The following is a 55632-nucleotide window of genomic DNA, read 5'->3' as shown; positions in this document are numbered from 1 at the left end:
GCGGAAAGGCACAGGACACGAGATGGCATTCGGATTTGCGGAGAACCCGGCACTCTCCATCACGCCCCACCTGGACTCCGTGGACTACCCGGCCACGCGCGAGCAGATCGTCGCGGCAGCGGAGGACAACGGCGCGTACACGGACATCATCAACGTGCTCAAGTCGCTGCCGCGGGAGGAGTACCCGTCGCGCGAGGATGTGATGAGAGACCTGGCGGAGGCGGCGCGGCGTTTCGCGTTGGGAGGCCGCAACTACGACGATGATGGGGTGGATCGGGATCGGCGCAACATCGGCCGGGACCTGGTGGAGAACGCCCCGGATGGGAACCAGCGGCATCCGTAGTCACGGGTGACCGTGTTGAGCAGCCGAGGCGCTCGCGGGCGCCGGCCACCAGAGGCCGGTCCTCGCGGGCGCTGTGGTTTTCCGGCGTGTGATGGCTTCTCTCGCGGCCCGCTGTGTAGGCTCCGGGTTCCTTCGGGCTCAGGGGGCCAGGGCATGAACCGCGTGCGCGTGACGGCAGGGCTGCTGGTGCTGATGCTTGGGACAGGGTGCCCCGTGGGCGGTGAGGCGGGAGTGCTGCGTCAGGCCATGCTCAAGGACCTGATCGAGGAGATGGCCCATGACAACTGCCCGGAGGAAGAGCTCCGAGCCGCGTGTGGACCCAGGTTCAAGGAGTGCATGGCGGATTGCCTGAGTGCGAGGGAGAAGAGAGGCTGGAAATGAGGTGGCGTGCGTGGCTCGCCATGGCGTTGGGCCTTCTGCTTCCAGTCCCATTGATGTGGGCCACGAGCAGGCTGCTGCTTGGCGGATTGGATGTGCCCGTCACGTACGAGCATGGCAGCAAGCTCGTGCCCATTCTTCCACCGGACGAAACGGGCCGGTTGCTCACCTTCAAGCGGTCCTGCGAAAAGAATGAAGACTGCGACGCTCCGCTCGCCTGTCTTCGCGATCAATTCATGTTGAAGAAGGCCTGTGTGGCGAGCACCTGCGCGACGGATGCGGACTGCGGCCAGGGCCTCTCCTGCTACTCGATCGCAGCGGGTGAACGCGTGGTGCGCCTCTGTGGTGCGCCAGGTGAGGTCGCGGAAGGGGAGTTCTGCATGGAACTGCCCCGCTTTCGTCACATGGCATGTGCGCCGGACCTGGTTTGTACGCACAAGTCTTGCCGCCGCCCCTGCCAACCCGAGACTCCAGGGAGTTGCCCGCGGGGTTATTCCTGTCACGCCGCGGATGTGAAGGGCTCCGTGTGTCTGCCGACCTGCGAAGGGCGTTCCTGCCCCGATGGGCAGCGATGCGTCGCTCTGGAGCATGGGGTCTCGATTTGCGCGCGGGTCCATGGAACGGATTGCCAGCTCAATCCCTGTCCAGCGGGGCAGGTGTGCGATGTTGCGGCTCGAGAAGCACGAAATGCCGTGAAGATGAGGTGTCTGCTTGAATGTGATTCCCAGTCAGGCTCATGTCCCGAGGGCTTCTCGTGCCTGAATGGTCAATGCATCCAACGATGCACCTCGGATGCGCCGGGCGCCTGCGGGCCGCTGGAGGAATGCGCCGGTCTACGGGAGGATCACCCCGGGTTGTGCATGCTCGACCTCGACGAGTGATGCGCGTGCGCATCGCTTCATGGCAGGCACGGCGGTGTTTTTCCCGGCATGCGATGGCTTTTCTTGAAGTTCGCGGTGTATGCTCCGGGTTTCTTCGGGCTCGAGAGGGCAGGGTGATGAACCGCGTCTACGGGGTTGCATGGATGCTGATGCTTGGGACAGGGTGTCCCGTGGGCGGTGAGGCGGGAGTGCTGCGTCGGGCCATGCTCATGGACCTCGCCAATGAACTGTCTCATGACGGTTGCCAACCCGCGGACATCCAGGAGCGGTGTGGGGACGAGTTATACAATGACTGCATGGCGGCATGCATCGATAAGATGAACAAGAGGGACCGGAAATGAAGTGGCGCGCCCGGCTTGCTGTCCTGCTGGCGTTTCTGCTCCCGCTCCCACTGATCTGGGTCTCGAGCAGGTTGCTGGTCGGTGAGCTGAAGGTGCCCGTTGCGAGAGATGAGGCGATCAGACTCGTCCCCATGCTTCCGCCGGACGAGACGAGCCGATTACTCACCTTCGCGAGGTCTTGTGCGGGGAATGAGGATTGCGAGGCTCCGCTCGTCTGCCTTCGCCAGTTGAAGTGGAAGATGGCCTGCGTGGCGAGCACCTGTGCAACGGATGCGGACTGTGGCAGCGGCCTTTCCTGCTATTCCGTCGCAGTGGGCGAGCGCGTGGTGCGCATGTGTGGCGCGCCAGGTGAAGTCGCGGAGGGGGAGTTCTGCACGGAGCTCCCTCGTGAGCGGAGCTGGGCGTGCGCTCCGGGTCTGGTGTGTACCCAGATGAGATGCCGCCGCCCCTGTCCGCCGCAGGCGCCCCAGGGCTGTCCCGCTGGCTATTTCTGCCGTGCCGCGGATGTGAAGGGCCCCGTGTGTCTGCCGGCCTGTGAGGGACGGACCTGTGCCGGGGGTGAACGATGCGTGGCGCTGAACCATGGCGTTTCAGTGTGCGCGCGGGTGCATGGAACGGATTGCCAGCTCAATCCCTGTCCAGCGGATCAGGTATGCGACGTCTCGGCCGGGAAGGCGCAGGGGCAGGTATGGATGAAGTGCGCGCTTCCTTGTGACAAGCAGGGACCTTCATGCCCCGAGGGCTTGTCGTGTATCGGGGGCAGGTGCCGCCAGCGCTGCACCTCGGATGCACCTGGCTCGTGCGGTCCAATGGAGGTGTGCGCGGGATTCTCGGAGCGCGCCCCAGGCGTGTGTATCTTCGACGTCGAGCCATGAGGTGCCCGGCGCCCGATTGGAGTGGGGCTGCTCACACGTGCTCGGTCTGACCATTGGGGTGGACTCGTCTGGCTTGCGGCCTCTATGCTTCACGGCTCCAAGGGGTTTGGCCGGGAGTGGTCCGATGAATCGCGCGTACCTGTTGGCATGGGGATTGTTGGTGGCGCTGGAGACAGGGTGCCCGGTGGGGGGAGATGCGGGAGTCCTTCATCAAGCCCTCCTCAAGGACCAGCTCAACGGACTGGTCCGTGACCGTTGCCGCCCTGCGGCCGTCGATGTCGTGTGTGGGCCTGACGACTACGATGACTGCATGGAGGCCTGCAGGCAGGAGATGGAGAAGAGAGGCTGGAAGTGAAGTGGCGGGCGTGGCTTGCCGTTGGGTCGGGCCTTCTGCTGCTGGTCCCGTTGATGTGGGTTTTGAACAGGCTGTTGCTGGTCGGCTCGGATGGGGCCGCTGTCGCGCACAAGCAGGGGAGCAGACTCGTCCCCATGCTCCCTCCAGACGAGACAAGACGGTTGCTCACCTTTGAGCGGTCCTGCGAAAAGAATGAGGACTGCGACGCTCCGCTCGTCTGCCTGCGCGGCCAGCTCATGCTGAAACATGCCTGTGTGGCGAGCACCTGCGCGACAGACGCGGACTGCAGCCAGGGCCTTTCCTGCTACTCCATCGCAGCGGGTGACCGCGTGGTGCGCCTTTGTGGTGCTCCCGGTGAGGAGGCGGAGGGGAAGTTGTGCATGGAATTGCCCATCTCCCGGAGCATGGCGTGCGCGCCAGGACTGGTGTGTACCCACAGGAAGTGCCGCCGTCCCTGCCAGCTTCAGGAGCCTCGGAGTTGTCCGGAGGGCCAATACTGTCATGCCGCGGATGCGAAGGGCTCCGTATGTCTGCCGACGTGTGAGGGGCGCTCCTGCCCCGAGGGGCAGCGGTGCGTGGCATTGGAGCACGGCGTATCGATTTGCGCACGGGTGCATGGGCCAGATTGTCAGCTCGAGCCCTGCCCGGTAGGTCAACAATGCGAAATCTCGGCTCGAGCGTCACGAAATGAGGTGCGGATGCAGTGCCTGCTTGCCTGCGATTCCCAGTCGCAACCGTGCCCCAATGGCTCTTCGTGCATGAGAGGCCGCTGCCTGCGACAATGCTCGGACGCACCGGGCTCCTGTGGGCCGAGGGACAAGTGTGTCGGATTCTCCGAGAGCGAACCCGGGTTTTGTATACCCGACTTCGGCAAGTGAGCAGCTCTCGGATTCATGTGTCCCTTCCGGAGACACGCGGCGCGCGGAGCGCCGCTGCCTCGGCATGGGCCCAGCCGCTCAGCGCCAGTCCGGCGGAGCCATGCTGACGCGGGGCATGTAGTAGCCCTCGGGTCCCTGCAACACCGTCTCGAAGCGCGGATCATTGAGCACCACACTGCCCGGGCTCTTGTCCACCCGCGCCGGGTCCACCTTGGCGCCATGCATGGGCAGCTTCGCGTACGTGGGGATTCCGTACTGGTGCTTGCCATCCACGGCCACGCCACAGATGGGATACGTGGTGCCGTCCGACAGGTAGAGACGGTCGAACTGGATGTAGACGCGGTGGGGCATCGTCACCGCCTCGCCGGTGATCTTCAGGTACAGCTCCTGGCCGTTCATCTCCACGAACATGGACGCACTGATGGGACCCGGTTTGAGGTTGAGGGCGCCTCCATCCTCGATGGATTCATCCGACACGGGAGTGCCTGATTCCGGATCGATGAAGGAGCCCTGCTCGTCGGGCTTGATGCCCAGCTTCACAGGGGTGGCACGAGCCTCGGGGGCGCAGCTCGCGAGGTAGCCGATGGGGTCGGGCCGCACGGGAGTGGTGGCGCACCCGATCAGTTGCGCGGTGACCGCTCCCAGAATGCTGGTGAGCAGCGCGCACCTGTGCGAGCCCGTCTGAGGCGGCATGGAGGAGGTATCGGGTGCTTCGGTGGCGAGAGGCGGCATGGGCGGTGTTCCTTTCTCGGAATGCGCCGGAGTGACCGGTGCGGTGGGCTCCGTGCGGAGCTGCATCCACCCTATCCCGAGCACTCCCATCCCGAGGGCCAGCGCGGCCAGACGCCGCAGCCGCTTGCCCCTCCTCCCCGTGCGAGCAGGTGGAGCGTTCTCCCGGGGAGGGCCGGAGGGCTCTGGTTCCGCGAGTTCCTCCCGTGGCTCCTCCAGCAGGTCTACCCCCGGGAACAGCTCCCGTACCCGCGCGCACTCGGAGGGGCGCTGCGCCGGAGTCCGCCAGGGCGCGGTGTGTCCCTCTTCCCCGAGCAGCCGCTCCAACTCCTCGCGGACGGCCCGGGCGCTCGGAGGACGCTGGGTAGGGTCCTTCGCCAGCAGGCGCAGGGTCAGTCCGCACAATGACGCGGGGGCACCGGGCGCGAGCAACCCGGGCTCCAGGGGCGGCGTGGAGGCAATGGCCGCCAGCAATTGCTCCAAGGGCACCCGGGTGCTGAAGGGGCGGCAGTTGGTGAGGGTTTCGTACAACAACACGCCCACGGCATAGAGGTCCGCCGTGGGACGGGCCTCCAGCCGCGCGTCCCGGGGCGCGTCCGCCGAGAGCAGGGACGCCAGGAAGAGGACGGCCTCGGGGGGCTGACAATGGAGCGTCCCCGGCGCGAGCCCGTCCGTCAGCGCGCTCGCACACGGCAGGTGGACCGTCCCGAAGTCGATGAGGAAGAGGGCGTCATCTCCCTCTCGCACCAGCAGGTTCTCCGCCTTCACGTCCCGGTGGCAGATGCCGCGTGCGTGCAGCACCTCGAGCGTCTTCAACAGCCCGCACAGCTCGCCCACGGCGCGATACAGCGGGGCGCGCTCGCGCCAGCGCCAGTCGTGGAAGGTGCGTCCGGAGACATGGGGAGTGACGAAATAGGCGTAGCCCTCCTCCGGGTCGGGCCACCGGCCCCGCTCGAGCACCGGCAACAGGTGGGGATGCTCCAGGTGCTCCAGGGAGGCCACCTCACGGCGCATCCAGTCGTCGACCCGATCCTCGTCCTCCTTCGAGGCGGGCCGGGCCGCCATCTTCAATGAACAGCGGCGTCCCCCGCGCTCCACCAGGAAGACGAAGGAGAACCCCCCGACGCCCAACCGGCGCACGATGAGGAAGTCCCGGAGGTGGTGCCCCGGGCGAAGCTGGTGGGGATGCAGTGGCGGGCTCATGGGGGCGTCCGCGCTTCTTCGAGGGGAAGGGGTTGGAAGGTCCCAGGCGAGTCCTCTCCGTCCAGCGCCAGTTCCAGCCGCGAGGCTCCCTCCGGGAGGACACCCGTCAGGATGTGGCGCTGACGTATCGGCCCCGCCTCTCCCGAGAGCAGGTGGGCGGGCCACTCCAGGAGGACGCCGTCCACGAGCGTCGCCCGCAGGCGCGCCTGGACCAGGCTCCACGGGGAGGCGCCCTTCTTGCGGCTGCGCAGGGCCACCGTGGCGAAGAAGCGCCGCTCCATCCAGAGCACGGACTCGGCCTCTCCCCGCGAGGCGCGTGTCTCGAGGTCCACCGTGCGCTGGGGGACGGCGAGCGTGGCGCGGCCGTCGGAGGTGGACAGGAGGCTCCTGGCCAGCGCCGACACGGCGGCCTCATCGGCGGAGGGCTCGCCCTTCACCACGCGCACCTGGAGATCCACCGAGTCTGGCCGTGTGACGAGCACGAAACGGAGCGGCTCGGTTCCAGGCCCGGTCTCCACGGAGAGGGGCACCTGCGTCCCCTCGGGCAGGTCCGTGATGGGGACGATGATCAGCGAGCCGTCGTCCATCGGTACGAACTGGAGGCGTTTCTCTTCCTCGGGGAGCGCCACGGCTCCGGGCTTCAGGGGTGCTTCGAACAGGAGGAGCGAGGCCACCCCCGTGCGCACCTGGAGCTCCAGCGGCGGCACCTGCCCGGGATGGAGGGGGAGCACGAGCATTCGCCGGCGGATCCACGGCGAGTTCAACCGGACCTGTGCGGCGGCCGGGACGGAGAGCAGGATCGACAGGACGAGGAGGAGCCAGGAACCAGGGCGCACGCGAGCACTCACAGGGCAGGCGCGCAGGGTAGGGGAGGCGCTTTCCTGGGGGCAAGAAGAAACCCACTTCCGCCGTTGCCTCGGTTTGGAGTACTCATGAGGTCATGGCGTTCCAACGGGTCCCGGTCACGGGCGTCACCGATCTCATCACGATGACCCTGGCACGGCTCCACGAGGTGGAACGGCATGCCGCTACCTCGGACCAGGTCGACGCCCTCGAGGCGTGCAGGACCACGCTGTATTTCATCCAGGGCAGGGGCGAGACAGGTGAATTCGCGGCGTTCGTGGAGAGCTTCGACACCGCCCCCGTGACGCCCCTCCTGTCGTTCACCACCCAGGAGGCAGCGGAAACCTGGCTGCTGAATCATCCTGCCCCGCCTCACGGCGCCCTCGTCAGGGCAGCGAACGACTTCTATACCGTCGTTGACGCACGCGCTCTCCACCACCGGAAGTTGCTCCTCCTTCCGCACCCAGAGGAAGTGACGCAGGTGGATGAGGCTGGGGAAGAGGCCGAGCAAGAAGTCGAGAACGCACCGGAGCCACCCAAACCGAGCCCTGGCGCGAAGTTCAGCCTCTTCAAGCTCTACGAGAGAACCTGCTACGACCTCCATCAGATGGAGAAGCGGATGTCCTCACCCGAGGATCTCGAGGCCATCAGGACCGCCAAGATCTCCTTCGACTTCGTGATGCGCGTGGGCGAGGAGTATGGCTTCGAGGAGTACCTGGAGAGTCTTCGCTCCGCCAGGACCTCACCGCCTCTCGAGTCCTTCACAACCCGCGAGGAGGCGGACAACTGGTTGGCGACTCAACCCGAGCCTCCGCCTCCAGCAGTGGTTTCCATTGGGAACGAGCTTTACTCCGTGGGCTACAATCGTCGCCGGAAGATGCGCTGGTTGATCCGTATCCCCACGCGACGGGAACTGGACACCCGCGCGCCGTAAAACGAACCGCTCGCGAGCCCGGGTGCTTTCTGCCAGCGTGCGTGGCCGTCATGCGCCTTCTCCGTTCGAGCGTCCTGCTGCTCCTCGTGGCCCTGGCCAGCGCCTGCAGCCGCAACGTTCCCTCGCTGGTGCCCAAGACGGGTGCGCCGCCTTCCCCGCGGCTCGAGTTCCGCCCTCCGGCTGACACGGTCCTCACCGAGTCCTTGAAGAGCACCGTGGGACGGAGCGGCGCCCTGAGCACGCAGGAGGCGGAGCTGACCACCGTGACGCGCTTCACCCCGGAGCAGGGCGGCTGGCTCCTCACGCAGCGGGTGACGCAGGCGCGCTACACGCGAGACGGCACCCCGGTGGAGACGTTGGTGGATGACGTCCTCACGCGCTTCCCCCTGCGCGTGCGGCTCGCGGGGGACGGAACCTTCGTGAGTCTGGTGGAGCCCGAGGCCGCGCTGGCGGCGCTCGCGGCGGTGGCCCCGGCGGGGCAGGACATCTCTCCGCTGGAGGGCTTCTTCGCCCCGGAGGCCCTGGAGAACCGAACCCGGGCCGAGTGGGACGTGAAGTACGGCGGCCTCTACGGACGCGCCTGGGAGCCGGGTGCACGCTCCTACGTGGTGGGCACGGTGCCCCTGGGCGGGCGCGAGGTGACGTACCTCCTGGAGCGCACCTTCAGCGGGACGGTGCCCACCGGGCACGGCGAGGCGATGCTGTTCTCCCTGCGCTGCCTGGAGGCTCCCGGAGCGGACGCCTCCCCCCAGGTGCTCGAGGCGTTGAGCCAGGCGGGGAACCCGGAGCTGACGCCGGGGGTTCAGTGCGAGGGAGAACAGTTGCTCGGAAGAGGCCGTTTCCTCCCGATACGGCGCGGGCTCACCTTGCGGGCGACGTTGGACGGAGAGACCTGGACGTGGGCGGCGAAGTCGCAGCTGGAGTCGCCGCAGGCGCCCGAGGAGGAGCGGAGATGAGCTACGAGCAGAACCTCATCGAGGACGAGGCGGGCATTCGCGCGGTGGTGCAGGCCAGCAAGCGCGTGGCGGTGCTGGGCATCAAGACGGAGCAGCAGCAGGGCCAGCCGGCCTTCTACGTGCCGCAGTACCTGGCGGGCGCGGGCGTGGAGGTGGTGCCGGTGCCCGTCTACTACCCGGACGTGACGCACATCCTCGGCAAGCCGGTGTTCCGGCGGCTGGTGGACATCCCGGGCGAGCTCGACCTGGTGGACGTGTTCCGGCGGCCCCAGGACATCGACCAGCACGTGGACGACATCCTCGCCAAGAAGCCCAGGGCCGTCTGGTTCCAGTCCGGCATCCGCAACGACGCGGCGGCCGAGAAGCTGGCCCGGGCCGGCATCCAGGTGGTGCAGGACCGCTGCCTCATGGTGGACCACCGCCGCTACGGGCGCTGAGCTCCGCGTGCGTCAGGCGTGCTCGAAGGGCACGGGCGGCCGGGCGATGGCGCGCTCGGCGCTGAGCTTCGCCTGGTGCAGGGCATCGAAGCCGCGCTCCATCCGCGACGGCGACACCGGCGGCAGGTTGGACACCACCACGTAGACGGGCACGTTGCGCTCCTTCAGCAACGACAGCTGCAGCCGGAAGTGGTCCTGCCTCAGCGCCGCCGAGCCCGCCGCGATGCCCTGCGCGTACGCCATGGGGCCTCCCAGCATCTTGCGCGTGCGGCTCGGCAGGTAGTGCACGAGGATGGCGTCCAGGTCCTTCCCGAAGCTGCTCTCCCGCATCGCCAGCGCGGGCGCCTTGTCCACCAGGCCTCCGTCCCAGTACAGGTCCCTCCCCAGCCGCACCGCGCGGAACAGGCCCGGGTAGGCGCACGTCGCGTGCACCCGCGGCGCCAGCTCGCCCGAGGTGAACACCTCGTGCGTCCCCTGCGTCAGGTTCGCGCTCACCAGCAGCAGCGGGTGCGGCAGCTCCTCGAAGCCGTGCACCGGCAGTGTGTCCTCCAGCAGCCGGCGGAAGCGCTCGCCCTTGAGCAGGCCCGTGGCTCCGTGGCCCTCGCTCGGAAACCCGTTGAGCACCGCTCCAATCGGATCCGGATCCCAGAACGCCTGCCGCGTCTGCTTGAGGACCAGCTCCTCAATCGTCTGCACGCTCGCCCCGGCGGCGGCGTAGGCGGCCACCAGGCCCCCGGCGCTCGTCCCGGCGTACGCCGCGGGCTTCAACCCCGTGGCCGCCAGCCCCTTGAGGAAGCCGGCGTGTCCATAGAAGCCGAAGTACCCGGCGGAGAGGACGAGTCCGAAACGTTTGCCTTCGAGGAGCTGGTTCAGGGTGGGGGCGGGCATAGGGGTTTGTCTCTAGACGACGCTTCCCCACATGGCAACGCGACGCGTCGCCCTCGCGAACTTCCCTGGCCTTCCGCGTCACATCGACGTATGTTGATTCGCCGATATGGAAGAGCTGTCCCAATCCTTCCGGGCCCTGGGTGACCCGACACGCTTGCGCATCCTGCGGCTGACGGCGCGGGCGCCGCTGAACGTGTCGGAGCTGGTGTCCCTGGTGGGGGTGGCGCAGTCCTCGGTGTCGCACCACCTGGGCAAGCTCAAGGGGCTCGGCCTCATCCGCGAGGAGCGGCAGGCGGGCTTCACCTACTACTCGCTCGCGCTGGAGCCCCAGGACGCGCGCTGGCCCCTCATCCGCCTGGCCCGCGAGGCCGCGGACGAAGAAGGGGACCTGGCCCGGCTGGAGGACCTGCTGCGCCAGCGCGAGGACCGGCAGGCCCTCAACGAGCGGCTGCTGGAGCCGGGGCAGTCCTGGTTCCTGTGGGCGGGGGCGCTGGCCTCGCTGCTGCCGGCGCTGGACGTGGCGGACTTCGGGTGTGGCACGGGGGTGCTGTCGGTGGCCATCGCCCGGTGGGCCTCGCGGGTGTGGGCCATCGACCAGAGCGAGGCCGCGCTGACGCAGGCCCGCGAGCGCGCCGCCCGCGAGGGCCGCACCAACATCACCTTCCTGCGCGAGGACCTGCACCGGCTGTCGCTGCCCCCGGGCCAGCGCGACCTGGTGGTCATCTCCCAGAGCCTCCACCACATGGAGTCCCCCCCGGCGGTGTTGTCGGAGGCCGCCCGTATCCTCAAGCCCGGGGGCAAGCTGGTGCTGTTGGAGTTGATGCCCCACGACGAGCGGTGGGTGCTGGATCGGTTGGGCCACCGGCACCTCGGCTTCGCGCCGGAGACGCTCGAGGCTTCCCTGCGCGAGGTGGGCTTTGGCGCCCTCACGCGCGAAACGCATGCACGCGAGGGGGCGAGCCCCTTCCGCGTCTTCCTCCTCACCGGAGTCAAACAGTCATGAGCAGCCATCTTCCCGCCCCCCTTCCTCCTCCTCCGGGGCAGCACGGCCGACGCGTGGAGGCCCTGCGGGCCGCGATGCGCGAGCGCGTGCTGGTGCTGGATGGCGCCATGGGCACGCAGCTGCAGGCCCAGAACCTCAAGGCCGCGGACTTCGGCGGCGCCGAGTACGAGGGCTGCAACGAGTACCTCGTCCTCACCCGGCCGGACGTCATCCAGGGCATCCACGCCGCCTACTTCGCCTCGGGCGCGGACGTGACGGAGACGGACAGCTTCGGCGGCACGCCGCTGGTGCTGGGCGAGTTCGGCCTGTCGCACAAGGCGATGGAGATCAACATCGCCGCCTCGAAGCTGGCGCTCCAGGCCGCCGAGGCCGCCGAGGCGAAGGACGGGCGGATGCGCTGGGTGGCGGGCTCCATCGGCCCCACCACCAAGGCCATCAGCGTGACGGGTGGCATCACCTTCGAGGAGCTGGTGGACAACTTCGCCCTGCAGGCGGAGGGGCTCGCGCTGGGCGGCTCGGACTACCTGCTGATCGAAACGTGCCAGGACACGCGCAACGTGAAGGCGGCGCTGCTCGGGTGCGAGCGGGCCTTCCGCAAGCTGGGGTGGAAGGTGCCGGTGGCGGTGTCCGGCACCATCGAGCCCATGGGCACCATGCTCGCGGGCCAGTCCGTGGAGGCGCTCGCGGCCTCGCTGGAGCACGTGGAGCTGCTCTACCTGGGCCTCAACTGCGCCACCGGCCCCGAGTTCATGACGGACCACATCCGCTCGCTGGCCGCCCTGAGCCCCTTTCCCGTGTCGTGCGTGCCCAACGCCGGCCTGCCGGACGAGAACGGGCACTACCTCGAGTCCCCCGAGATGCTGGCGCGCTCGCTGCGCCGCTTCTGTGAGCAGGGCTGGCTCAACGTGGTGGGGGGCTGTTGTGGCACGCACACCGGCCACGTGAGCGCCATCGCCCAGGCGGTGAAGGGCCTCACGCCCCGCCGTCAGCTCCCGCCCCCGCGCTCCACGCTGTCCGGCGTGGACTTCCTGGAGGTCCGTGACGAGGAGCGCCCCGTCATCGTCGGCGAGCGCACCAACGTCATCGGCAGCAAGAAGTTCAAGGAGCTCATCGTCGCGGGGCAGCTCGAGGACGCCTCGGAGATCGCCCGGGCCCAGGTGAAGCGGGGCGCGCAGGTCATCGACATCTGCCTGGCCAACCCGGACCGGGACGAGCTCGAGGACATGCGCCGCTTCCTGGAGGTGGTCGTCAAGAAGGTGCGCGTGCCCCTGATGATCGACTCCACGGACGAGCGCGTGCTCGCCATGGCGCTCACGTACTCGCAGGGCAAGGCCATCATCAACTCCGTCAACCTGGAGGACGGGGAGGAGCGCTTCGAGAAGGTGGTGCCGCTGGCGCGCGAGTTCGGCGCGGCGCTGGTGGTGGGCTGCATCGACGAGCAGGGCATGGCCGTCACGCGCCAGCGCAAGCTGGAGGTGGCCGAGCGCTCCTTCGCGCTGCTCACCGGCAAGTACGGCATGAAGGCGGAGGACCTGTACTTCGATCCGCTCGTCTTCCCGTGCGCCTCGGGCGACGCGCAGTACACGGGCAGCGCGGTGGAGACCATCGAGGGCGTGCGTCTCATCAAGCAGCGCTTCCCCCAGTGCAAGACGGTGCTGGGCATCTCCAACGTGTCCTTCGGCCTGCCCACCGCCGGCCGCGAGGTGCTCAACTCGGTGTTCCTCTACCACTGCGTCCAGGCGGGCCTGGACATGGCGCTCGTCAACTCGGAGAAGCTCGAGCGCTACCCGTCGCTGCCCGCCGAGGAGCGCCAGCTGTCCGAGGACCTGCTCTACAACCGGGGTGGAGACCCGGTGACGCCCTTCGCCGCGCACTTCCGCGAGCGCAAGCCGAAGAAGGCGGACGTGAGCACGCTGCCGCTGGAGGAGCGGCTGCAGCGCTACATCATCGAGGGCAGCCGTGACGGCCTCCAGGCGGACCTGGAGCTGGCGCTGGAGAAGTACGCCCCGCTGGAGATCATCAACGGCCCGCTGATGAAGGGCATGGACGAGGTGGGCCGGCTCTTCGGCGCCAACGAGCTGATCGTGGCCGAGGTGCTTCAGAGCGCCGAGTCGATGAAGGCGGCGGTGAGCTACCTGGAGCCGAGGATGAGCAAGGCCCAGGCGGCCAGCCGCGGGAAGATCGTCCTGGCCACGGTGAAGGGCGACGTGCACGACATCGGCAAGAACCTGGTGGAGATCATCCTCGCCAACAACGGCTTCCAGGTGGTGAACCTGGGCATCAAGGTGCCGCCCGAGCAGCTGGTGCAGGCGGTGCGCGAGCACTCCCCGGACATCCTCGGCCTGAGCGGCCTGCTGGTGAAGAGCGCGCACCAGATGGTGGCCACGGCGGAGGATCTCAAGCGCCAGGGCGTGGACGTGCCCATCCTCGTGGGCGGTGCCGCGCTGAGCCGCAACTTCGTGGACCGCAACATCGCGCCGGCCTACGGGGGCGGCACGGTGGCGTACGCGCAGGACGCCATGAGCGGCCTGGAGCTGGCCAAGCAGATCGTCGATCCCAAGGCCCACGAGAAGCTCAAGGGCGAGCTGGCCGAGCGCCGCACGAAGCTCGCGCGGCAGGACCAGGACCGGCCCAAGGCCAGCGCTCCGGTGGTGACGGCGCGCAGCAAGGAGGTCTCCATCCTGGAGCAGGTGCCGCCCGCGCCGGACTACGTGCGGCACGTGTTGACCAACACCCCGCTGGACACCCTCTGGCGCTTCATCAACCCGGTGATGCTCTACGGGCGTCACCTGGGCCTGCGCACGGCCTCGCGCGCGCTGGGCACCCCCGCCGAGGCGGAGCTGGCGAAGACGGAGGAGGGCCGCAAGGCGCTCGCGCTCAAGGAGCAGGTGGAGCTCATCAAGGGCTCGCTGCGCGGCGGGCGCATGCAGGCCAAGGCCGTGTTCCGCTTCTTCAAGGCGGGTGGCGAGGGCAACCGCCTCCACCTCTTCGACGGCGAGACGGGCCAGCCCAGCGTCGTCTTCGAGCTGCCGCGCCAGGACAAGCCGGACGGGCTGTGCCTGGCCGACTTCGTCCAGCCGCTGGTGAACGGCGAGCCGCGCGACAACCTGGCCATGTTCGTCGTGACGGCCGGCCAGGGCATCCGCGAGCTGAGCGAGGAGTACAAGGCCAAGGGCGAGTTCCTGAAGATGCACGCCGTGCAGGCGCTCGCGCTGGAGACGGCCGAGGCCTACGCCGAGATGCTCCACACCCAGCTGCGCAGCATGTGGGGCTTCCCGGACAAGCCGGACATGACGATGCTCGAGCGCTTCCGCGCCGAGTACCAGGGCAAGCGCTACTCCTTCGGCTACCCCGCCTGCCCCCGCCTCGAGGACCAGACGCTCCTCTTCCAGGCCCTGCGCCCCGAGGACATCGGCGTCCAGCTCACCGACGGCTGCATGATGGAGCCCGAGGCCAGCGTCTCCGCCCTCGTCTTCCACCACCCCCAGGCACACTACTTCTCAGTGTCGTGAGAGGGTTGACGCCATGTAGAAGTCCATCCCCACTGGTGGCGCGGTGGGGCGGCTTGCCTCATCCTGGAGGCCCATGAGCACACGCAGTCCGGAAGGCCGTCATTTCGGAGTCGTTCGGGAGCTGAAGAACCAGTACGCGGAGGCTCAATCCCCGGCCGTTCCGAAGGAGCACCTGGAGCGCATCCAGGCGCGGGTGAAGGAGCTGGTGCCCTCGCTGATGGCCTGGCGGGAGCGCTTCCCGGCCATCCTCGCCTCGCGGCTCAAACCCGCCACGTTGGGGAGTGTGGCGGGCCACCCGGACGTGCCCCTCGAGCAGCACCTGCTCATCGCCAAGGCGGGCCTGCTGGTGTTCGCCGTGGACGACATCGCGGACGGGGAGATCGGCTCGCTGGAGGACGCGGAGATGCACCGCGTGCTCGAGCGCTACGTGGAGACGGCGCGCGCTCCGGACTCGCAGGAGTGGACGGGGACGGACGAGGCGAGCCTCGTGGGCGGCGCGGTCCAGGACGTGGCGAGGCAGCTGCACGCGGCCCCGGGGGCGCGGCGCTTCCTGGCGCTCTGGCAGGAGCACTTCCGGCGCATGTGCTCCGGCCACCTGACGGAGCTGCACGACAAGCGCCGCTACCAGCACGACGGCACGCTGCCCACGCTGGAGCACTACCTGGACGTGTCGCGGTGGACGTGCGGCGCGCCCATGTACCACAGCGCGGCGCTCGTGGTGCTCGGGCCGGACTTCGCGGCGGATCCGCTGCGCGAGCCGCTCGTGGAGCAGGCCCTGTCGGACATGGCGCTGCTGGGCCGGTGGATGAATGACGTGCGCAGCCTGGAGCGCGAGCGCGCCGAGGGGAAGGTCAACAGCCTCACCCTGCTGTGCGCGGCGGGCCTGTCCGAGGCGGAGGCCGAGCGCGAGGCGGTGAAGCGCTCCGGCGAGCACCTCGCGTCGCTCGCGGACGTCGCCGGACGGCTCCCCGAGCCGCTGCGTCCCTGGGGGAAGACGCTGGTGGCCACGGGCCACTTCAGCCGGATGTTCTACATGCAGCGCGAGTTCCACCATCCCGAGTCCCGCTCTTCCGAAGAGGACTGATGAAACGCATCCAGGACGTCTTGTTGGCGGAGCTGCACTCGCTGGTGTCCGCCCTGGGCTCGAAGGGTGGACTGATGAGCCCTTCCGTCTACGACACGGCGCAAGTGCTCCTGACGTTGCCTCCGGCGGAGGGGGGCTGGCCGGCGGTGGAGTGGCTGCTGTCCCAGCAGCACCCGGATGGGGGGTGGGGAGACCCGGCCATGCCGCTGCACCGGGACATCCCCACGCTGGCCGCCGTCCTCGCGCTGCGGGAGTACGGGCGCCGCCAGGGAACCCGCGCCGCCATCCAGGAGGGCGTGTCCTTCCTGCGCAAGCAGGCGGCGCTGTGGGCCAGCATGGCCAGGGATGATCTGCCCGTGGGGGGGGAGATCGTCCTGCCCAGCCTGTTGAACCAGCTCGACGCGGCCGGGGAGATGCACATCCCCCGCAGGCCCTATGGCAAGTTGCTCGAATTCGGCGAGCGCAAGCGCCAGTCCGTCGCGAAGCTGCCGAAGGTGCAGGGCATGCCCTGGAACCATGTCTGGGAGATCACCGGCACCGAGCCCGAGCCCTGGCTCATCGACGGCTCGGGAGGCCTCAGCCACAGCCCGGCGGCGACGGCGGCGTGGGTGAAGGCCGCCTCGGGCCGGCCGGAGCTGGAGGAGACCGCGCAGCGCGCCCGCGGGTACCTGGCCAACGCCGAGCGCGCGTGCGAGATGGGCATTCCCGGCGTCACCTCGACCATCTACCCGTTCGATCGCTACGAGCAGCTCTTCTCGCTCTACGCCCTGCAGATCGCCGGCGTGCTGAAGGATCCGCGCCTGGAGGGCGTGGTGATGCCCATCGTCCAGGAGCTGGCCACGGCGCTGGGCCCCAAGGGCATCGCCATGAGCGACCATTTCCTGCAGGACGGGGATGACACGGCGGCGGCCGTGATGCTCCTGCACGAGTTCGGCTATCCGGTGGACCTGTCGGTCCTCTACCGCTTCCAGAACGACAACCACTTCGTCGCCTACGCCGGGGAGCTGCACCCCTCGCCGACGGTGACGGCCCGCTGCATCCACGCCCTGAGGGTGATGGGCCAGGACGTGGCGCCCTTCCAGCGCTTCCTGCTCGACCGCCAGGACGCGGATGGGCGCTGGACGGTGGACAAGTGGAACCGCTCCTGGCTGTACACGACGGGCCACGCGGCCATCGCCCTCATCGGCTCGCCGCACGTGGAGGCGCTGCGCGAGGCCGTCGAGGCCGTGCTCGTCTGCCAGAACCGCGACGGCGGCTGGGGCACCAATGGCCCCTCCAACCTGACGGAGACGGCCTACGCGGTGTTGATGCTCGCCTACCTGGAGCGCCAGGGCTTCAGCCACCAAGGCATCCCCCTGGCACTGGACCGGGCCTTCGCGTGGATGCTGCAGAACTACCGGCCCTTCGCCCGGCCCGACACCAAGGTGAAGTGCTGGATCGCCAAGGAGCTGTACCGCGTGGACCGCATCGACACCCTCTTCGAGCTGGCCGCGATGCTGATGCTCGACCAGCGCAAGTCCAGGGAGCGCGGCGCCTGAGCCCCGGTCCGGGCGGCCGGACCCTACCTGCATTGCAGGCCCAGCCAGGCCCGGTCGAACCGGCAGGCGCGTAAATCCTGCTCGCGGATGAGGAGGTAGAGGTTGCCCGCGTCCCCCCAGGTGAAGCCGGTCTGGTCGTCCGAGCCGATCTGCCACAGCAGGCGCCAGGAGGAGGCACCGGGCTCGAGCCGGCGCGCCTCGGGGGAGTCGTAGCCGCGCGAGCCGCCGCAATACAGCCCGTGGGTGACGAGCTGGGCCTCCAGGCGGGCGTCGTTTTGTATCCACCAGGGATGGCCTTCCACCTGGTGGGCGTGCTCGCCGCCGGTGAGCCGCTCGCGCAGCACGGCGTAGTCGTCCGCCTGCGCCTGGCCCCACGCGTCCGCGGGCAGGGGGGCGCGGCGGTCCCTCGGGTCCGGCAGGCAGACGCCGAGCCGGGGCTCCAGCCGCAGCGGCAGATCGAAGGCGAGGCCCGCGTCCTCCAGCTCCTTCGGGGGCGCGAGGGGCACGGCCTCGTCGCGGTGGGGCGTCCAGACGAGCTTCCAGTACTCGCTGTCCTTGGGGTTGTACCCCCAGCGTTGCTCCTGGGCGTCGTAGAAGAGGGCGAGGACGCCATCGCGAGGCAGGTGGGGCAGGGCGTCGCCCCGGCACGCGGCGAGCTCGGCGAAGTCGAGCTGGCCCACGAAGACGAGCGGCCCCCGGGGCGAGCGGGGCCACGGCGTGCCCGGAGGGACGAGCGGGTGTCCTCCGTAGCGGCAGCCGGGCATGTCCGGGTCCTCCGCGTCGCGGGCGGAGAAGAGGAGGCAGGGCGCGGCGGCGGCCTCGAGGCGCTCGTGCCAGGCGTGGAGCGAGGAGGGAAGGGGAGGGAGCTCGAGCATGGGCGCGGCAGGGTACCCGACTCCGGGCGGCCACTGGTGCTTCCGTGGTAGGGAAGGGGCCATGATCACGCGCACGCTCGACCTGGACGGACCCGTTCACTACATGGACTTCGGCGGCACCGGGCCGACGCTGGTGCTGGTGCATGGACTGGGGGGCTCGCACCTCAACTGGATGAAGGTGGGGGAGCGGCTGGCCCGGCGGGCGCGGGTGGTGGCGGTGGACCTGGTGGGCTTCGGCCTGACGCCGCTGGAGGGGCGCTCGGCGAGCGTGCACGCCAACCAGGCGCTGCTGGACCGGTTCATCCAGGCGGTGTCCCCCGGCGCGCCGGTGTTGCTGATGGGCAACTCCATGGGCGGGGCCATCTCGGTGATGCAGGCGGCGCGCCGGCCCGAGCGGGTGTCCGGGCTGGTGCTGGTGAACCCCGCGCAGCCCCGGGCGGAGGGCACGAAGATGGAGCGGGCGGTGCTGCTCCAGTTCGCGCTCTACGCGATTCCGGGCGTGGGGGAGTTCTTCGTGAAGCGGCGCGTGGCGAAGCACGGGCCGGAGAAGCTGGCGCGGGGCATGCTCAAGCTGTGCTGCCAGGACTTGAATCGCTACCCGGAGGGCGTGGTGCAGGCGCACGTGGACTTCGCCCGCGAGCGGCACGAGCGGATGCCCTGGAGCAACGACGCCTTCGTGGAGGCGGCGCGCTCGTTGGTGAAGCTGCTGGCGCGCAAGAAGCAGTTCCGGGAGATGGAGAAGAGCATCCGGGTGCCCACGCTGCTGGTGCAGGGCTCGGAGGATCGGCTGGTGCCGGTGACGAACTCCCGGGAGCTGGCGCGGGTGCGGCCGGACTGGACATATGTGGAGTACCCGGGAGTGGGCCACGCGCCGATGATGGAGATTCCGGACGGGTTCCTCTCAACGGTCGAGACGTGGCTGGAGGGGCCGGGCCGGGGTGCGCTGGGCAACGGGGAGCGGGTGGCGCGGGCTTCCTGAGTTAGAGTGGGGCGCATGAGCGCGCCGAACATCCGCCGGGCCATCCAGCTGCTCCCCACGTGTGCCACCACGGGCATCGGGAGTCTTCCGCACACGCAGCTCGAGATGGGCCTGCAGGCCGCGCTCGCGCTGGACATTCCCTTCCTGCCGCAGCTGCCGGTGGGGAGGCCGGCGGAGTTCATGATTCCGCAGGCGCTCGAGGGGTTGCCGGGCCTGAGGTGGGACGACGAGGGCATGTGCACGGTGGACCTGGGGGCGTGGGAGGCGGGGCGGGCGGACTTCCTGGCGCGGCTGGAGGCGGGGCTGTCCTCGGGAGCGCTGGAGGGCTTCGAGCCCTCGCTGGACAACTGCCGGGCGTGGAGGCCGTTCCTCTGGGAGGTGGAGAACCGGAAGCTGGCGTTCGCGAAGGCGCAGCTGGCGGGGCCCTTCACGGTGCGCTCGGTGGCGCGCACGAGCGAGGGGCTCGCGACGCTGGACGTGCCGGGGTTGGACGAGGCCATCTTCCGGCTGGTGCTGGCGCGCTCGCTGGGGATGGTGAAGGCGCTGAGGCGGGCGGGGACGACGCCGCTGTTCTTCCTGGACGAGCCGGGGCTGTACGCCTTCGAGCGCTCCAACCCGAGGCACCTGCTGGCGATGCAGGAGCTGCGGCTGCTGGTGGTGGCGCTGCAGCGGGAGGGGGCGCTGGTGGGGGTGCACTGCTGCGGCAACACGGACTGGGCGAGCCTGCTGGACGCGGGGCTGGACGTGCTGTCGCTGGACGTGAGGCTGTCGCTGGACGCGGTGCTGGAGGAGTCGGGAGCGTTCTCGCGGTTCCTGGAGTCGGGGGCGACGCTGAGCCTGGGCATCATCCCCACGGACCTGGCGTCCACGTACGCGGTGGAGGAGCTGGTGGACGCGGTGGAGGTGTCGCTGAAGGCGGCGCTGCCCCCGGGACAGCGTTTCGAGCGGGTGGGCGCACAAGTCCTGCTGACGCCGGCCTGTGGCCTGGCGATGCGCACGGTGGTGGACGCGGAGCGGGTCCTCGAGCAACTCAAGGTGGCGCAGCGGAGGCTCCGGGAGGCCCTGTCCGCCGAGCCGTCCACCGCGAGACCCCCGTACGTCAGCTGAGCCCCCACCCCGAGGGCCCACCCCTCTCCCTCTGGGAGAGGGCTGGGGTGAGGGTCTACGCGAAACTCAGCGTCCGAGCTTCAGCTCGCGCTCGGCCTGGGCCCAGTCCTGCTCGTGCTGCCCATGGCCACCGCCGCGAGCCATGAAGAGCTCATAAGCGCGCCGGGCGATCTGCTCATGGGTGGGGCCGTTGCGGTGGGAGGCCGCGGCATTGCGAGCCGGGTTCTCCGGCGGCATGTGCTGGACCGGAGTGTTGTGGGACGTCTTGGAGTGCGTACGTGCCATGCGGGGCTCTCCTCCAGGTGCAAAGGAAGACTGCGGCCCGCAGCATCGGCACGGGGGCGAGGGAGGGAAATTGGCCCCGTGAGCCTCCGTTGCCGGAGAGACACGGGGGAACGGAACCTGTCCTCCAGCGGACGCTCCTCAGTCGCGAAGCGCACCGGCGGAGACAGCGGCCTCGAGGGCCTTGTGCATGGCGGTGCTCATGCCGAGCGAGGAGGCCTCGTCGGGGGTGCACCAGCGCAGCTCCTGGAAGGCGGGGGCGCGGGTGGGGTGCTGACGTCCCGTGACGCGCAGCAGCCGGAGCGAGAGGGCGCGGTGGGTGAGCTGCCGGCGCACGGTGCCGAGGTGGGCCCGCACGGAGACGTCGGCGCCGAGCGCCTCGGCGAGCTTCACGGCGGAGTCGGGGTCGGGCGTGTCGTCCTCGACCTCGGCGGCGGGCAGCTCCCAGAGCCCACCGAAGAGGCCCTTCTCGGAGCGCCGGGCGAGCAGCAGCCGGCCCTCATGGGCCCAGACGGCCACCGCGAGCGTCATCCGCTTGGGAACGGCGCGCACCTTGGCGGGAGGCAGCTCGTCCACGCGGCCATGCCTGTACGCGAGACACGCCTCGCGCACGGGGCACAGCAGACACAGAGGATTCTCCGGGCGGCACACGGTGGCGCCGTGCTCCATGAGGGCCTGGTTGAAGTCACCGGGCCGCTCGCCGGGGACGAGCGCGGTGGCGAGCTCCCACAGCCGGGCCTCGCGGGCGCGGTCTCCGGGGGGACCCTCGACCTCGAAGATGCGCGAGAGCACACGGGCCACGTTGCCATCCACGAGGGGAGCGGGCTCACCGAAGGCGATGGAGGCCACGGCCCCGGCGGTGTAGCGGCCGAAGCCGGGGAGGGAGAGCAGCTCGGCGGCGGTGGAGGGGAGCCTGCCGCCGAAGCGGGAGACGATCTCCTGCGCGGCGCGGTGCAGGTTGCGGGCGCGCGAGTAGTAGCCGAGCCCGCGCCACCCGGCGAGCACGTCGGGCAGGGGCGCGGCGGCGAGCGCCTCCACGGTGGGGAAGCGCTGCAGGAACCGCTCCCAGTAGGGGATGACGGTGGCCACCTGCGTCTGCTGGAGCATGACCTCGCTGAGCCAGATGGCGTAGGGGTCGCGCGTGCGGCGCCAGGGGAGGTCGCGCTTCTGCCGGTCGTACCACGCGAGCAATCCGTCACGGATGGACTCGCGGCGAGTGGGCTCGACGAGGGGCGCGGGGGAGGACGCCTTGCGCTTGCGCTGGGGGCTCATGTGCGCGGAGGGCTCACGGCGCCTTGGCGGGGTTGACGATGCGGCGGGCCACGCGGTCGAAGAGCGAGGGCATCCACCGGTTGGCGAGCACCATGACGCGGCCGGGGAGGGTGAGGACCGTTTCCCGGCGCTTGCGGCGGCTGGCGCGCACCATGGCGGAGGCGACGGTGGCGGAGCTCATCGCGTTCAAGGGGATGGCGTCCTGCTTCCAGCCCTCGGCGTTGAGGCGGGCGTCGCGGAACTCCGTCTCGGTGAGGCCGGGGGAGACGAGCAGCACGGAGATGCCCTCGGCGGCGAGCTCGGCGCGCAGGGACTCGGTGAGGAGATTCACGGCGGCCTTGGAGGCCCCGTAGCCCCCGAGCAGGGGCAGTCCCCGGTGGCCGAGCACGGAGCTGACGTTGACGACCTGGGAGCCGGGAGCGCGCTTGCGCAGCAGGGGGAGGGCGGCGCGGGTGACGCGCACGAGGCCGAAGAAGTTGATGTCGAAGACCTGGCGCAGCTGGGCCTCGCTGAAGCCCTCGACGGGGCCGTAGAGCCCGAGCCCGGCGTTGTTGACGAGGATGTCGAGCCCGCCGAACGCGGCCTCCGTCTCGCGCATGAGACGTGTGACCTCCTCCTCCACGGTGACATCACAGCGGACGGGGAGGGCCCGCACGCCGAGTGCTTCCACTTCGCGCGCGGCGTCCTGGAGTGGGGACTCGCGGCGGGCGGCGAGCACGACGTGGGCGCCCTGGGAGGCGTAGGCGGAGGCGGCGGCGCGGCCGATGCCACTGGAGGCGCCGGTGATGAGGACGACCTTGCCCTGGAAGTCTCTGGTGGCCATGAGGCGGGGCACCATAGCGGCTCGGGGGAGGGGGAAAAGGACCTGCTGGGGAGTGCCTGCACGCCTGTCCCTCTTTCGACTTCAGCGAGCGCGCGTCTAGGATGCGCGCCTCCCATGCGGCGCACCTCCTTCGCGAACGATTTCTCCTGGTCCAAGAGCCGTCACGAGAAGCTCCAGGAGTGCCTGAGGGCCTACTACCTCTACTACTACCGCTCGTGGGGCGGCTGGGAGTCGGGGGCGCCGAAGGAGGTGCGGGAGCTGTACGTGCTCAAGAAGCTGGGCAACCGCTACGCGTGGGCGGGCAGCGTGGTGCACGACGCCGTCAAGGACGCGCTGCTGGACATCCGGGCGGGGCGCGCGGTGGAGCCGGAGAAGGTGGAGGCGAGGGCGCGCAAGCTGATGCAGGACGACTTCCGGTATTCGCGGGGCAAGTCGTACTGGACGCAGAAGTACCGCAAGACGTTCTCGGGGCTGGTGGAGCACGAGTACGACGAGCCCGTCACGGACGAGGCGTGGAAGCAGAACTGGGAGACGGTGCGCTCGGCGCTGGCGTGGTTCTTCGGCTCGCGCTGGCCGGAGCTGGCGCGGGGGCTGAAGCCGGCGCAGTGGCTGGAGGTGGACGCGGGGGCGGACTTCTCCACCTTCACGATGGATGGGGTGAAGGTGTTCGCGATTCCCGACTTCGCGTACGTGGACGCGGACGGCTCGCCGGTGGTGGTGGACTGGAAGACGGGGAAGGCGCGCGAGGGGTATGACGAGCAGGTGCTGGGCTACGCGCTGTACGTGTCGCAGCGCTACCGGCTGCCGATGGAGAAGGTGCGTGCGTCGCTGGTGTACCTGAACGACGGGGTGGAGCATCAGGTGCAGGTGGACGCGGACGCGGTGGAGGGCTTCAAGTCGCGCTTCGCGCAGAGCGTGGCGCGGATGCGCGAGCTGCTGGCGGATCCGGCCAGCAACACGCCGAAGGACGAGTCCGCCTTCCCGCAGACGGAGAACCTGTCGGCGTGCACGCGCTGCGCGTTCCGCCGGCCCTGTGGACGCGAGGCCGCGGCGGCGAAGGTGGCCTGAATCACTCCGGCGAATGCAATTCACGGCGGATGGGCGGGCCGACCTGGAAGTCCCGGAAGGTGGCGACGAAGCCGCTGCGCTGAGGGGAGCAGGCCATGGGGCCGACGCTGGCCGGACGCCCGGGCGGAAGATACGCGAGCCGGAGCATCCGGAAGACCGCGCCATCGAGCGCATATTCCACGCGCACCGCATCCCCATGGCGGCTCAACCGGAGCGTTACCTCGTCCGGCGGCTGGGTGAGCGGGAGCACCGACCAGTCGGAGAACTCCCGCGTCACCACCACGCTGAGGTGTTGCACGCCATCGGTGTACTCGATGCCGGCTTTGAGCCAATGGCGCTCGTCCAGGCGGACCATCAACCCGGCCTGGTCGTACAGCGCCCGGTACTCTCCCGAGAACCGGACGGTGGCGGTGAAGTCGCCCTCCACCTCCTGGTGGAAGAAGTGCCCGCTGTCGCGGATGAAGCCGTAGTGGGTCTCGCGCCAGAAGTCCGTCTGGTCGCCCGTCTCGAGGGTGAGGTGCCCCTCGCTGGCGGTCCAGCGCGGGGGAGGGTTGTGCCACTTCATGCCTTCCTCCTGTGCTCATACGAGCGGGCAGGGCATATCAAAGCAGGGCACGGACAGGTGACCTTCCGCTGGCACAGGTGGCACAGCCGCTGGCACGGGTGGGCGTCGCGCCGTGCCACTCGCAAACCCCTGAAAGTGCTCGGAAACGGGCCCGCGGGTGTGCCTCCCAACCCAGGCATGGCCATTGCTCTACCCGGAGACGGTTCAACAAGGAGAACCTCTCATGACCCTCTTGAAGACAGACCGCTCCCGCGGGCTCCTCGCCGCCCTCGTCCTCGCCGCCGCCGCACCGGGCTGCGGCACCTCCGATGCCCAGCCCGATGCCCAGCCCGAGGAGAAGGAGACGCCACAGGTCGCGCAGGTCGCCTCGGCGATCACCGCTCCGGCCGGTACCGGCAACTACTGCAGCGTCACCTATCCCAGCGGTGGCTGGGGCTTCGCCTTCTACAAGACCGGTGGCGGCGATCCCTGCGATTACATCAACGACACCCTGGGCAGTGGCTTCACCATCCAGCGCAAGGGGCTCTACTCGGGCGATGGGGTGAACAACGTGGTCGTGCGCTGCGATCCCAACTACGTCTACATCTACGTCGGCACGGGTGACGATCCCCTGGGCTGGGCCTTCAACGCCGCGAAGGGCAAGTCGAACTGCGTCTTCACCGTCGCGCCCAAGAACCTGCCGATCTTCAACTCACCGTTCAGCCTGTCCACGAGCTACACCCACGTCACCGGCTTCGACTTCGCCAAGTGGCCGTACAACACGCTCGACGTGACGCAGTTCGGGCAGGCGGGTTCCACCACGGCCACGGTGGTGGACTGGAAGGGCCGCGACCGGAGCCCACCGGCCTACAACTTCATCGACGGCCACGACGGCCACGACTGGTTGCTGAACGCGGGCGAGCCGATCCGCGCGGTGGCCGACGGCTACGTGATGGTCGCACGCGATTGGCAGAGCCCCGCCTCCTGCGGCGGTGACGTGCAGAAGGAGATGTTCATCCGCCACACCGTCAATGGTCCCTCGCCGGGCCCGTACTCCTATTACGAGCAGTTCGTGAGCTACTACGCCCACTTCAGCTCGTACATCGTGAAGGCGGGCGACTACGTCACCCAGGGGCAGATCATCGGCTACGCCGGGACGACGGGCTGCTCCTCCGGCAACCACCTGCACCTGTCGGTGCTGAGGCTGACGAATACCGCCGACAAGCTGCTGGAGACGCTGGCGACGTACGCGGGACCCAACCAGCACAGCAACGGCTGGCAGATGGCCATCGAGCCGTACGGCTTCGCTCCGCCGAGTGGTTTCGATCCCTGGGGCTGGAGGGGCTACCCGGATGGTGCGCTGAGCATCAACCTGTGGAAGTCGGGCCAGGCGCCGGGCACGGGGAGCTGGTAGCCCCCCTCGCCACAGGGACGATCAACGGCTCTGCGAGAGGCGGCGTACCACGACACCGGCCGCGTTCATGCCGAACACGGAGGTGACGAAGGCCACGCTGCCGTCGATCTGGTTGCGGTGCTCGCAGCTGTGGAAGTCGTTGTCGTTGGGGCACACGCAGGAGAAGCCGTCATCCGCGTCGTAGCGCAGGGACAGGGGCTGGCGCCGCTGCTCGATGGAGTAGACGGCGGTGATGCCCGTGGGCCGCTCGGTGGGCACGCCGTACTTGCGCTTGAGCAGCTTGCGGATGTCCTTGGCGAAGGGATCCATGTGCGTCTCGCACAGGTCCTCCACGCGGATGGCGGTGGGATCCAACCGGGCCGCGGCGCCCATGGAGCTCACCACCGGAATGCCCAGGCTGACGCAGCGGTGCAGCAGGTGCAGCTTGGCCTTCACGTTGTCGATGGCGTCCACCACGTAGTCGTAGCTGCCCGGGGCGAGCAGCTGATCGGCCAGCTCGTCGCGGTAGAACTCGCGCAGGCCCTGCACCTGGGCGTCCGGGTTGATCTCCTTGCAGCGCTGGGCCATCAGCTCGGCCTTGGGCTTGCCCACCGTCTTCGCGGTGGCGTGCAGCTGGCGGTTGCCGTTGGTGACGCACACGGTGTCGAAGTCCACCAGCGTGAGGTGACCAATCCCGCTGCGCACCAGTCCCTCGGCCGCGTAGCTGCCCACGCCGCCCAGGCCGAAGACGATCACCCGGGACTTCGCCAGCCGCTCCATCGCCGGGTCGCCGAGCAGACGGCCAGTGCGGTCGAAGCGCCGGTGCAGCTTGAAGGGCTTGGGCTCCGAGGGAGCGGGGGTGCCAGTGGCGGCGGGGACGGCTTCCGGGGGAGTGGGCTGCGGATTCATGAAGGGCCTCTATAGCGCGACCGCCTCCCTACCGCTAAGGCCGGGGAAAGGCTTCCCGGAACAGGCGGCGGGCGTTCTCGGTCGTCCGCTGGGCAAGCTCCTCCACCGGCTGCCCCAGCACCCGGGCCATGCCCTCGAGGATGCGCGGCAGGTAGCCGGGCTCCGAGCGCTGCCCCCGGTGGGGCGTGGGGGCTTGGTCCGGGGCATCCGTCTCCACCATCAGCCGCTCCGGGGGGATGACGCGCAGGGCGTCCAGCGGCTTGCGCGCCTCGGCCCAGGTGACGGGGCCTGCGAAGGAGAAGTGGCAGCCCTTCTGGATGTAGAAGCGCGCCAGGTCCGCGCCCCCGCCGTAGCTGTGCATGAGCACGCCGGCCTCGGGCAGGGGCTCCTGCTTGAAGAGCTCGATGAGGGCGGGGTGGGCGCGGAAGCAGTGCATGAGCACGGGCAGGTGGTGCTTGCGCGCGAGCTCCAGGTGCCGCCGCAGCACCGCCACCTGCCGCTCCATGGGCGCGCCCGCGGCCGAGGGCCCATCCAGCCCACACTCGCCCACGGCGATGGCGCCGCCCTGGGAGAGCAGCGCATCCAGGCGCTCGAGGTGCGCTTCGTCCTCCTCGGGTGGGAGGTCCGGGAGCAGCTGGGGGTGGATGCCGAGCCCCACCTGGAGGCGTGGCTCGGCGCGGGACATGGCGAGCAGGGGCTCCCAGTTGTCCGGTCCTACACCGGGGACGAGGATGCCGTGCAGTCCGGCGGCCCAGGCGCGGGCGAGCACCTCGTCCCGGTCCGGCTCGAAACGCGACGCATCGAGATGGCAGTGGGTGTCAATCATCGGAAAGGTCCGCAGGCACTTCGTTCGTCCGTCGTTCAGCCCGAGACAGCCGCCGCGGTGTGGGGACCCGGATCAGTCCCCGAGCCCAGGGGGGCGAGCCTATACGCACGCGGCGGTTTCGGAGGGTCCATATGACCAGGCGGGCATCAACGCGGATGGCACCCTGAGCAGTGCCGCGCCCACCGTGCTCACCCCGGCGGCCCTGAGGGTGCGGACCGGTCTCGGCAACGACCACCGCCCGCGCTGGCAGCCGCGGTCGTCCCCTGACGCACGAGCAGGGCCCGGCGCCCGCGTCCCGGAGGCCACGGGGCGCGGGCGTTGTCCTGTGTACAGTCGGCCGCATGCCGAGGCCGGGGACTTCCCTCTCCATCACGGACGTGCCCCGAGGGCCTCCGCGTGGGCTCACCACTCCCCTCGGGCCACGAGGCCGCTGGGGGAGGGGAGACTCAGCCTTCCAGGACGATGCGCCGTCCCAGGACCCGGGTCATCTGCGGCGAGGTGACGAGCTTGAGCACCTCGAAGCTCTCTCCGCCGGCCGTGTCGTAGGCCGCCGCGATGAGCTCCCCCAGGGTGAGCAGCGCCGGAGCCGCCTTGCGATGGGTGGCCCTCCGGGGCGTGGGCATCGCCCTGCGTCCCTGCCGCTGGACCGAACCGCGCTTGCGTGTCGCCGTCTTGGCCATGGTGTCCTCCCACCTGCCACATGTGGGTCGATGGACTGATCAGCCCTGTAGCATATGCATGCGGCATGCCAGGGGCTCGTCCGCCTGCCTGTCATGGAGAATCAGGGACTTGCAGTCACCACTCGCCTCGGACCGTGGGGAGGGATTCCAAACTTCGTTCAATCTTCCGTGGGGGAATGACTCGTTTCGTTGAGGCTTTTCGTACACATCTGACATGGGAGTCAGGTAAGGCCACCGGCATGAACGTCCAGGTTCTCTTCCACGACAGCTGCTTCGACGGGGCCGCGAGCGCGGCGGTCTTCACCCGCTTCTACCGCGAGCGCGTGCGTCCGGATGCCCGCTTCAGCTACCGGGGCCTGTCCCACCAGGCGGGGGGCGCGGCCATCGATCCGGCCGTCTTCACCGGGGACGAGAACGTCATCGTCGACTTCCGCTACAGCCAGGACGCGCGGCTCACCTGGTGGTTCGATCACCACGTCTCCGCCTTCCAGCAGCCCGGCGACGAGGCCCATTTCCGCGCCGACACCAGCGGGCGCAAATTCCACGACGCGCACCGCAAGAGCTGCACCGTGTACCTGGCGGACGTGGCGCGCGAGCGTTTCGGCTGGGACTCCTCTCCGCTGAAGGAACTGCTGCACTGGGCGGAGATCATCGACGGCGCGCTCTTCCCCAACCCGGAGATGGCCGTGGCGCTGGAGGAGCCCGCGCTGCGCATCATGACGGTGCTCGAGGCCAACAAGGATCCCGCGCTCATCCCCCAGGTGATCGAGCGGATGCAGACGGACTCGCTGGCCGCCATCGCCGCCTCGCCGCTGATCGCCACGCCGCTGGCGCCGCTGCTCGAGCGCCACCGCCAGCACATCGAGCTGGTGCGCGCCAAGGCCCGTTACGAGAACGGCGTCGTCTCCTTCGATCTGGCGGACGAGGGCGTGGACAGCCTCAACAAGTTCATCGCCTATGCGCTCTACCCCGAGGCCCGCTACACCCTCTGGGTGGGGCAGGGCCCCTCGCGCGCCAAGGTGTCGCTCGGCTCCAACCCCTGGCGGCCCCAGGAGCGGCGGCACGACCTGGCCGCCATCGCCTCGCGCTACGGCGGCGGCGGGCACCCCGTGGTGGCCGCCATCAGCTTCAAGGCCGGGGAGCTGGCGCGCGCCCGTTCCGCCTGGATGGAAATCCTGTCCGAGCTGTCGGCTTGAGCTCGGCTCACTACGTCTTGCGCACCTCGCAAAATTTGCGAGCGTCCAGGCCGCAACGCGTGCGGTGATCGCCATCGGACAGTCGTGCTTTCGGGGGGTTGGCAGGCGGCCCACCGTTTGCTTGGCGTCCTGGCTGTGATCGGTTTCCCGCCATTTTTCCAGCAGGCTCGCAACTCCGGGCGGGGCCCGAGGCCAACGGCCCCCGAGAGGGCGAGCCGCCGGGCGGGCCGGTTTGCTTCTTCTCGGTGCGTTGAGGGATTCTTTACCCCGGGAGGGACCCAACCTCGTGGATCGGCCTTCCTCCAGGGGCACGGTGTTGGGCTGCCAACTTTCAGCAATCTGAGAATTGTTTCCTTCCCGTGTAAACGGGCGTAATCTGTTCTCCGTTATAGAGTCGCCGGAATGACGAACCACGCGAATCCAACCAGACACGAAGGGCGGGAGAGGGGCTTCACGCTCCTCGAGGTGCTGCTCGTGCTGGCCATCCTGGGCGTGCTGACGGGGATGGCGGTGGTGGCCTTCGACGCGGTGGGACGGCGGGGTGCGTTGCAGAACGCGGCCTTCGATTTCCAGGGCGCGATGGTGTCGGCGCGGACGCGGGCGGCGTCGCGCGGCTATCCGGTGTGGGTGGTGCTCTATCCGGAGGCCAACCGCGCGAGCCTGACGGATGGCATGGGCGCGTTCGTCGTGGTGGAGGATCACGCGAGCACCTACGTGCGCTCCCCCGCCGAGCTCTTCAAGCTCGAGCGCAAGCCGAGCGAGGTGGGCGGCAAGCCGCTCGTGTCGGCGGTGTACTTCCTCGAGGACTACAACAAGAAGGTCCGTTTCGAGACGCTGACGCCCGGCGAGGTGGGCCTGTTCGGCGCGCCCTTCGAGAAGCTCGCGGCGCGGACGTGCAGCTTCTGCACGACGGGCGCGTTCGTGTCCGGCGCCCTCGGCTTCTTCCCGGATGGCAGCGTGCGCTTCGTGGATGGCGAGGGCGACTTCGTCTCCGGCACCAACCAATCCCTTGCCCTCCGCAGTCTGGAGGGCCGCAACCAGCAGCTGTTCGCCATCTCTGGCCCCTCTGGCTACATGGCGGTCTTCAGCCCGGACAAGCACTAGCCTCGGAGGTACTGCCGTGGACTCCACTTCCCGCCGCCCCGTCCGCCGCAACCGTCACGCCCGCCGGGGTGTGTCCCTCATCGAGGGGATGACTGCTTCCGTGGTGCTGCTCATCGGCATGGTGGGCGTCTTCCAGGGCATCATGGTGGCCAGCCGGCAGAACATGATGGCCAACCACGCCACCCGCGCCTCGGGCATCGCCTCGCAGGTGCGCGTGGCGCTGGACACGCTGGGCTGGGCCCGGGTGATCGGCACGGCGGAGCGTCCCGGCCTGCTGGCGGGCCAGCGCTGCAACGCGACCGACGAGGTGCGCGCGCTCACCGGCGGCCTGGATAACCTCACGCCCGGCGACGACGACCAGTGGCGGGTGCGCTGCATCTTCGACCTGGATGCCTACGAGCAGGTGGCGCTGCCCACCCTGCGCGTGCTGCCCAGCTACGCCGCCTCGGACATGAGCCACTTCCGGCGCGTCCTCGTCGTCGTCGACACGCTGGACGAGGCCACGGGCGTGACCGTCAACCAGGTGACGGTCGTGGTATCCTGGGTGGAGATGGGCAAGCGCCGCTTCGTGCGTCAGAACTTCGGGTTCTACGACTCGGGCCCGTTCGGCAACGAAACCTACGTCGAGATCTGATGGGTTCCATGATCCCCTCGAGAAACTCCCAGGCCCTCGCGCCGCGCGGTGTCACGCTGCTCGAGCTGATGGTGGGCACGGTGACGACCACCATCATCCTGGCCGCGGTGGCCGTGTCCTTCGCGGGCGTCCAGGGCTCCTACCAGACCGAGTCGCGCATCAAGGTGGCGGTGGAGGGGGTGCGCACGGCGACGCAGTTCGTCGAGCAGCGGGTGCGTCTGGCGGGTTACGGCATCGATCCGCGCTTCGCGTTCGACTTCAACCCCGGGGGGCTGCCCGGGGAGACCAAGTCCAACCACACCCTCGTGTTCGCCCACGGCGCGCCCAAGTCCGTCACCGATGACCTGGCCTTCCGCTACCGGGACGCGGCCTACCTGCGCCGGGGGCAGTTCCTGGGGGCGGCCGGCGTCCAGTTGGAGCCGGGCTCCTCGTTCGGAGTGGATCTGGCCAAGGGCCAGCGCCTCCTCGTCTCGTGCAACAACGGCAAGAAGTACCTGGTGCTGAAGGTCAACGCGGGGGGAGTGGCCAGCAACGCGGGCGCCTCCGCCAACTTCACGGTGGACACGAAGCTGTCCTCCACCACCCAGGACGACACGTGCCTGGCCAAGGTGGGGGAGCTGGACGCCCCCTACATCATGCTGCTGCACGAGGTGCGCCTGCGCATCATGGACCTGGGGGGCCGTCCGTTCCTCATGGCCTTCCAGGGCCTGGATGAGCTGAACATGGACACCGCCGTCCCGCTGGCCGCGGACGTGGAGTCCTTCCAGGTGGCCTACCTCATGAACCGGCCGCCGCAGGAGGGACCCAACGCGGAGCTCCCGCCGGTGGACGTCGCCTCCGACGAGCCCAACTGGATCCTCGGGGACGTGAACAGCGCGGACTCGAATCGCCACCCGCCGCAGCGCGATCCGCTCCAGCCGGAGCCCAAGTACAGCGATCCCTACGATGCCGCCATCCGCTACGCCAACCACCCGGCCAACATCCGCGCGGTGCGCGTGGCCATCTCGGTGCGCTCGGCGACGGCCGAGCCCAACGGGCGCCGGGGCTTCGTGCGGGAGGACCTGGAGGACTCCGGGGAGTTTTCGCTGCCGGATGGCTACTACCGGACCAACATGACCACGACCGTGCGCGTGCCGAACCTGCTGTCGCGCTCCGGTTTCAACCCGCCGGTGGGGGCTCTCCACCCCTCCGGTTCCAACGTGTGGGGAGGCTGACCATCATGCAGCTCAGGACGAGGGCTCCCCGCGGCAACGCCCTGATGTTGACCCTCATCGCCATCGCCGTGCTGATGGTTCTGGTGGGGGGCGCCATCCAGTTCACCAACTACAACCGCGAGGCCACCGTCGAGAAGCTGCGCGGTGACAAGGTGGGCGCCTGCGCGGACGCGGCGCGCCGCCATCTGCTCTCGCGCCTGAAGCTGTTCCGGGCCACCACGGAGCTGCAGGTGCTCGACACCCGCCTCATCGATGATCCGGATCCGAGCGCGCGCTCGAAGATGAAGACGGGTCACTACGGCTCGGATGACGCCGTGAACACGGTGGTGGCCGTCAACGCGGTGGCCATGGGCGAGGCGACGAAGCAGGCCCGTGACATCGCCAATACCGTGACCGACTCTGGCGGCACCCTGGGCGGCAAGTACTACCGCGTGGTGGTCAAGTGCCAGGAGAGCGGTGGTCGCGAGTCCGAAGTCGAATTCCTCTTCCGTTACGGCCTGTGAGGAAAGGCGCCATGTTCCGCAAGTTGACGCTCAGCCTCGTTGCCATCCTGGTGGTGCTGCTCCGGGCGGACACCGCGTCCGCCATTGATCAAGCGGCCTGCTGCCTGCCCACCACGTCCCGTCTGGACGCGCTGATGAACCCGCCCAAGGGCAGCGACGAGAAGTTCTTCTCGCGCCCGGGGGGGCCTCCCAACATCCTCTTCGTCATCGACACGTCCAGCTCGATGCACTCGTGGCCGAAGACCTGGCCTGGCACCAGGGGCTGCTCGGACTCGTTCCTCAACGGGTTGGGGTACACCCACTCCGAGCAGTACCCCCGGCTGTGGACGGGCCTCAGCACCCAGTCCGACAACTGGTTCGCCAACGCCAGGTACTACGAGGCCCCGACCAAGGGGTACGGCGTCATCTTCGGCAACGCCCCGCAGAACACCAACACCTGGACGGACGTGAGCAGCGCGTGCTCGTCCATCTCGGGCATCAACGGCACGGACCAGAGCACGTGCCGCAGCTGCCTGGATACCCGGGGCTACTACATCCACGACAGCAGCACCCGGCGGGTGAAGGGCAACTTCCTCAACTTCTACGCGCCGCGTGACTCGGGTGCCGTGAAGGTGCTGGCGGACGTCATCCGCGACCTGCGCGAGGTGCGCTTCGGCGTGATGGGCTTCCAGACCCGCGCCGCCAGGACGTGCTGGGGCCCCAAGGAGGGCACCAGCAACCAGTGCCTCTGCATCCAGCAGCCCATGGGCCCCACCTGCGCCAAGTCCTATCCGTTGGACAGCAGCTCGGTGGAGAACAACCGCAACTCGGTCCTCAACGACCTGACCAACGTCAACACCAACAACAACAACGGCCTGGGTTGGGACGGCTGCAACACCCCGCTCGCCGACGCGCTCTACGCGGCCGGTTTCTACTTCCAGTCCAAGGGCTCGCCCACGCCCTACGCCACCTACCTGGGTGGCACTCCCCCGTCGAGCAGCAACTACTCCGCGACGGATGGGGTGTGCTTCGAGTGCGGCTTCAACGCCGTCATCATGCTGACGGATGGCGAGCCCTCCTCGGAGGGCAAGGTGGTCAAGATGCCGGCCGCCATCGCCAATGACACGACGACGCCCTGCGAGGGCTGCTCCACCAGCAACCTGCACAAGGTGGCGCGGATGCTGTGGGACAAGGATCTGCGCTTCGACATGAATGGCCAGCAGCGCGTGGCCACCTACACCATCGGCTTCTCCGAGGACGTGGAGGACAGCAAGCTGCTGCAGGAGACGGCGCGGTGGGGCGGCGGCAAGTTCTTCCCGGCCCGCAGCACCAGCGAGCTCAAGCGCGTCATGCTCGCCATCCTGGATGACATCAACACGCGCAACACCGCCTTCTCCTCCGCGGCCGTCAACACCCTGCAGACGCAGAGCGTGTCGGCCACGGCCATCATCCCGCGCATGATGCCGGCCAAGAACGGCGCCTGGACGGGCAAGCTCTACCGCTTCGAGCAGTTCAACGAGTTCGTCGAGGACATGGACAAGAACGGTGACGGGGACCGCGCCGATGTCCTGCTCGTGGACAAGGCGGGCTCGCTCGTCGCCGAGGACTCCGCGGTCGAGTACCGCAAGGTGGTGTCCACCACCGGCGGCACGCCCGTCTTCGGCGCCAAGGCCGAGGAGTTCTGGGAGGCCAACGCCAAGCTGCGGGAGATGGGCCACAAGAACCGCAAGATCTGGACGGTGACGGACAACAACGGCGGCGGCTCGAAGGACGGGCTGATGACGGAGAAGGACCAGGTGGTCGAGTTCTCCCTCGCCAACATGAGCAAGCTGCGCCAGTACCTGGCCGTGGGCGGCGCGCCCCTGTGCCCCACCGGCGTGCTCACCACCTACAAGCCGGGTCTCATCCTCGAGAAGATGAAGCTGACGGCCACGGTGGACCTCACGACGGCCGTGTCGATGATGACGAAGCAGGGGCTGGTGGGGATTCCGGCCAACCCGACGACGCAGGACGCGTATGATCTGCTGTGCGCGGCGCTCGTCATGCAGTACGTGCGCGGGCAGGATCTGTTCGACGAGGACTCCGACAACGACCGTGAGGAGACGCGCCTGTCCGTGCTGGGCGACATCTTCCACTCCTCGCCGGTGGTGGTGGATCCGCCGGTGGACAAGTTCCTGTGCGACATCGGCATCAGCAACCAGTGCGTGAGCACGCTCTTCGCCACCAAGGCTCGCACGGGCGTGGAGTCCACGGAGCTGGCCCGGTACTCGCAGGCCACCGCGTGCAACATCTCCACGCCGGTGCAGAAGGACGCCTACGACGCCTGGCACTTCGTCAACCGCAAGCGCGAGCGCCTCATCCTGGTGGGCGCCAATGACGGCATGCTGCACGCCTTCAGCGACGGCCAGGGCCAGGAGGACACCAACTGCGAGGTGACGTACCCCAGCACCTCGGCGGGCGGAGGCCAGGAGAGGTGGGCCTTCATCCCGGCGGATCTGCTGTCGCGGCTGCAGGACATGCTGCAGGGCCACGCCTACTACGTGGACGGCGACATCATGGTCCGCGACATCTGGGCGGACGACAACAACGACGGCAAGAAGCAGATGGAGGAGTACCACACGGTGGCCGTGGTGGCCGAGGGCCGGGGTGGCACGCACTACTTCGCGCTGGAGCTCCAGTGGGATGGAGCCGCCACGCTGGCCACCACCGCGAAGACGGCGCCGAGCTTCCGCTGGATGTTCCCGCAGCCGTGCACGGACGAGGCGCTGCGCTTCGGCAAGACGCTGATGAGCCTGAGCCCCAAGCCGCCGCCCATCGGTCCCGTGCTGCTGCAGTCCGCGACGGGCCTGTCGCGCCACGAGGACCCGAAGATTCTGAGCTCCGAGCGCTGGGTGGCGATGCTGTCGGGTGGCTGGTCTCCCGCCAACGAGAAGGGGCGTGGCATCTACATGGTGGACGTGTGGAACGGCACCGTGCCGGATCGCCGCGACAACCTGCTGTGGAAGTGGGAGTACTCGGAGCAGTTCAAGGACAAGACGGATGCGCGCAAGTACCTGACGTATGGCTTCGCGGCGCCCGTGGCGCTGGCGGACTACGGCTCCAACACCAAGGTGCGCTTCGACGGCTTCTTCGACACCGCGGTGGTGGGGGACCTGGGCGGCCAGCTGTGGACGCTGCGCTTCCACGAGGCGGGTGTGCGCGATGCCACCACGAAGCTCATCTCCAACTGGAGTGGTGCGCGCTCCTTCACCATGGACAGCAAGGGGGAGGGCGGAGGCGGTGAGGCGAGCATCCGCGGCCGCGCGCCCTTCTACTACCTGACGTCGCTGGCGATGCAGCCGGAGAACCGCGCCCTGCGCGCCTTCGTCGGCTCGGGCAACCGCTACCAGCTGCTGGACAATGGCGCCGGCACCTGCCGCTTTGACAACCCGCAGGCCTGCTCCAAGCTGGGGTGCGGCGACACGCTGTCCACCTACAAGATGGTGCGTGGCACGGACTATCAGCGGCTGGGCAACCAGTGGGCGGACCGCGCCTACACGTCGGCCCAATACCGGCCCTTCTCCTCGGAGTCGACGAGCACCTCCGATTTCTGCGGTGCGGTGGGTGATACGGACTTCATCACGGCCGAGTACGAGTCCCGCTACGCCAACTCCTGCCCGGCGCCCTCCGGCGGGAGCAAGGTGAACTACGAGTTCGCCCGCACCAAGGCGCTGTGCGGCCAGGACTCGGCGGGCACGTTCGACTGCCGGGTGAGTGTGCCGGGCAACACGCTGAACATGAACGACCTGGACCTGGGCTCGTCCTCCACCCCGAGCACGCTCGGCAAGAACCGCTTCTACGGCATCTGGGCCTATGGCGGCACGGCGGCGCGCATGTTCGACGAGAACTCCGCGAGCAGCTCGAAGAACAAGGCCTGGGACTACGATCAGCGGCGGCTGACCGACACCGGCACTGCCACCACCACCACGGGTGACCTGGTCAACGTGACGAACGTGGAGTGCGATGCCACGGGCAACTGCAAGTGCGCCGCGGGCAAGACGTGCCCGGCGAAGGTGCTGGCGAGCGCGGATGGCTACGGCTGGTTCTACGAGTACGACGGGCTGCCCCACAAGACGGCCAGCGGCGCGGCGGTGCTCTCCAGCTGCACCATGTGGAACTCCATGTACCCCGGCCCGTCCTCGGCCGGAGCCTGCGCCGGCTCCAACGCCAACCTGGCCCGGCTCTTCCAGGCGGACTTCGTCACGGGTGCGCCCAACTGCGCGGCGGGCTTCCTCAACGGCACCACCTTCGCGCGCTTCCAGAACCGCTCCGTGCTGGCGCCGCCTCCGGAGCCGGCCATGAGCATCCAGATCTCGAAGACGGGCCAGGTGGTCTACGGCGTCAACTTCTTCGAGCCTGGCAAGGCGCAGGCCACCGGCGTGCAGGTGTCGGGTGACCGGGACGTGCTGCAGTACATCTACGAGCTGCCGGTGTCGCAGTCGCTGCATGCCTGCCGGCACGACGCCAGTGGCGGCCAGGGCGCCTGCCTCCCCTCGGGCCTGTAGGCCGGAGCCGAGCCAGGTGTCCCACCGGGGCCCGTCCTCGCCGCGCGGCGATGGCGGGCCCCGCCGTTTGCGGGGGTGGAGGCCAGGGAGGCCAGGGAGGCCGGGCGGGCGGGCAGCTGGCAACTTCCCGTGCCGCGGGTGATGCCGTAGCCTTCGCTCCCCCATGTTCCGGCGCGGTCCGTTCGCCCTCTGCTTCCTCTTCCTCGGCTCCTGTCAGTGGACGTCTCCGTCCGCTCCGGCCGTTCCCGACGCGGGGGGTGCCCCGGTCGCCTCGGCGCCAGCGCCCGTGCCCGCGGCGGCCCCCGTGCCCGAGCCCCTTCCTCCGTGCCGCGCGAAGGGCGCCAGTCCCCTCAGCGCGGCGCTGGACTACCTCGACAGCGGCAAGTACCCGGAGGCCCTCTCGTGCGCGGCCCAGGCCTCGGCGCTGGAGCCGGACTCGGCCGCCGCCCACTCGGCGCGGGGCGAGGCGCTGGCCGCCCTCCAACGCACGGCCGAGGCCCAGGTGGCCTATGCCCGGGCCCTGGCGATCGATCCGGGCCAGCCGGACGCGCTGCTCGGCGCGGCGCACCTCTATGCCGTGCAACTGCCCTCCAACCGCGAGTACGACGAGCTGGGGGCCCTCTACGCCGAGCGCGGGCTCTCCCAGGCCGACGCGGCGCCGGAGTTGCTGCCCCGCTTCGCGCTGGTGGCCGCCATGGCGCTCAATGACCTGGGGCAGGCCGCCGAGGCCCTCCAGCGCGCCCAGCTCGTCCTGGCGCGCGAGCCGGACAACCGCGAGGCCGCCTACGAGAAGGCCCTGGCCCTCTTCGAGCTGTGCCGTTTCGCCGAGGCCCGGGCCGCCTTCGGCACGCTGCGGAATGATCCGCAGCGCGGGGCGCACGCGCACTACCACCTCGGGCTGCTGCTGGAGCGCGAGGGGAAGTGGAAGCAGGCGAAGGAGCACTTCGACAAGGCGCGGGCCCTCTCGCCGGAGGACTTCCCCGCGCCCCCCACGCCCACCGAGGCCGAGTTCCGCGAGGAGGTGGCCCGCGCGGTGGCGGCCCTGCCCGAGGACATGCGCAAGGACCTGACCGGGGTGCCGGTACGCGCCGAGGAGCTGCCCGCGGAGGAGGATCTGCTCTCCGGGGAGCCGCCCCTGTCTCCCGCCATCCTGGGCCTCTTCCGGGGCCCGCCGCTGAACGAGCCCTGTGACGGCTCGGAGACGCCCTGCCGCTCGGTGGCCCTCTACCGCCTCAACCTGGCCCGGGCGGTGCGCACCCGGGAGGAGCTGCGCGAGCAGATAAAGGTAACGCTGCTCCACGAAGTGGGGCACCTTCGGGGCGAGGACGATCAGGAACTGGCCGCTCGCGGCCTGGAGTGACACGAGACATGGCTCGCCCAACCCCCCCCACCGCCCGCGTGAGCCTCAAGGGGGCCAAGGCCCTGCGCAAGGGCCACCCCTGGCTGTACCGCACCGAGCTGTTGGAGCCGCCCCAGACGCAGGAGCGTGGCGCCGTGGTGCCGGTAGTGGACCCGCAGGGCAACCCCGTGGGCCAGGCCTTCTACGCGCAGCGCTCGCCGCTGGCGCTGCGGCTGCTCACCCGCAAGGGCCCCGCCGAGGAGAAGGTGGACGAGGCCTTCCTGCGCCACCGCCTGGAGCTGTCGCTCGCGAGGCGCGCGCCGCTGCGCCAGCGGGACGGCGTGCGCCTGGTGCACGGCGAGGCGGACCTGCTGCCCGGCCTCTTCGTGGACCGCTATGGGGCGGGCCTGTCGCTGCAGACGCTCTCCGAGGGCATGGACGTGCGCAAGGAGTGGGTGGCGCGCACGCTGGCGGAGCTCACCGGGGCCACGCACGTGGTGTGCCGGGACGATGCCTCGGGCCGTGACTTCGAGGGCCTCACGCGCGAGGTGAAGCTGCTGCACGGGCAGGGCGAGGCGCGCTTCAGCTACCACGAGGGGGAGAACCTCTTCGAGGTGGACCTGCTGGGGGACATGAAGACGGGGGCCTTCCTGGACCAGGTGGACAACCACGTGCGCGCGGGCGAGCTGGCCCGGGGCGAGGGGTTGGACCTGTTCAGCTACCACGGGGGCTTCGCGCTGGCGCTCAGCCGGAGCTGCGACTCGGTGCTGGCGGTGGAGCAGGACCCGAAGGCCTCCGAGCGGGCCCGGGCGAACGCCGCGCGCAATGGGCGCACCCACGTCACGGTGGAGAACGCCAACGCCTTCGACGTGCTGCGCCGCTTCTCCGAGTCCGGCCGCCGCTTCGACACGGTGGTGGTGGATCCTCCGGGGCTGGCCAAGCGCCGCGAGGGCCTGGCCACCGCGCTGCGCGCCTACCACGAGCTCAACCTGCGTGCCCTCAAGTGCCTGCGCCCCGAGGGCCTGCTCGTCACGTGCTCGTGCTCCGGCAAGCTGACGCGCGAGGCCTTCGAGGAGATGGTGCTCTCGGCCGCCTCGGACGCGAAGCGGCCCGTGCAGATTCTCGAGCGCCGGGGCGCGGGCCTGGACCACCCGGTACTGGGCGGCCTGCCGGAGACCGAGTACCTCAAGGCCTTCTTCGTCCGCGTGCTGCTGTAGCGCCCGGAGGGGCGTGGGTCAGATGCCCATCTCCTCGCGCAGCCGCTTCACCTGCTTGAAGTACTCGGTGCGGGGGAAGGGGACGTTGAGGATGTGGAAGTCCTTCTTGGAGAGGCCCACGCTGCCGAAGCAGTAGTTGCTGTCGGACATGTTGCGGCACAGCACCAGGTAGGCGCTGCTGGTGCAGTTCTCGCTCTGCACGCAGTAGGCGCAGTTGTGGCACTGCTTGCAGTCCACGCAGTGCGAGCAGTTGTTGCACAGCTCGCAGCGGGTGCAGTGGGTGCACTGGTAGCAGCTGTCGCAGTCGCGGCAGAACATGCAGTTGGCGCACCGCTCACAGCCCTCGCACGCGTAGGAGCCGGGGTTGCCCGGGTCCGCCGTGTACATCTTGGCGAGCCGCTGGTACTGCTCGAGGAACTCGCGCTTGCCCATGCGCCCGACTTCCTGGCGCGCCTGGGCCTCCCGCTCGAGCACCTCCGGTACGTTCACCCGCGACCCTTTGTCCTTCACCACGGAAGCTCCTTTCTCTTGGCGGTCCGTTCCGCCGGGGCCTGGTGCAACCGCGCCAGCCCCTCGAGGTCGATGTCCTGTGCCACCCGGCGCACCTCCACCGTGCCCGGGTATCCCCGGCTGCTCACCGCCACCACGTACCGGTTGCCCACCAGCAGGCTCGCCTCGGCCAGCGTGGTGGACGCGTCGTAGCGTACGAAGCCCACCGCCTCCTTGTCCTTCCAGAAGATGGGGGCGGTGGGATCATTCGTGGCCCGCTCCCTTCCCTCGTCCGCCGCCGCCCGGATGGCCTGCCCCAGCTTCATGCCCAGGGAGGTGTCCACGATGCGCACCTTCACTTCCCGCTCCTCACCGCGGGTGAAGCTGCGTTCCACCTCGCTGACGGACACCTCTCCGTACCTGCCGGTGGAGCCCCCCTCCTGGGAGCGCTGCAGGCCCTCCAGGTGCTCCGGGAGGAAGGCCCGCAGGTCCTCGAAGTGGGCGCAGGGGAAGGCCGCCGGGGTGTTGGCGGCCGGGCTGTCCGCGTCTCCCGGTGTCTTTTTTCCACCATCCGTGCAGGCCGCGCTCGCGACGAGCGCGAGGAGAAAGAGCCGCTGGAGAAAAGAATAGTCGCGCACGGGAGAATCAAAGGGTATCCCCGGGCCGCGCGCAATGGACCTCTCGAAGCTCAACCCCCCTCAGCGCGAAGCCGTGCTCACCACCGAGGGCCCCCTCCTGGTGTTGGCGGGCGCTGGCAGCGGCAAGACTCGCGTCATCACCCACCGCATCGTCCACCTGCTCGACAAGCGGCCGGGTGGCCTGCTGGCCCGCAACATCCTGGCGGTCACCTTCACCAACAAGGCCGCCACGGAGATGAAGGAGCGGCTGGTGCACATGGCGGGCCCCCGGGCCCAGAACGTGCTGGTGTGCACCTTCCATGCCTTCGGCGCGGAGATGCTCCGCGAGGACATCTACCGGCTGGGCTGGCCCAAGAAGTTCACCATCGCGGACCAGGGCGACCAGGCCGCCATCATCAAGCGGGCCATGCGCGAGCGGCGCATCGACGACCGCACCTTCGATGCCCGCAAGGTGCTCACCCTCATCTCCAAGGCGAAGAACGCCGGCAAGACGCCCGAGCCGCTCGGGGAGGGGATGGGGGACGACTATGATCTCATCGCCCACATGGTCTACGAGGCCTACCAGCTCGCGCTCAAGGCGCAGGGCTCGGTGGACTTCGATGACTTGCTGATCCTCCCCTCGCGGCTGCTGCGCGAGCACGAGGACCTGCGGCACAAGTACACCCAGCGCTTCCGCTACATCCTGGTGGACGAGTTCCAGGACACCAACCAGGCCCAGATCGATCTGTTGACGCTGCTGGCCAGCGGCGAGACGCGCAACGTGTGCGTGGTGGGGGACGACGACCAGTGCATCTACAGCTGGCGCGGCGCCGAGGTGCGCAACATCCTGAGCTTCGACTCGTACTTCGCCGGGGCCAAGGAGGTGCGGCTGGAGCAGAACTACCGCTCCACGCAGGTGGTGCTGGACGCGGCCAACGCGGTGATCGCCAAGAACCCCGAGCGCAAGGCCAAGAAGATGTGGTCCGAGCGCAAGGGGGGCGAGCGCATCAAGGTGGTGACGGCCCCCACCGAGGAGGAGGAGGCCCGGTACGTGGCCACGGAGATCTCCCGGCTGCTGGCCGGAGGGATTCCGGCGGATGAGATCGCCATCCTCTACCGGGTCAACGGCCAGGCGCGCCCCATCGAGGAGATGCTGCGCGAGAAGGGCATCCGCTACGAGGTGGTGTCGGGCAGCGAGTTCTTCGACCGGCGCGAGGTGAAGGACGTCATCGCGTACTTCAAGCTGATCGCCAACCCGCGGGACGAGACGGCGCTGCTGCGCATCATCAACGTGCCGGCGCGGGGCATTGGCGACGTCACCATGGAGCGGCTGGTGGCGCACGCGCGGCGCGACAGCGTGACGCTCTGGGGTGCCATGGAGCGCGCCGAGCGCTACGAGGACCTGCCCAAGGGCGCCGCCGAGAAGGTGAAGGACTTCCTCCAGCTGGTGGAGCGCTACCGGCAGAGCTACGAGACCGGCAAGCTGGCCGAGGTGACGCGCAAGCTGCTGGAGGAGATCGGCTACAAGGACGACGCGAAGTCGCTCACCACCTCGCAGGCCAGCGCGGACCGGAAGCTCAAGTCCATCGACCAGGTCATCAACTCCCTGGAGTCCTTCGAGAAGCGCGAGGGCCCGAAGGCCAGCCTGCTCACCTACCTCAACCGGCTCAGCCTCGACACCCGCCAGGAAGAGGAGGAGGTGCCCGGCGCCCACAAGGCCGTCACCCTGATGACCCTCCATGCCTCCAAGGGCCTGGAGTACCGGGTGGTCTTCTTCATCGGCATGGAGGAGGAGCTGATGCCCCACAAGGGCATGCAGGGCGAGGCGCAGAACCTCGAGGAGGAGCGCCGCCTCTGCTACGTGGGGATTACCCGCGCCAAGGAGCTCCTCTACCTGACGCGCTCCGCCATGCGGGTGAAGCGGGGCAAGGAGGTGCCGCGCACCCCCTCGCGCTTCCTGGAGGACATCCCCCCGGAGCTGGTGGAGGTGATGGACCTTGACGCACCGCGCAAGGGCCCTCCGACCGAGCAGGAGAAGAACTTCTTCGCCAGCCTGAAGGAGCGCTTCAAGGCGCCGGGGACGAGCGGGGGAGTGGCCCCTGGGAGCAAACCGGCCGTGGGGCCCCCGACAACCGGGGCACCCGCGGCGACGGGAACCCCGGGTGGGGCACGGTGAACGCAGTGCGACCTTGACTTGCCCCCCGCCCCCCTCTAAGACGGTCGGCCTTTCCGGGCCGGCTTGGAAGTTTACGGGCCAGACCCGTGGTTGCTACGGCTACAGGCGCTTCAGGCGCCAACCATGCTTTTGGAGTTCAAACAATGTCGCAGAGGACCTACAGCGCGAAGCAGGCGGATATCAAGCGCGAGTGGCACATCATCGACGTGAACGGCAAGGTGCTGGGCCGCGCGGCGAGCCAGATCGCCACGCTGCTCAAGGGCAAGCACAAGCCCACGTACACCCCGTCCATCGACACGGGTGACCACGTCATCGTCATCAACGCCGACAAGGTGAAGGTGACGGGGACGAAGGAGCAGGACAAGATGTACTACCGGCACCCCCGCGCCGGTTTCCCCGGTGCGCTGAAGAGCACCAACCTGGCCAAGCTGCGCGCCCGGCACCCCGAGGACATCATCCTCAACGCCGTGCGCCGCATGCTGCCGCGCAACGCCCTGGGCCGTCAGATGATGACGAAGCTCAAGGTGTACGCCGGTGACACCCACCCGCACGCCGCGCAGAAGCCCGCGACGCGCGAGGTCGAGGCGTAAGCGCTGTCCTACCTTCCCCACTTTCCGCACCCTATTTAGAGAAGAGACGACATGGCTACCGCCACCGAGAAGGGTTTCTATGGCACCGGCCGCCGCAAGGAGGCCACCGCGCGCGTGTGGATCCGCCCGGGCACTGGTGTTGTGATTGTCAACGGCCGCGACATCAACGTGTACTTCGGCCGCGAGACGTCCAAGATGATCCTGAACCAGCCGCTGGACGTGCTGGAGCAGAAGGGCAAGATCGACATCGAGGTCAACGTGCGCGGCGGCGGTCTGAGCGGCCAGGCCGGCGCCATCCGCCACGGTCTGTCCCGTGCGCTGTGCAACTACAACCCCGAGTTCCGTCCCGCGCTGAAGAAGGCCGGGTTCCTCACGCGTGATGCTCGCGCGGTGGAGCGCAAGAAGTACGGCCAGCCGGGCGCGCGTCGCCGGTTCCAGTTCTCCAAGCGCTAATCCGTTCTCACGCGGTCTCGCTGGAGTACACGCACGGCGGGGGTTCCTTCGGGAGCCTCCGCCGTGGTGCTTTGCGGGCCAGGGCAGGCGAGCGCGGCCGCGTCCAGGCCCCCTCGTCGGCACTGTTGGGCGTGCTACCATCGGCGCATCCATGGAACTCAACGAGATCCTCCAGATTGCGCTCCGCGGCGGTGCCTCCGACATCCACCTCAAGGCGGGCCTGCCGCCCATGTTCCGTGTCGACGGCTCGCTCGTCCCGCTGAAGGACGGCAAGCGGCTGCCTCCCGAGGAGGTGGCGCGCATGGTCTTCGGCATCATGAACGAGTTCCAGAAGGAGAAGTTCAAGCAGAGCAACGAGGTGGACCTGGCCTACGGCGTGCCCGGGCTCGGCCGCTTCCGCGTCAACGTCTTCCAGCAGCGCGGCACCATCGGCGCGGTGATGCGCGTCATCCCCACCAAGGTGATGGCCATCAAGGAGCTGATGCTCCCGCCCATCCTGGAGAAGATCTGCCTGGACGAGCGCGGCCTCATCCTCGTCACCGGCACCACGGGCTCGGGTAAGTCCACCACGCTCGCGGCGATGATCGATCACATCAACGCCACCGAGACGAACCACATCATGACGATCGAGGATCCGATCGAGTTCCTCATCCGTGACAAGCGCTCCATCGTGAACCAGCGCGAGGTGGGCGTGGACACGATGTCCTTCGCCCAGGCGCTCAAGAGCGCGCTGCGGCAGGATCCGGACGTCATCCTCGTGGGCGAAATGCGTGACCACGAGACCATTGAGACGGCGCTCGCGGCGGCGGAGACGGGCCACCTGGTGATGTCCACGCTGCACACGCTGGACGCCACGGAGACCATCAACCGCATCGTCTCGGCCTTCCCGCCGTACCAGCAGAAGCAGGTGCGCATCCAGCTGGCGAGCGTGCTCAAGGCCGTGGTGAGCCAGCGTCTGATTCCGCGCGCGGACGGCAAGGGCCGCGTGGCCGCCGTGGAGGTGCTGCGCTGCACCGCCCGCGTGAAGGAGCTCATCGAGGACAAGGACCGGACGAAGGAGATTCCGGACGCCATCTCGCAGGGCTTCGACACGTACGGGATGCAGACCTTCGACCAGTCGCTGATGTCGCTGGTGAAGCAGGGGCTCGTCACCTACGAGGAGGCCCACCGGCAGGCCACCAACCCGGACGACTTCGCGCTGCGCTTCTCCGGCATCAGCGCCACCTCGGACTCGAAGTGGGACAACTTCGATGGGGGTGGCCCCAAGCCGGTGCCGGGCTCGGCGAGCTTCGGGCAGAACCAGCAGCCCGCGCCCGCCGCGACGCCGGCTCCGCGTGCGGCCCCCTCTGCCGCCGCGCCCCGTCCGGCGGGTCCGGCCTCCGTGCCCCGTCCGGGCGTGCCCGCCGCTCCCGCCGCCGCGTCCCGCCCGGGGGTTCCGGCCGTGGGGGCTCGTCCCGCGGCTGCGGCGCCCGCTCCCGCGGCTCCGAAGGCTCCCGCGGCCGACGACGACTTCCAGATCGAGCGCTTCTAGTCCCGCCGCAATCCTTGCGGCCCCAGGTGCCGTCCCCGCACCTCTTGCAGGCCCCCGGGTGAGGGCCGCGAGAGGGGCGGGAGAGGCCGTGGGTGGAACGTCGTTTGCTCTTCGTCTGGCCTGGAGCCCCGAGCCGGACGGAGAGACCGACGATGAAACCCGAGCCCCCCGTGGTGCGCAGCCAATGGTGGCACCTCCCGCTGTTCGTGGTGCTGCTGGCGCTGGGCTACCAGCTGCTGGACCACTCGGAGCGTGCCTCCCTGTCGTACACCGAGTTCCGCGAGGCCCTGACGGCGGGGAAGGTGAAGGAGGTGACGGTCTCGCCCGAGCGCGTCAGCGGCCTGCTGGCGCCCGAGCAGCCCGGAGGTGAGCCGAAGCCCTTCGCCGCCATCCGGGTGGAGGATCCGGACCTGCTGCGCGAGCTGGTGGCGCACCAGGTGAAGGTGACGGGGACGGTGCCGGGCAATCCGTGGGTCCAGGTGGGCCTCTGGGTGCTGCCGCTGGGGCTCGTGTTGCTGATGATTCGCATGCAGTCCCCGGCGGGCGGGGGGGGCGGTGGCTACCTGTCGGTGGGGCACAGCAAGGCGAAGGTGTACGTGGAGCAGTCCATCCCCGTGCGCTTCTCCGACGTGGCGGGCGTGGACGAGGCCCGGGCGGAGCTGCAGGAGGTCATCGAGTTCCTGCGCGCCCCGGAGCGGTTCACCCGGATGGGGGGCAAGATTCCCAACGGGATTCTGCTGGTGGGGCCTCCGGGCACGGGCAAGACGCTGCTGGCGAAGGCGGTGGCGGGCGAGGCCAACGTGCCGTTCTTCAGCCTGAGCGGCTCGGAGTTCGTGGAGATGTTCGTGGGCATTGGCGCCGCGCGGGTGCGCGACCTGTTCGCCCAGGCCCGGCAGAAGGCGCCGTGCATCATCTTCATCGACGAGCTGGATGCGCTGGGCAAGGTGCGCGGCTCGGGGCCCAACGCGCACGAGGAGCGCGAGCAGACGCTCAATCAGCTCCTGGTGGAGCTGGACGGGTTCGATCCGCGAGCAGGTGTCATCCTGATGGCGGCGACGAACCGGGCGGAGATTTTGGATCCGGCGCTGTTGCGCGCGGGGCGGTTCGATCGGCACGTGCTGGTGGATCGGCCGGACAGGGCGGGGCGGCTGGCCATCCTGAAGGTGCACGCGCGCAAGATGCCGCTGGAGAACGAGAAGGACCTGGAGTTCGTGGCGGCGATGACGGTGGGGGCGGTGGGCGCGGACCTGGCCAACATCCTCAACGAGGCGGTGCTGCTGGCGGTGCGCCGGCAGAAGGAGCAGGTGGGGCGCGCCGAGCTGGAGGATGCGGTGGAGCGGGTGGTGGCCGGTCCGGAGCGGCGGACCCGCGTGCTGTCCTCCGCGGAGCGCGAGCGCGTGGCCCACCACGAGATGGGGCATGCCCTGGCGGGCTCGTTGCTCGCGGCGGGGCAGTCGGTGAAGAAGATCTCGATCATCCCCCGGGGAATCGGGGCACTGGGGTACACGCTGCAGCTGCCCACCGAGGACCGCTACCTGATGACACGCAGCGAGCTGGAGTCTCGCATCGCCGTGCTGCTGGGAGGCCGGGTGGCCGAGGAGCTGATGTACGGGGAGGTGTCGACGGGAGCGCAGGATGACCTGCTGAAGGCCACGGACATCGCCCGGAGCATGGTGAAGGGATACGGCATGAGTGATTCGCTGGGTCCGGTGACGTTCGATCTGGAGCGCCGCTCGCCGCTTCACGACGCGGGCCTGCCGGAGCCACGCGGCGACTACAGCGAGGAGCTGGCGCGGCGTATCGACCAGGAGATTCGAGGCATTTTGGATTCGCAGCACGCGCGGGTGACGCGGGTGCTCAGCGAGCACATCGAGCTGCTCCGGGCGGGGGCGGCGCAGTTGCTCGCCCGGGAGGTGATGTCGGGCGAGGAACTGGCCGCGCTGGTGGCCTTAGGGGAGGAGACGACCCCCGGACCCGTGAGGGATGCCGCGTAACACTCCCCACTGTCCTCACTTTCCCCTCTCCCTCCGGGAGAGGGTCAGGGTGAGGGTATCTGTCCCCGTGTTCCAACCCGTGAGGCGCGGGTAGGGGATCCAACCCGCGTCCACCCGATACCCTCACCCCGTCCCTCTCCCGAGGGGAGAGGGGAAATGGGGGGAGATTGGGCGCACTGGGGAACGCTACGCCTCCTCGTCGCCAATCTGCGACCGCAGCCGGGAGAGCCGCTGGGTGCCGACGAGACCCTCCTTGGCCAGCAGCTGGAGGAAGTCCACGGTGGCGCGCAGTCCGGCCTCCATCTCGGCCTCGGGCTTGTCGGCGATCTCGGACTCGTAGAGCGCCTCCATGTGCTCGGGGTTGATGGGGGTGGGGCCCTCGCCCCAGGCGATGTTCACCAGGGCCCGCGAGATGTGCGCGCGCACGGTGCGCTCCGCCTCGTCCCGCGCCCCCTTCTCGAAGCTCAGGATGAGGGCATCCACCTGCTCACGGGTCAGCGCCGCCAGGGACGGCACCTCGCCGAGTGCCTCCTGGACGAACGAGCTGTCGAACGCCTCCACCTCCTCCTCGTAGCCGAAGGCCTCCTCCAGGAGGATGGCGGCGATGAAGGCATCCGTCTCGTCATCGGTGGCGCCCTCGGCCTTGAGGGACTCCCGGGCCTTCTGGGTGGCATCCTTGAGCGCGGCGTCCTCGGCGATGGCGCGGGTGGCGGCATAGGCGGCCAGGAAGACGACCGCTGCCTCGGCGTCCGAGGACAGGTGGCGCTTGCCCTTGCCTCCCATCAGCTCGTTGCGCTTGTCGGGGTGGGCGGTGGCGGTCTGGGCGAAGAGCCGCTCCTCGGGCCCGAGCGGCTCTCCGTTCTTCTCCTTCTCGAGCGTCTCACGGGCGGCTTCGGGGCTGAGATAGCGGGCAATCAGGGGGTGCATGCCGCGCCTGTTACCACATGCTAGAGAGCAGGCGATGGACTCCGACGCGGTCACCCCCGAGGAAGTCAAACGTGCGACGGACGCGTGCCTGCGGCTGTTGGCCGTGCGGGCCCGCAGCCGGCACGAGTTGCTGACGGCCCTCGAGCGCAAGGGCTTCTCCGAGCCGGTGCGCGAAGCGGCGCTGGAGCAGGTGGTGGGGTGGGGCTACCTCGATGACGAGCGCTTCGCCCGGGACCGGGCGGCGGTGCTGCTCCAGCGGGGCAGATATGGCCCCCAGGCGGTGCAGCAGCGGCTCGAGGCGCACGGGCTGAGCCGCGAGGCGGCGAGCGAGGCGGTGGCGGAGGCCCGTGGCGCGGTGGAGTTCGACGCGGAGGCCACGGCGCGCCAGGTGCTGGCGCAGCGGGGCCTGTCCGGCCGGCAACTGGGGCCCAAGGAGCATGCCCGGGCCGGCCGGCTCCTGTTCAGCCGGGGCTTCTCCGAGGACGTCATCCAGCGGGTACTCGGTGACGCGGCGCTGGAACCTTCGGGTCCGGACGATTAGCTTGCTTCCCTACCCATGCGTCTCCTTCGAGCTGCCTGCCTGACTGTCCTCCTGTGTACCGCCGCCGGTTGCGCGGCCCTCTCCTCCGGCCAGGCCGGGGATCCGGACTACGCCGCGGATGCCGCCACCAACCTCCAACTGGGCGACGAGGCCCTGGAGCGGAAGGACTTCCTCCAGGCCGAGCGGTACTACGAGCACGTCCGGACCAAGTACCCCTACCTCGAGGTGGCCAACGAGGCCGAGCTGAAGCTGGCGGACCTCGCCTACGCCCAGGAGACGTACCCGGAGGCGCGCGAGAAGTACCAGTCCTTCATCAAGCTCCACCCCACGCATCCCAAGGTGGACTACGCCGCGTACCGCTCGGCCCTCTCCCACTACGCGGACATCCCCTCGGATCTCTTCATCCTGCCTCCCTCGACGGAGAAGGATCAGACGGAGATCCGCGCGGCGCTCGTCTCGCTGAATGACTTCGTCCGCCAGTACCCCAACTCGCAGTACGTCCCCGAGGCCAGGAAGAACATCGAGGACACGCGCCGCCGGCTGGCCGAGCACGAGCTGTACGTGGCCTCCTTCTACGCCAGGCGCGAGCGCTGGAAGGCCGTGGTGCAGCGGCTGGAGGGGCTGTTGAAGAACTACCCGGGCACTTCGGTCGAGGACAAGGCCCTGTTCGATCTGCACGAGGCCTACGTGAAGCTCAACGAGCCCGAGCAGGCGAAGCAGACGCTGCAGCGGGTCATCGAGCGCCTGCCGGGGACGCCCGCAGCCGAGCGGGCCCGGAGGATGATGGGCTCGTGAGGAGCGCCGAGGACTGGAGCCGGCTGGGCGGGGTGCTCATCACCGTACTGGCCGCCGCGGCCGTGGCGGTGCTCCTGGTTCCCCGGCTCCTGGGCGTGGCCGCCGGGCCCGAGGCGGACATCATCACCGCCCTGAAGAGCACCGAGCGGGACGGGCTGTCGCTGACGCTGCCCGGGGTGGAGGAGCCGCTCCGGTCCCAGAAGCATCACTTCGCGCGCATCACCGTCAACGTGGAGCCCGGGGGCGAGCGCGCCGTGGCCTGGGCGACCCTGGACTTCGACGGTCTGCTGGGCAGCACGGCCATCAGCTCCCTGGGCGTGGAGCGGGTTCCCTTCGTCCGCCGCGAGGGGGAGTGGGTGCCGGAGACCCTGGCCGCGCCCCGGCTGGCGGCGGTGGTCCGGGCGTTGGAGTCCCGGCGCCGGGCGCTGGAGGCGGGAGACCGCCGGGCCCTGGCGGCCCTGCTCGCACCGGGCCTGGAGTCGTCCACGGGGGGAGGGGAGGCGGAGCTGGAGCGGGTGATGGAGCTCCAGAAGCGCCGCTACCGGGCGGAGACGTGGTGGCTGCGGCTGGAGCGGGACGAGGCGGTGGCCACCGAGACGTGGCGCCTGGAGGGACAGACGCCTTCACGGCCCGTGGACGAGAGGGGCCAGCGCCGGTTCTCGCTCATTCGCCACGAAGAGGAATTCTTGTTTTCGTCCGGTCTCATGTAGGCTAGGCGCCGTTCGCAGCAAGGCTCAGCCGGGTGGGACGGACGAGGCAGTGGGCGGGAGGCTGAAGGCCATGGCCACACTCATCATCGAGGTCGTAGCACCGTGAGCACTCCGAGCGGATCGCCGGCGAAGACGTACGCGCTCAAGTTCATCTCCGGCAAGTACCAGGGTGGTGAGTTCCCGCTGAAGGCGGAGAAGCAGATCGTCATCGGCCGCTCGAGCGAGCTGGACATGGTGCTCGTCGAGGACATGGTGTCGCGCAAGCACGCGCGCATCGTGGTCAACGGCGCCGGGCAGATCTCCATCGAGGACCTGGGCTCGACGAACGGCACCTTCGTCAACGGCGAGAAGGTCAAGCAGGCCACGCTCAAGGAGGGGGACCGCATCCTCATCGGCACCTCCATCCTGAAGCTGATCCTCCAGGGCGTGGGCGCGGGCGAGGTCGACGAGGTGGTGGCCAAGCAGCGCCTGGAGGAAGTGGCGGTGCAGGCGGCGCGCACCTCGACGAAGGCCTCGTCCATGACGGGGAAGATCGAGGAGATTCCGCTGCCGGACCTGCTGCAGCTCTTCCACACGTCCAAGAAGAACGGCGTGCTGGCGGTCAGCAACGATCACGAGGGGAAGATCTACCTGCGCCAGGGCCGCGTGTACTACGCGGTCATCGACGACAACCACAACCTCGGCCCGCAGAAGAGCTTCAACCGCATCGTCACCTGGGAGCAGGGTGACTTCGAGCTGCGTCCGGCCGATCCCCAGGAGTTCATGGTGGAGCTGGACTCGTCCACCGAGGCGCTGCTGATGGACGCGCTGAGGCAGCTGGACGAGTACAAGCGCATCCAGAAGGATCTGCCGTCCATGGCCACGCAGCTGTCGCTGTCCAAGCCGATGACGGCGCCGCTGCGCGAGCTGACGCCGGAGCTGCTGGACGTGCTGCAGCAGGTGCACAACTACGGCTCGCTGGGTGGGGTGCTGGACCACTCGGAGCAGGACGACGTGCAGGCGGCCGAGGCGGTGTTGCAGCTCATCAAGCGCGACTACGTGCGCGCCAGTTAAGAGGCCTACCGTGTCCGAAGAGCAGAAGCCGCGCCGGCTCACCGAGCTGGCGAATTGCGCGGGTTGAGCGGCGAAAATCCGTCCCGCGGATCTGGCGCAGGTCCTGCGCCAACTGAAGACTTCGAAGGATACGAGGGCGCTGGTGGGCTTCAACACCAACGATGACGCGGCCGTGTATCGAGTGGCGCCCGGGCTGGCGCTGGTGAGCACGGTGGACTTCTTCCCGCCGGTGGTGGACGACCCGTTCCAGTTCGGGGCCATCGCCGCGGCGAACGCGCTGTCGGACATCTACGCCATGGGGGCCAGACCCCTGTTCGCGCTCAACCTGGTGGGCTTCCCGAAGGACAGGCCCATGGAGGAGCTGTCGCGGATTCTCGCGGGCGGCCAGGCGAAGGCGGACGAGGCGGGCATCCCCATCCTGGGCGGGCACTCCATCCAGGACCCCGAGCCGAAGTATGGGCTGGCGGTGACGGGCCAGGTGCACCCGAAGAAGGTGCTGACGAACGCCGGGGCGAAGCCGGGCGACGTGCTGATGCTGACCAAGCCCCTGGGCTCGGGCATCGCGACCACGGCCATCAAGCGCGGCGTGGCGTCCAAGGAGCTGACGAAGCGCGTGGTGGCGCTGATGTCGGAGCTCAACAAGAAGTCGGGTGAGGTCTTCGCCTCGGGTCGGTTCAAGGTGAACGCCCTCACGGACGTGACGGGCTACGGCCTGCTGGGGCACCTGCTGGAGATGATGACGGGGGCCAAGGCGAAGGCCTTCCTGGACCTGGAGCGCATCCCCATCCTCTCGGAGGTGCCGGCGCTGGCGCAGCAGGGTGTGGTGCCGGGCGGGACGAAGTCCAACCTCGCCCACGTGGGCAAGAAGGTGCGCTTCCCCAAGGGTCTGCCCGAGGACATCCAGTGGGTGCTCGCCGACGCGCAGACGAACGGCGGCCTGCTGGCCTCGGTGCCCGCGAAGGACGTGCCCAAGGCCTACCGGGCGCTGGAGAAGGCCGGTGTGGACGTGGCCCTCATCGGCGAGGTGGGCGAGGGCCGCCCCGGCATCGAAGTCGTCGGCTGAAGGCCGTACCGCCGGCCGCTGGCGCTCCACCGGGCGCGCCTCTACGATCGGCTCCGGCCATGACACTCCGCCTCCCCCCCCTCGTCGGCGTGCTCGTCCTGCTGTGCCTGCCTTCCTCCTCCCGTGCGGCCGAGCGCCCCGCGCGCATCGTGGTGGACCCGGGCCACGGTGGAGACCAGGAGGGGGCCACCAGCCCCACGGGCCTGCTCGAGAAGGACGTGTCGCTCCAGGTGGCGAAGCGGGTGAGGGATCATCTGGAGGAGATCGGCGCGCAGGTGCTGATGACGCGGGAGGAGGACCAGTCGCTGCCCCTGCCCGAGCGGGTGGAGTTCGCCAACAAGCAGCGGCCGGACCTCTTCGTGTCCATCCACTGCAACGCGATGCCCACCCGGCGCACGCGCGCGCGCGTCCAGGGCATCGAGACGTACTTCCTCTCGGCCAGCGCCTCCAACGCCACGGCCCGGGCGGCCGCGGACCGTGAGAACGCCGAGGCCCCGGCGTCGCGGGGCGGACGGGGTGACTCCACGCTGGCCTTCATCCTCCATGACCTCGCGCGCACCGAGGCGCACCAGGACTCCTCGCGCCTGGCGTACGCCATCCACCAGAAGCTCATCTCGGCCACGGGGGGGGCGGACCGGGGGGTGCTGCAGGCGCCCTTCTACGTGCTCAACGGTGTCGAGGCCCCGGCCGTCCTCGTGGAGATTGGCTACATCTCGCACCCGGACGAGGGGAGCCGGCTGGCCCGCGCCGAGTACCAGGAGCGGCTCGCCACCGCCATCACCGAGGGCGTGAAGGCCTTCCTGGCCGAGGTGCGCCGGCGCGATTCGCCCAAGCCCGCGAAGGTGGCGGCTCCCGCGACTCCCTGACAGAGGAGCGCACTCGCGACGGACAGCGGGGTGGCTCGTCTGCTAGAGAGGCGCCCCATTTCCCTTGCCGAGGAGCCTTCCCATGCGGTCCTTCAACCGTGGGGCGCTGGACATGCGCCCCGTTACCCTCACCCCTGGTATCACCCGTCACGCCGAGGGCTCCACCCAGGTGGAGTTCGGCGATACCCGCGTGCTCGTCACCTGCTCGGTGGAGGAGAAGGTGCCGCCCCACCTGATGGGCAAGGGCTCCGGCTGGGTGACGGCCGAGTACGGCATGCTCCCGCGCTCCACGCACACCCGCACGCAGCGTGAGGCCGCCAAGGGCAAGCAGACCGGGCGCACGCTGGAGATTCAGCGGCTCATCGGCCGCTCCATGCGCGCCGCGGTGGACCTGCCGGGCCTGGGCGTGCGCACCTTCACCCTGGACTGTGACGTCCTCCAGGCCGATGGCGGCACCCGCACGGCCTCCATCACCGGCGCCTACGTGGCCCTGGTGCTCGCGATGCGCAAGCTGCACAAGGCCGGAGTGATGCCGCGCATGCCCAAGCTCACCCCCATCGCCGCGGTGTCCGTGGGCGTGGTGAAGGGCGAGGTGCGGGTGGACCTCGACTACGACGAGGACTCCACCGCCGACGTGGACCTGAACCTGGTGGCCACCGGCGACGGCCGCATCGTCGAGGTGCAGGGCACCGCCGAGCACCAGCTCTTCGACCGCAAGACGATGGACGCCATGCTGGACGCGGGCCTGGCCGCCATCCGCCAGCTCACCGAGGCCCAGCAGAAGGTGCTCGGCGCATGAAGCCCCGGCTGCTCTTCGCCACGGGCAACCAGGGCAAGCTGCGCGAGCTGCGCGGCCTCGTGGGGGACGCCGTGGAGGTGGTCTCCCTCAAGGACCTGCCGCCCATCCCCGAGCCCGAGGAGACCGGCGCCACCTTCGAGGAGAACGCCGAGCTCAAGGCCCGCGCCTACTCCGCGGCCAGCGGCCTGCCGGCGCTGGCGGACGACTCGGGGCTGTGCGTGGACGCACTGGGAGGCCGTCCCGGCGTGCACTCCGCGCGTTATGCCGAGGGCGACGACAAGGCGCGCTACCAGAAGCTGCTCGCCGAGCTGTCGGGCGTGCCGGACGACCAGCGCACCGCTGCCTTCGTGTGCGCGCTCTGCCTGGTGCAGCCGGGGGGAGGGCCCGCCGTCTTCGAGCTGGGCCGCTGCGAGGGCCGCATCGGTCACGAGCCCCGGGGCTCCCACGGCTTCGGCTACGATCCGGTCTTCCTCCTGCCGGGCGGCAAGACGATGGCGGAGCTGACGGCCGAGGAGAAGGCGGCCCTCTCGCACCGGGGTGTCGCCTTCCAGAGGATGCTGCCGCATCTCCGGGCGATGGTGGGCGGGCAGCCTGTTGGGGGGTGAGCAGGCGTCAGGTACGTTTGCCTTGCGCGTCCGTTCCGGATGGTTCAACAATGTTGAACTTCATCGGGGCGTAGCGCAGCCTGGTAGCGCACCTGCCTTGGGCGCAGGGGGTCGGAGGTTCAAATCCTCTCGCCCCGATACAGCGGTACCGCGGTAACGGAGTGGATTGCGTGCCAGTAGCTCAGCTGGATAGAGCATCGGCCTTCTAAGCCGAGGGTCGTGGGTTCGAGTCCCGCCTGGCGCGAGCTTTCAAGGGGCTGGAATCGTTGGGGAGTCTCCCCGCTGGTTCCAGCCCCTTCTTGTTGTCGCGCGGGCCCTTGCAGCATGGATGCCGCATGTTGATGGTCACCAGGAAGCGCTGATTCCTGTTCATGGGACGCCGGGCGTCAGCGCACTATCACGCCCGGCAATGTGACATTCCCGCAGGGGGCCAAACCGTGGGAGCCTGTGAAGCAAGGCCGCAAGCACCGTGTCGTTTCGCCCTTCAGCCCCGGTGCCGCTCGGCCACGCGGTAGAGCCAGGTGAGGGAGCAGTCCAGGAGCGACTGCCGCGAGCGCATGTAGTTGCGGGCCCGGACGAAGGGAAGCCACACGCGGTTGCCCACGAGGACCTGGGCCTCCTCGAGCTTCTGGCGCGGAATCCACCGGCCGCCCAGGTTGCGCACCAGCACCTCCCCCAGGTACGCGCCAATGGCGGGCACCGCGTGCTCGTCGATGGCTTCGCGCAGGCGGCTCTTCGGGAATTCCTCCTTCCAGAA

General features: G+C 69.2%; 48 protein-coding genes, 2 tRNA genes and 1 pseudogene. 36 read left to right on the top strand and 15 right to left on the bottom strand.

Annotated features, from left to right (window positions below):
- Positions 1-22 precede the first annotated feature (22 nt).
- Positions 23-343, top strand: a complete 321-nt coding sequence (locus VFZ09_RS45245; RefSeq protein ID WP_329734056.1) for a DUF2795 domain-containing protein — start codon at positions 23-25, stop codon at positions 341-343.
- Between the two features lie 153 nt (positions 344-496).
- Positions 497-724 (top strand): hypothetical protein, encoded by a 228-nt coding sequence (locus VFZ09_RS45240; protein ID WP_329734055.1) that lies wholly within the window; start codon positions 497-499, stop codon positions 722-724.
- Between the two features lie 3405 nt (positions 725-4129).
- Here the strand turns inward: VFZ09_RS45240 and VFZ09_RS45235 are convergent.
- Positions 4130-5983, bottom strand: coding sequence for a serine/threonine-protein kinase (locus VFZ09_RS45235; protein WP_329734054.1), 1854 nt, complete (start codon positions 5981-5983; stop codon positions 4130-4132).
- A complete protein-coding gene (locus tag VFZ09_RS45230; protein WP_329734053.1) occupies positions 5980-6819 on the bottom strand; it encodes a DUF2381 family protein in 840 nt (279 codons plus the stop codon). Before VFZ09_RS45230 ends, VFZ09_RS45235 begins: the two co-directional genes overlap by 4 nt.
- Positions 6820-6923: 104 nt before the next feature.
- On the opposite strand from VFZ09_RS45230, the gene VFZ09_RS45225 reads away from it, so the two are divergent.
- From VFZ09_RS45225 to VFZ09_RS45215, 3 genes are read left to right on the top strand one after another with little or no spacing between them, the layout of a single operon-like run.
- Positions 6924-7760, top strand: coding sequence for a hypothetical protein (locus tag VFZ09_RS45225; protein ID WP_329734052.1), 837 nt, complete (start codon positions 6924-6926; stop codon positions 7758-7760).
- A gap of 50 nt (positions 7761-7810) precedes the next feature.
- Positions 7811-8716: a hypothetical protein gene (locus VFZ09_RS45220; RefSeq protein ID WP_329734051.1), complete on the top strand. Its 906-nt coding sequence runs from the start codon at positions 7811-7813 to the stop codon at positions 8714-8716.
- Positions 8713-9153 (top strand): CoA-binding protein, encoded by a 441-nt coding sequence (locus tag VFZ09_RS45215; protein ID WP_329734050.1) that lies wholly within the window; start codon positions 8713-8715, stop codon positions 9151-9153. The genes VFZ09_RS45220 and VFZ09_RS45215 overlap by 4 nt, the downstream gene beginning before the upstream one ends.
- Before the next feature lie 12 nt (positions 9154-9165).
- Here the strand turns inward: VFZ09_RS45215 and VFZ09_RS45210 are convergent, their stop codons facing one another.
- Positions 9166-10041 (bottom strand): patatin-like phospholipase family protein, encoded by an 876-nt coding sequence (locus VFZ09_RS45210; protein WP_329734049.1) that lies wholly within the window; start codon positions 10039-10041, stop codon positions 9166-9168.
- A 106-nt stretch (positions 10042-10147) separates the two neighbouring features.
- Here VFZ09_RS45210 and VFZ09_RS45205 point away from each other — a divergent pair, with 106 nt between their 5' ends.
- The 4 genes from VFZ09_RS45205 to VFZ09_RS45190 all read left to right on the top strand — a co-directional run bounded on the left by VFZ09_RS45205 (position 10148) and on the right by VFZ09_RS45190 (position 17178).
- On the top strand, positions 10148-11044 hold the full coding sequence (locus VFZ09_RS45205; RefSeq protein ID WP_329734048.1) for a metalloregulator ArsR/SmtB family transcription factor: 897 nt from the start codon (positions 10148-10150) through the stop codon (positions 11042-11044).
- The gene (metH, locus tag VFZ09_RS45200; RefSeq protein ID WP_329734047.1) at positions 11041-14556 is read left to right on the top strand and encodes a methionine synthase; all 3516 of its coding nucleotides are present in this window, start codon (positions 11041-11043) and stop codon (positions 14554-14556) included. Before VFZ09_RS45205 ends, metH begins: the two co-directional genes overlap by 4 nt.
- Before the next feature lie 73 nt (positions 14557-14629).
- Positions 14630-15640: a terpene synthase family protein gene (locus tag VFZ09_RS45195; RefSeq protein ID WP_329734046.1), complete on the top strand. Its 1011-nt coding sequence runs from the start codon at positions 14630-14632 to the stop codon at positions 15638-15640.
- Complete coding sequence (locus tag VFZ09_RS45190; protein WP_329734045.1) at positions 15640-17178, top strand: prenyltransferase/squalene oxidase repeat-containing protein; 1539 nt, start codon at positions 15640-15642, stop codon at positions 17176-17178. The genes VFZ09_RS45195 and VFZ09_RS45190 overlap by 1 nt, the downstream gene beginning before the upstream one ends.
- Before the next feature lie 23 nt (positions 17179-17201).
- Here VFZ09_RS45190 and VFZ09_RS45185 read toward each other — a convergent pair whose 3' ends face one another.
- Entirely contained in the window at positions 17202-18053 is an 852-nt protein-coding gene (locus VFZ09_RS45185; protein ID WP_329734044.1) for a YwqG family protein, read from the bottom strand.
- Positions 18054-18114: 61 nt separating this feature from the next.
- Here VFZ09_RS45185 and VFZ09_RS45180 point away from each other — a divergent pair, with 61 nt between their 5' ends.
- Positions 18115-19032 (top strand): alpha/beta hydrolase, encoded by a 918-nt coding sequence (locus VFZ09_RS45180; RefSeq protein WP_329734043.1) that lies wholly within the window; start codon positions 18115-18117, stop codon positions 19030-19032.
- Positions 19033-19047: 15 nt separating this feature from the next.
- Positions 19048-20139: a hypothetical protein gene (locus VFZ09_RS45175; RefSeq protein ID WP_329734042.1), complete on the top strand. Its 1092-nt coding sequence runs from the start codon at positions 19048-19050 to the stop codon at positions 20137-20139.
- Positions 20140-20205: 66 nt separating this feature from the next.
- Here VFZ09_RS45175 and VFZ09_RS45170 read toward each other — a convergent pair whose 3' ends face one another.
- The 3 genes from VFZ09_RS45170 to VFZ09_RS45160 all read right to left on the bottom strand — a co-directional run bounded on the left by VFZ09_RS45170 (position 20206) and on the right by VFZ09_RS45160 (position 22516).
- Positions 20206-20424: a DUF2934 domain-containing protein gene (locus VFZ09_RS45170; RefSeq protein WP_329734041.1), complete on the bottom strand. Its 219-nt coding sequence runs from the start codon at positions 20422-20424 to the stop codon at positions 20206-20208.
- Positions 20425-20562: 138 nt separating this feature from the next.
- The gene (gene mutY / locus VFZ09_RS45165) at positions 20563-21693 is read right to left on the bottom strand and encodes an A/G-specific adenine glycosylase (RefSeq protein WP_329734040.1); all 1131 of its coding nucleotides are present in this window, start codon (positions 21691-21693) and stop codon (positions 20563-20565) included.
- Positions 21694-21706: 13 nt separating this feature from the next.
- Entirely contained in the window at positions 21707-22516 is an 810-nt protein-coding gene (locus tag VFZ09_RS45160) for an SDR family oxidoreductase (RefSeq protein WP_329734039.1), read from the bottom strand.
- 114 nt (positions 22517-22630) lie between these two features.
- Here VFZ09_RS45160 and VFZ09_RS45155 point away from each other — a divergent pair, with 114 nt between their 5' ends.
- Positions 22631-23584 carry a PD-(D/E)XK nuclease family protein gene (locus VFZ09_RS45155; protein WP_329734038.1) on the top strand — a complete coding sequence of 318 codons (954 nt, stop codon included), beginning with the start codon at positions 22631-22633 and terminating at the stop codon, positions 23582-23584.
- Between the two features lies 1 nt (position 23585).
- Here the strand turns inward: VFZ09_RS45155 and VFZ09_RS45150 are convergent, their stop codons facing one another.
- The gene (locus tag VFZ09_RS45150) at positions 23586-24149 is read right to left on the bottom strand and encodes a DUF1349 domain-containing protein (protein ID WP_329734037.1); all 564 of its coding nucleotides are present in this window, start codon (positions 24147-24149) and stop codon (positions 23586-23588) included.
- Between the two features lie 223 nt (positions 24150-24372).
- On the opposite strand from VFZ09_RS45150, the gene VFZ09_RS45145 reads away from it, so the two are divergent.
- Positions 24373-25542 carry a M23 family metallopeptidase gene (locus VFZ09_RS45145; protein WP_329734036.1) on the top strand — a complete coding sequence of 390 codons (1170 nt, stop codon included), beginning with the start codon at positions 24373-24375 and terminating at the stop codon, positions 25540-25542.
- A gap of 21 nt (positions 25543-25563) precedes the next feature.
- Here VFZ09_RS45145 and VFZ09_RS45140 read toward each other — a convergent pair whose 3' ends face one another.
- The 3 genes from VFZ09_RS45140 to VFZ09_RS45130 form a co-directional block, all read right to left on the bottom strand.
- Positions 25564-26430: a tRNA threonylcarbamoyladenosine dehydratase gene (locus VFZ09_RS45140; protein WP_329734035.1), complete on the bottom strand. Its 867-nt coding sequence runs from the start codon at positions 26428-26430 to the stop codon at positions 25564-25566.
- Between the two features lie 34 nt (positions 26431-26464).
- Positions 26465-27256, bottom strand: coding sequence for a TatD family hydrolase (locus tag VFZ09_RS45135; RefSeq protein ID WP_329734034.1), 792 nt, complete (start codon positions 27254-27256; stop codon positions 26465-26467).
- Positions 27257-27702: 446 nt separating this feature from the next.
- A complete protein-coding gene (locus VFZ09_RS45130) occupies positions 27703-27936 on the bottom strand; it encodes a hypothetical protein (protein WP_329734033.1) in 234 nt (77 codons plus the stop codon).
- Between the two features lie 239 nt (positions 27937-28175).
- On the opposite strand from VFZ09_RS45130, the gene VFZ09_RS45125 reads away from it, so the two are divergent.
- The 8 genes from VFZ09_RS45125 to VFZ09_RS45090 all read left to right on the top strand — a co-directional run bounded on the left by VFZ09_RS45125 (position 28176) and on the right by VFZ09_RS45090 (position 39666).
- The gene (locus tag VFZ09_RS45125) at positions 28176-29132 is read left to right on the top strand and encodes a hypothetical protein (RefSeq protein ID WP_329734032.1); all 957 of its coding nucleotides are present in this window, start codon (positions 28176-28178) and stop codon (positions 29130-29132) included.
- A gap of 402 nt (positions 29133-29534) precedes the next feature.
- Positions 29535-30236, top strand: coding sequence for a pilus assembly FimT family protein (locus VFZ09_RS45120; RefSeq protein ID WP_329734031.1), 702 nt, complete (start codon positions 29535-29537; stop codon positions 30234-30236).
- A 16-nt stretch (positions 30237-30252) separates the two neighbouring features.
- Positions 30253-30870 carry a prepilin cleavage protein gene (locus VFZ09_RS45115; protein WP_329734030.1) on the top strand — a complete coding sequence of 206 codons (618 nt, stop codon included), beginning with the start codon at positions 30253-30255 and terminating at the stop codon, positions 30868-30870.
- A gap of 8 nt (positions 30871-30878) precedes the next feature.
- A complete protein-coding gene (locus VFZ09_RS45110; protein WP_329734029.1) occupies positions 30879-32084 on the top strand; it encodes a prepilin-type cleavage/methylation domain-containing protein in 1206 nt (401 codons plus the stop codon).
- Between the two features lie 5 nt (positions 32085-32089).
- Positions 32090-32587 (top strand): hypothetical protein, encoded by a 498-nt coding sequence (locus tag VFZ09_RS45105; protein ID WP_329734028.1) that lies wholly within the window; start codon positions 32090-32092, stop codon positions 32585-32587.
- An 11-nt stretch (positions 32588-32598) separates the two neighbouring features.
- A complete protein-coding gene (locus VFZ09_RS45100) occupies positions 32599-37110 on the top strand; it encodes a PilC/PilY family type IV pilus protein (protein WP_329734027.1) in 4512 nt (1503 codons plus the stop codon).
- 163 nt (positions 37111-37273) lie between these two features.
- On the top strand, positions 37274-38470 hold the full coding sequence (locus tag VFZ09_RS45095; protein WP_329734026.1) for a metallopeptidase family protein: 1197 nt from the start codon (positions 37274-37276) through the stop codon (positions 38468-38470).
- Positions 38471-38478: 8 nt separating this feature from the next.
- Positions 38479-39666, top strand: coding sequence for a class I SAM-dependent rRNA methyltransferase (locus tag VFZ09_RS45090; protein WP_329734025.1), 1188 nt, complete (start codon positions 38479-38481; stop codon positions 39664-39666).
- Between the two features lie 18 nt (positions 39667-39684).
- Here VFZ09_RS45090 and VFZ09_RS45085 read toward each other — a convergent pair whose 3' ends face one another.
- Together VFZ09_RS45085 and VFZ09_RS45080 are read right to left on the bottom strand one after the other, a co-directional pair.
- A complete protein-coding gene (locus VFZ09_RS45085; protein ID WP_329734024.1) occupies positions 39685-40179 on the bottom strand; it encodes a caib/baif family protein in 495 nt (164 codons plus the stop codon).
- On the bottom strand, positions 40173-40793 hold the full coding sequence (locus VFZ09_RS45080; RefSeq protein ID WP_329734023.1) for a hypothetical protein: 621 nt from the start codon (positions 40791-40793) through the stop codon (positions 40173-40175). Before VFZ09_RS45080 ends, VFZ09_RS45085 begins: the two co-directional genes overlap by 7 nt.
- A 34-nt stretch (positions 40794-40827) precedes the next feature.
- On the opposite strand from VFZ09_RS45080, the gene VFZ09_RS45075 reads away from it, so the two are divergent.
- From VFZ09_RS45075 to ftsH, 5 genes are all read left to right on the top strand, one after another.
- Positions 40828-42948: an ATP-dependent helicase gene (locus tag VFZ09_RS45075; protein WP_329734022.1), complete on the top strand. Its 2121-nt coding sequence runs from the start codon at positions 40828-40830 to the stop codon at positions 42946-42948.
- A gap of 143 nt (positions 42949-43091) precedes the next feature.
- On the top strand, positions 43092-43538 hold the full coding sequence (rplM, locus tag VFZ09_RS45070) for a 50S ribosomal protein L13 (protein ID WP_329734021.1): 447 nt from the start codon (positions 43092-43094) through the stop codon (positions 43536-43538).
- Between the two features lie 51 nt (positions 43539-43589).
- On the top strand, positions 43590-43991 hold the full coding sequence (gene rpsI / locus VFZ09_RS45065; RefSeq protein WP_047856232.1) for a 30S ribosomal protein S9: 402 nt from the start codon (positions 43590-43592) through the stop codon (positions 43989-43991).
- A gap of 151 nt (positions 43992-44142) precedes the next feature.
- Positions 44143-45522, top strand: a complete 1380-nt coding sequence (locus VFZ09_RS45060) for a type IV pilus twitching motility protein PilT (protein WP_329734020.1) — start codon at positions 44143-44145, stop codon at positions 45520-45522.
- A gap of 152 nt (positions 45523-45674) precedes the next feature.
- Entirely contained in the window at positions 45675-47516 is a 1842-nt protein-coding gene (gene ftsH / locus VFZ09_RS45055; protein WP_329734019.1) for an ATP-dependent zinc metalloprotease FtsH, read from the top strand.
- Positions 47517-47702: 186 nt separating this feature from the next.
- On the opposite strand, the gene VFZ09_RS45050 is transcribed toward ftsH, so the two are convergent.
- Complete coding sequence (locus VFZ09_RS45050; protein ID WP_329734018.1) at positions 47703-48443, bottom strand: hypothetical protein; 741 nt, start codon at positions 48441-48443, stop codon at positions 47703-47705.
- Between the two features lie 34 nt (positions 48444-48477).
- Here VFZ09_RS45050 and VFZ09_RS45045 point away from each other — a divergent pair, with 34 nt between their 5' ends.
- The 10 genes from VFZ09_RS45045 to VFZ09_RS45000 all read left to right on the top strand — a co-directional run bounded on the left by VFZ09_RS45045 (position 48478) and on the right by VFZ09_RS45000 (position 55119).
- Positions 48478-48984: a regulatory protein RecX gene (locus VFZ09_RS45045; RefSeq protein ID WP_329734017.1), complete on the top strand. Its 507-nt coding sequence runs from the start codon at positions 48478-48480 to the stop codon at positions 48982-48984.
- Between the two features lie 15 nt (positions 48985-48999).
- Positions 49000-49779 carry an outer membrane protein assembly factor BamD gene (locus VFZ09_RS45040; RefSeq protein WP_329734016.1) on the top strand — a complete coding sequence of 260 codons (780 nt, stop codon included), beginning with the start codon at positions 49000-49002 and terminating at the stop codon, positions 49777-49779.
- Positions 49776-50489, top strand: a complete 714-nt coding sequence (locus VFZ09_RS45035; RefSeq protein WP_329734015.1) for a hypothetical protein — start codon at positions 49776-49778, stop codon at positions 50487-50489. Before VFZ09_RS45040 ends, VFZ09_RS45035 begins: the two co-directional genes overlap by 4 nt.
- A gap of 102 nt (positions 50490-50591) precedes the next feature.
- A complete protein-coding gene (locus VFZ09_RS45030; protein WP_329734014.1) occupies positions 50592-51542 on the top strand; it encodes a DUF4388 domain-containing protein in 951 nt (316 codons plus the stop codon).
- A gap of 10 nt (positions 51543-51552) precedes the next feature.
- On the top strand, positions 51553-52605 hold the full coding sequence (gene selD, locus VFZ09_RS45025) for a selenide, water dikinase SelD (protein WP_329734013.1): 1053 nt from the start codon (positions 51553-51555) through the stop codon (positions 52603-52605).
- Between the two features lie 59 nt (positions 52606-52664).
- Positions 52665-53471 carry an N-acetylmuramoyl-L-alanine amidase gene (locus VFZ09_RS45020; protein WP_329734012.1) on the top strand — a complete coding sequence of 269 codons (807 nt, stop codon included), beginning with the start codon at positions 52665-52667 and terminating at the stop codon, positions 53469-53471.
- Between the two features lie 82 nt (positions 53472-53553).
- Complete coding sequence (gene rph / locus VFZ09_RS45015) at positions 53554-54270, top strand: ribonuclease PH (protein ID WP_329734011.1); 717 nt, start codon at positions 53554-53556, stop codon at positions 54268-54270.
- Positions 54267-54875 carry an RdgB/HAM1 family non-canonical purine NTP pyrophosphatase gene (rdgB, locus tag VFZ09_RS45010; RefSeq protein WP_329734010.1) on the top strand — a complete coding sequence of 203 codons (609 nt, stop codon included), beginning with the start codon at positions 54267-54269 and terminating at the stop codon, positions 54873-54875. The genes rph and rdgB overlap by 4 nt, the downstream gene beginning before the upstream one ends.
- A 64-nt stretch (positions 54876-54939) precedes the next feature.
- Positions 54940-55013, top strand: a tRNA-Pro gene (locus VFZ09_RS45005).
- 32 nt (positions 55014-55045) lie between these two features.
- Positions 55046-55119: transfer RNA gene (locus tag VFZ09_RS45000), tRNA-Arg, on the top strand.
- Between the two features lie 240 nt (positions 55120-55359).
- Here the strand turns inward: VFZ09_RS45000 and VFZ09_RS44995 are convergent.
- Positions 55360-55632: pseudogene (locus tag VFZ09_RS44995) on the bottom strand (hypothetical protein); the annotation flags it as partial.

This window comes from Archangium sp. (assembly GCF_036277355.1).
In the GTDB taxonomy this organism is placed as follows: domain Bacteria; phylum Myxococcota; class Myxococcia; order Myxococcales; family Myxococcaceae; genus Archangium.
This window is presented reverse-complemented; position numbering and strand designations above follow the sequence as displayed.

What these genes read in the sequence shown, in the direction of transcription:
- VFZ09_RS45245 (WP_329734056.1), top strand. Translation starts at nt 23, where the DNA reads ATGGCATTCGGATTTGCGGAGAACCCGGCACTCTCCATCACGCCCCAC.
- VFZ09_RS45240 (WP_329734055.1), top strand. Translation starts at nt 497, where the DNA reads ATGAACCGCGTGCGCGTGACGGCAGGGCTGCTGGTGCTGATGCTTGGG.
- VFZ09_RS45235 (WP_329734054.1), bottom strand. Translation starts at nt 5,983, where the DNA reads ATGAGCCCGCCACTGCATCCCCACCAGCTTCGCCCGGGGCACCACCTC.
- VFZ09_RS45225 (WP_329734052.1), top strand. Translation starts at nt 6,924, where the DNA reads ATGGCGTTCCAACGGGTCCCGGTCACGGGCGTCACCGATCTCATCACG.
- VFZ09_RS45220 (WP_329734051.1), top strand. Translation starts at nt 7,811, where the DNA reads ATGCGCCTTCTCCGTTCGAGCGTCCTGCTGCTCCTCGTGGCCCTGGCC.
- VFZ09_RS45215 (WP_329734050.1), top strand. Translation starts at nt 8,713, where the DNA reads ATGAGCTACGAGCAGAACCTCATCGAGGACGAGGCGGGCATTCGCGCG.
- VFZ09_RS45210 (WP_329734049.1), bottom strand. Translation starts at nt 10,041, where the DNA reads ATGCCCGCCCCCACCCTGAACCAGCTCCTCGAAGGCAAACGTTTCGGA.
- VFZ09_RS45205 (WP_329734048.1), top strand. Translation starts at nt 10,148, where the DNA reads ATGGAAGAGCTGTCCCAATCCTTCCGGGCCCTGGGTGACCCGACACGC.
- metH (WP_329734047.1), top strand. Translation starts at nt 11,041, where the DNA reads ATGAGCAGCCATCTTCCCGCCCCCCTTCCTCCTCCTCCGGGGCAGCAC.
- VFZ09_RS45195 (WP_329734046.1), top strand. Translation starts at nt 14,630, where the DNA reads ATGAGCACACGCAGTCCGGAAGGCCGTCATTTCGGAGTCGTTCGGGAG.
- VFZ09_RS45190 (WP_329734045.1), top strand. Translation starts at nt 15,640, where the DNA reads ATGAAACGCATCCAGGACGTCTTGTTGGCGGAGCTGCACTCGCTGGTG.
- VFZ09_RS45185 (WP_329734044.1), bottom strand. Translation starts at nt 18,053, where the DNA reads ATGCTCGAGCTCCCTCCCCTTCCCTCCTCGCTCCACGCCTGGCACGAG.
- VFZ09_RS45180 (WP_329734043.1), top strand. Translation starts at nt 18,115, where the DNA reads ATGATCACGCGCACGCTCGACCTGGACGGACCCGTTCACTACATGGAC.
- VFZ09_RS45175 (WP_329734042.1), top strand. Translation starts at nt 19,048, where the DNA reads ATGAGCGCGCCGAACATCCGCCGGGCCATCCAGCTGCTCCCCACGTGT.
- VFZ09_RS45170 (WP_329734041.1), bottom strand. Translation starts at nt 20,424, where the DNA reads ATGGCACGTACGCACTCCAAGACGTCCCACAACACTCCGGTCCAGCAC.
- mutY (WP_329734040.1), bottom strand. Translation starts at nt 21,693, where the DNA reads ATGAGCCCCCAGCGCAAGCGCAAGGCGTCCTCCCCCGCGCCCCTCGTC.
- VFZ09_RS45160 (WP_329734039.1), bottom strand. Translation starts at nt 22,516, where the DNA reads ATGGCCACCAGAGACTTCCAGGGCAAGGTCGTCCTCATCACCGGCGCC.
- VFZ09_RS45155 (WP_329734038.1), top strand. Translation starts at nt 22,631, where the DNA reads ATGCGGCGCACCTCCTTCGCGAACGATTTCTCCTGGTCCAAGAGCCGT.
- VFZ09_RS45150 (WP_329734037.1), bottom strand. Translation starts at nt 24,149, where the DNA reads ATGAAGTGGCACAACCCTCCCCCGCGCTGGACCGCCAGCGAGGGGCAC.
- VFZ09_RS45145 (WP_329734036.1), top strand. Translation starts at nt 24,373, where the DNA reads ATGACCCTCTTGAAGACAGACCGCTCCCGCGGGCTCCTCGCCGCCCTC.
- VFZ09_RS45140 (WP_329734035.1), bottom strand. Translation starts at nt 26,430, where the DNA reads ATGAATCCGCAGCCCACTCCCCCGGAAGCCGTCCCCGCCGCCACTGGC.
- VFZ09_RS45135 (WP_329734034.1), bottom strand. Translation starts at nt 27,256, where the DNA reads ATGATTGACACCCACTGCCATCTCGATGCGTCGCGTTTCGAGCCGGAC.
- VFZ09_RS45130 (WP_329734033.1), bottom strand. Translation starts at nt 27,936, where the DNA reads ATGGCCAAGACGGCGACACGCAAGCGCGGTTCGGTCCAGCGGCAGGGA.
- VFZ09_RS45125 (WP_329734032.1), top strand. Translation starts at nt 28,176, where the DNA reads ATGAACGTCCAGGTTCTCTTCCACGACAGCTGCTTCGACGGGGCCGCG.
- VFZ09_RS45120 (WP_329734031.1), top strand. Translation starts at nt 29,535, where the DNA reads ATGACGAACCACGCGAATCCAACCAGACACGAAGGGCGGGAGAGGGGC.
- VFZ09_RS45110 (WP_329734029.1), top strand. Translation starts at nt 30,879, where the DNA reads ATGATCCCCTCGAGAAACTCCCAGGCCCTCGCGCCGCGCGGTGTCACG.
- VFZ09_RS45105 (WP_329734028.1), top strand. Translation starts at nt 32,090, where the DNA reads ATGCAGCTCAGGACGAGGGCTCCCCGCGGCAACGCCCTGATGTTGACC.
- VFZ09_RS45100 (WP_329734027.1), top strand. Translation starts at nt 32,599, where the DNA reads ATGTTCCGCAAGTTGACGCTCAGCCTCGTTGCCATCCTGGTGGTGCTG.
- VFZ09_RS45095 (WP_329734026.1), top strand. Translation starts at nt 37,274, where the DNA reads ATGTTCCGGCGCGGTCCGTTCGCCCTCTGCTTCCTCTTCCTCGGCTCC.
- VFZ09_RS45090 (WP_329734025.1), top strand. Translation starts at nt 38,479, where the DNA reads ATGGCTCGCCCAACCCCCCCCACCGCCCGCGTGAGCCTCAAGGGGGCC.
- VFZ09_RS45075 (WP_329734022.1), top strand. Translation starts at nt 40,828, where the DNA reads ATGGACCTCTCGAAGCTCAACCCCCCTCAGCGCGAAGCCGTGCTCACC.
- rplM (WP_329734021.1), top strand. Translation starts at nt 43,092, where the DNA reads ATGTCGCAGAGGACCTACAGCGCGAAGCAGGCGGATATCAAGCGCGAG.
- rpsI (WP_047856232.1), top strand. Translation starts at nt 43,590, where the DNA reads ATGGCTACCGCCACCGAGAAGGGTTTCTATGGCACCGGCCGCCGCAAG.
- VFZ09_RS45060 (WP_329734020.1), top strand. Translation starts at nt 44,143, where the DNA reads ATGGAACTCAACGAGATCCTCCAGATTGCGCTCCGCGGCGGTGCCTCC.
- ftsH (WP_329734019.1), top strand. Translation starts at nt 45,675, where the DNA reads ATGAAACCCGAGCCCCCCGTGGTGCGCAGCCAATGGTGGCACCTCCCG.
- VFZ09_RS45050 (WP_329734018.1), bottom strand. Translation starts at nt 48,443, where the DNA reads ATGCACCCCCTGATTGCCCGCTATCTCAGCCCCGAAGCCGCCCGTGAG.
- VFZ09_RS45045 (WP_329734017.1), top strand. Translation starts at nt 48,478, where the DNA reads ATGGACTCCGACGCGGTCACCCCCGAGGAAGTCAAACGTGCGACGGAC.
- VFZ09_RS45040 (WP_329734016.1), top strand. Translation starts at nt 49,000, where the DNA reads ATGCGTCTCCTTCGAGCTGCCTGCCTGACTGTCCTCCTGTGTACCGCC.
- VFZ09_RS45020 (WP_329734012.1), top strand. Translation starts at nt 52,665, where the DNA reads ATGACACTCCGCCTCCCCCCCCTCGTCGGCGTGCTCGTCCTGCTGTGC.
- rph (WP_329734011.1), top strand. Translation starts at nt 53,554, where the DNA reads ATGCGGTCCTTCAACCGTGGGGCGCTGGACATGCGCCCCGTTACCCTC.
- rdgB (WP_329734010.1), top strand. Translation starts at nt 54,267, where the DNA reads ATGAAGCCCCGGCTGCTCTTCGCCACGGGCAACCAGGGCAAGCTGCGC.